This window comes from Runella zeae DSM 19591 (genome assembly GCF_000423565.1).
In the GTDB taxonomy this organism is placed as follows: domain Bacteria; phylum Bacteroidota; class Bacteroidia; order Cytophagales; family Spirosomataceae; genus Runella; species Runella zeae.
Genome location: NZ_AUIF01000003.1, coordinates 229267 through 286937, shown reverse-complemented (window position 1 = coordinate 286937; position 57671 = coordinate 229267). Strand labels below are relative to the sequence as shown.

Annotated in this window: 47 protein-coding genes (2 of these 47 only partly in view); 18 read left to right on the top strand and 29 right to left on the bottom strand. The window is 41.0% G+C overall.

The annotated features are described in order from the left end of the window. Positions 1–564, bottom strand: partial view of a universal stress protein gene (locus G563_RS0101305; protein WP_028663702.1) — the 5' portion only. Its footprint begins 279 nt before the window's first position; 564 of the gene's 843 nt are visible here — the first part of the coding sequence; the start codon lies at positions 562–564; the stop codon falls past the left edge of the window. Positions 565–761: 197 nt separating this feature from the next. Between G563_RS0101305 and G563_RS0101300 the strand changes: the two genes are divergently transcribed. From G563_RS0101300 to argH, 5 genes are all read left to right on the top strand, one after another. After that, positions 762–1988, top strand: a complete 1227-nt coding sequence (locus tag G563_RS0101300) for an ABC transporter permease (protein WP_028663701.1) — start codon at positions 762–764, stop codon at positions 1986–1988. 224 nt (positions 1989–2212) lie between these two features. Beyond that, positions 2213–4600, top strand: a complete 2388-nt coding sequence (locus tag G563_RS0101295) for a M1 family metallopeptidase (RefSeq protein ID WP_028663700.1) — start codon at positions 2213–2215, stop codon at positions 4598–4600. Positions 4601–4646: 46 nt separating this feature from the next. Then, positions 4647–5231 (top strand): PD-(D/E)XK nuclease family protein, encoded by a 585-nt coding sequence (locus G563_RS0101290; protein ID WP_037325750.1) that lies wholly within the window; start codon positions 4647–4649, stop codon positions 5229–5231. Between the two features lie 55 nt (positions 5232–5286). After that, complete coding sequence (locus G563_RS0101285; RefSeq protein WP_028663698.1) at positions 5287–5688, top strand: GxxExxY protein; 402 nt, start codon at positions 5287–5289, stop codon at positions 5686–5688. A gap of 32 nt (positions 5689–5720) precedes the next feature. Continuing rightward, a complete protein-coding gene (argH, locus tag G563_RS0101280) occupies positions 5721–7055 on the top strand; it encodes an argininosuccinate lyase (protein ID WP_028663697.1) in 1335 nt (444 codons plus the stop codon). Positions 7056–7106: 51 nt separating this feature from the next. On the opposite strand, the gene G563_RS0101275 is transcribed toward argH, so the two are convergent. From G563_RS0101275 to G563_RS0101260, 4 genes are all read right to left on the bottom strand, one after another. Continuing rightward, positions 7107–7751: a TVP38/TMEM64 family protein gene (locus G563_RS0101275; protein WP_229598423.1), complete on the bottom strand. Its 645-nt coding sequence runs from the start codon at positions 7749–7751 to the stop codon at positions 7107–7109. 61 nt (positions 7752–7812) lie between these two features. Beyond that, on the bottom strand, positions 7813–8940 hold the full coding sequence (gene dnaN, locus G563_RS0101270) for a DNA polymerase III subunit beta (protein ID WP_028663695.1): 1128 nt from the start codon (positions 8938–8940) through the stop codon (positions 7813–7815). Between the two features lie 58 nt (positions 8941–8998). Next, the gene (gene aroC, locus G563_RS0101265; protein WP_028663694.1) at positions 8999–10081 is read right to left on the bottom strand and encodes a chorismate synthase; all 1083 of its coding nucleotides are present in this window, start codon (positions 10079–10081) and stop codon (positions 8999–9001) included. Continuing rightward, positions 10081–11496, bottom strand: a complete 1416-nt coding sequence (locus tag G563_RS0101260) for a BatD family protein (protein WP_028663693.1) — start codon at positions 11494–11496, stop codon at positions 10081–10083. The genes aroC and G563_RS0101260 overlap by 1 nt, the downstream gene beginning before the upstream one ends. 115 nt (positions 11497–11611) lie before the next feature. Here G563_RS0101260 and G563_RS0101255 point away from each other — a divergent pair, with 115 nt between their 5' ends. Beyond that, positions 11612–11818: a hypothetical protein gene (locus G563_RS0101255; protein WP_028663692.1), complete on the top strand. Its 207-nt coding sequence runs from the start codon at positions 11612–11614 to the stop codon at positions 11816–11818. Positions 11819–11890: 72 nt separating this feature from the next. Here the strand turns inward: G563_RS0101255 and G563_RS0101250 are convergent, their stop codons facing one another. The 7 genes from G563_RS0101250 to G563_RS0101220 all read right to left on the bottom strand — a co-directional run bounded on the left by G563_RS0101250 (position 11891) and on the right by G563_RS0101220 (position 17942). Further along, complete coding sequence (locus tag G563_RS0101250; protein ID WP_028663691.1) at positions 11891–13663, bottom strand: tetratricopeptide repeat protein; 1773 nt, start codon at positions 13661–13663, stop codon at positions 11891–11893. A 96-nt stretch (positions 13664–13759) separates the two neighbouring features. Then, entirely contained in the window at positions 13760–14656 is an 897-nt protein-coding gene (locus tag G563_RS0101245) for a PstS family phosphate ABC transporter substrate-binding protein (RefSeq protein WP_229598422.1), read from the bottom strand. A gap of 34 nt (positions 14657–14690) precedes the next feature. Further along, on the bottom strand, positions 14691–14909 hold the full coding sequence (locus G563_RS0101240; protein WP_028663689.1) for a hypothetical protein: 219 nt from the start codon (positions 14907–14909) through the stop codon (positions 14691–14693). 8 nt (positions 14910–14917) lie between these two features. Beyond that, positions 14918–15745, bottom strand: coding sequence for an energy transducer TonB (locus G563_RS0101235; protein WP_028663688.1), 828 nt, complete (start codon positions 15743–15745; stop codon positions 14918–14920). 28 nt (positions 15746–15773) lie between these two features. Further along, positions 15774–16343, bottom strand: coding sequence for an ExbD/TolR family protein (locus G563_RS0101230; protein WP_028663687.1), 570 nt, complete (start codon positions 16341–16343; stop codon positions 15774–15776). 30 nt (positions 16344–16373) lie between these two features. Next, on the bottom strand, positions 16374–17000 hold the full coding sequence (locus G563_RS0101225; RefSeq protein WP_028663686.1) for an ExbD/TolR family protein: 627 nt from the start codon (positions 16998–17000) through the stop codon (positions 16374–16376). 108 nt (positions 17001–17108) lie between these two features. Continuing rightward, positions 17109–17942, bottom strand: a complete 834-nt coding sequence (locus tag G563_RS0101220) for a MotA/TolQ/ExbB proton channel family protein (protein WP_028663685.1) — start codon at positions 17940–17942, stop codon at positions 17109–17111. 733 nt (positions 17943–18675) lie between these two features. Between G563_RS0101220 and G563_RS0101215 the strand changes: the two genes are divergently transcribed. The 4 genes from G563_RS0101215 to G563_RS36645 all read left to right on the top strand — a co-directional run bounded on the left by G563_RS0101215 (position 18676) and on the right by G563_RS36645 (position 26679). Then, complete coding sequence (locus G563_RS0101215) at positions 18676–21009, top strand: T9SS type B sorting domain-containing protein (protein ID WP_084650721.1); 2334 nt, start codon at positions 18676–18678, stop codon at positions 21007–21009. Positions 21010–21071: 62 nt separating this feature from the next. After that, positions 21072–23534 carry an OmpA family protein gene (locus G563_RS39115; RefSeq protein ID WP_028663683.1) on the top strand — a complete coding sequence of 821 codons (2463 nt, stop codon included), beginning with the start codon at positions 21072–21074 and terminating at the stop codon, positions 23532–23534. A gap of 147 nt (positions 23535–23681) precedes the next feature. Beyond that, entirely contained in the window at positions 23682–25172 is a 1491-nt protein-coding gene (locus G563_RS0101200; RefSeq protein WP_028663682.1) for a GH3 auxin-responsive promoter family protein, read from the top strand. Positions 25173–25650: 478 nt separating this feature from the next. After that, positions 25651–26679 carry a lytic transglycosylase domain-containing protein gene (locus G563_RS36645; protein WP_169579702.1) on the top strand — a complete coding sequence of 343 codons (1029 nt, stop codon included), beginning with the start codon at positions 25651–25653 and terminating at the stop codon, positions 26677–26679. A gap of 62 nt (positions 26680–26741) precedes the next feature. Here G563_RS36645 and G563_RS0101185 read toward each other — a convergent pair whose 3' ends face one another. The 3 genes from G563_RS0101185 to argB all read right to left on the bottom strand — a co-directional run bounded on the left by G563_RS0101185 (position 26742) and on the right by argB (position 28794). Continuing rightward, positions 26742–27287, bottom strand: coding sequence for a YceI family protein (locus G563_RS0101185; protein ID WP_028663681.1), 546 nt, complete (start codon positions 27285–27287; stop codon positions 26742–26744). 220 nt (positions 27288–27507) lie between these two features. Next, entirely contained in the window at positions 27508–27969 is a 462-nt protein-coding gene (locus tag G563_RS0101180) for a RidA family protein (protein WP_028663680.1), read from the bottom strand. 9 nt (positions 27970–27978) lie between these two features. Continuing rightward, a complete protein-coding gene (argB, locus tag G563_RS0101175; protein ID WP_028663679.1) occupies positions 27979–28794 on the bottom strand; it encodes an acetylglutamate kinase in 816 nt (271 codons plus the stop codon). A gap of 46 nt (positions 28795–28840) precedes the next feature. Here argB and recO point away from each other — a divergent pair, with 46 nt between their 5' ends. After that, a complete protein-coding gene (gene recO / locus G563_RS0101170; RefSeq protein WP_028663678.1) occupies positions 28841–29536 on the top strand; it encodes a DNA repair protein RecO in 696 nt (231 codons plus the stop codon). Positions 29537–29546: 10 nt separating this feature from the next. Here recO and G563_RS0101165 read toward each other — a convergent pair whose 3' ends face one another. From G563_RS0101165 to G563_RS0101120, 10 genes are all read right to left on the bottom strand, one after another. Further along, positions 29547–30035 (bottom strand): hypothetical protein, encoded by a 489-nt coding sequence (locus tag G563_RS0101165; RefSeq protein WP_028663677.1) that lies wholly within the window; start codon positions 30033–30035, stop codon positions 29547–29549. Next, a complete protein-coding gene (locus G563_RS0101160) occupies positions 30035–30571 on the bottom strand; it encodes a hypothetical protein (protein ID WP_051210678.1) in 537 nt (178 codons plus the stop codon). Before G563_RS0101160 ends, G563_RS0101165 begins: the two co-directional genes overlap by 1 nt. After that, a complete protein-coding gene (locus G563_RS0101155; RefSeq protein WP_157584995.1) occupies positions 30568–33291 on the bottom strand; it encodes a hypothetical protein in 2724 nt (907 codons plus the stop codon). Before G563_RS0101155 ends, G563_RS0101160 begins: the two co-directional genes overlap by 4 nt. A 22-nt stretch (positions 33292–33313) precedes the next feature. Further along, positions 33314–34099 carry a hypothetical protein gene (locus G563_RS0101150; RefSeq protein ID WP_028663674.1) on the bottom strand — a complete coding sequence of 262 codons (786 nt, stop codon included), beginning with the start codon at positions 34097–34099 and terminating at the stop codon, positions 33314–33316. 59 nt (positions 34100–34158) lie between these two features. Further along, the gene (locus G563_RS0101145) at positions 34159–34734 is read right to left on the bottom strand and encodes a hypothetical protein (protein WP_028663673.1); all 576 of its coding nucleotides are present in this window, start codon (positions 34732–34734) and stop codon (positions 34159–34161) included. 407 nt (positions 34735–35141) lie between these two features. Then, a complete protein-coding gene (locus tag G563_RS33425) occupies positions 35142–35993 on the bottom strand; it encodes a phosphoribosyltransferase family protein (protein ID WP_037325744.1) in 852 nt (283 codons plus the stop codon). A 22-nt stretch (positions 35994–36015) separates the two neighbouring features. Next, entirely contained in the window at positions 36016–36741 is a 726-nt protein-coding gene (locus G563_RS0101135) for a metallophosphoesterase family protein (protein WP_028663672.1), read from the bottom strand. A gap of 12 nt (positions 36742–36753) precedes the next feature. Continuing rightward, positions 36754–38244 (bottom strand): nicotinate phosphoribosyltransferase, encoded by a 1491-nt coding sequence (locus G563_RS0101130; RefSeq protein WP_028663671.1) that lies wholly within the window; start codon positions 38242–38244, stop codon positions 36754–36756. Positions 38245–38253: 9 nt separating this feature from the next. Next, on the bottom strand, positions 38254–38946 hold the full coding sequence (locus G563_RS0101125) for an NUDIX hydrolase (protein WP_028663670.1): 693 nt from the start codon (positions 38944–38946) through the stop codon (positions 38254–38256). A 227-nt stretch (positions 38947–39173) separates the two neighbouring features. Continuing rightward, positions 39174–40019, bottom strand: coding sequence for an alpha/beta hydrolase family protein (locus G563_RS0101120; protein WP_028663669.1), 846 nt, complete (start codon positions 40017–40019; stop codon positions 39174–39176). A 238-nt stretch (positions 40020–40257) separates the two neighbouring features. Between G563_RS0101120 and G563_RS0101115 the strand changes: the two genes are divergently transcribed. Both G563_RS0101115 and purH read left to right on the top strand, forming a co-directional pair. Then, entirely contained in the window at positions 40258–42288 is a 2031-nt protein-coding gene (locus tag G563_RS0101115) for a M13 family metallopeptidase (protein WP_028663668.1), read from the top strand. Between the two features lie 285 nt (positions 42289–42573). Further along, positions 42574–44100, top strand: a complete 1527-nt coding sequence (purH, locus tag G563_RS0101110; RefSeq protein WP_028663667.1) for a bifunctional phosphoribosylaminoimidazolecarboxamide formyltransferase/IMP cyclohydrolase — start codon at positions 42574–42576, stop codon at positions 44098–44100. Positions 44101–44155: 55 nt separating this feature from the next. On the opposite strand, the gene G563_RS0101105 is transcribed toward purH, so the two are convergent. Both G563_RS0101105 and G563_RS33420 read right to left on the bottom strand, forming a co-directional pair. Further along, entirely contained in the window at positions 44156–45307 is a 1152-nt protein-coding gene (locus G563_RS0101105; protein WP_028663666.1) for an AsmA family protein, read from the bottom strand. Positions 45308–45369: 62 nt separating this feature from the next. Beyond that, a complete protein-coding gene (locus G563_RS33420) occupies positions 45370–50313 on the bottom strand; it encodes a hypothetical protein (protein ID WP_037325742.1) in 4944 nt (1647 codons plus the stop codon). Between the two features lie 154 nt (positions 50314–50467). Here G563_RS33420 and G563_RS0101095 point away from each other — a divergent pair, with 154 nt between their 5' ends. After that, a complete protein-coding gene (locus tag G563_RS0101095; protein WP_028663665.1) occupies positions 50468–51748 on the top strand; it encodes a DUF2851 family protein in 1281 nt (426 codons plus the stop codon). Positions 51749–51838: 90 nt separating this feature from the next. Beyond that, positions 51839–53308 carry a M28 family peptidase gene (locus G563_RS0101090; RefSeq protein ID WP_028663664.1) on the top strand — a complete coding sequence of 490 codons (1470 nt, stop codon included), beginning with the start codon at positions 51839–51841 and terminating at the stop codon, positions 53306–53308. Between the two features lie 6 nt (positions 53309–53314). Here the strand turns inward: G563_RS0101090 and G563_RS0101085 are convergent, their stop codons facing one another. Further along, complete coding sequence (locus tag G563_RS0101085) at positions 53315–53734, bottom strand: DUF1801 domain-containing protein (protein ID WP_028663663.1); 420 nt, start codon at positions 53732–53734, stop codon at positions 53315–53317. Between the two features lie 41 nt (positions 53735–53775). Next, entirely contained in the window at positions 53776–54648 is an 873-nt protein-coding gene (locus tag G563_RS0101080; RefSeq protein ID WP_028663662.1) for a glycosyltransferase family protein, read from the bottom strand. Positions 54649–54846: 198 nt separating this feature from the next. Between G563_RS0101080 and G563_RS0101075 the strand changes: the two genes are divergently transcribed. The 3 genes in view from G563_RS0101075 to G563_RS0101065 are tightly spaced (at most 27 nt apart) and all read left to right on the top strand, a layout consistent with a single transcriptional unit that may run on beyond the window. Then, entirely contained in the window at positions 54847–56178 is a 1332-nt protein-coding gene (locus tag G563_RS0101075; RefSeq protein WP_028663661.1) for a TolC family protein, read from the top strand. Between the two features lie 27 nt (positions 56179–56205). Then, a complete protein-coding gene (locus tag G563_RS0101070) occupies positions 56206–57333 on the top strand; it encodes an efflux RND transporter periplasmic adaptor subunit (RefSeq protein ID WP_028663660.1) in 1128 nt (375 codons plus the stop codon). Positions 57334–57347: 14 nt separating this feature from the next. Beyond that, positions 57348–57671, top strand: partial view of a hypothetical protein gene (locus G563_RS0101065; protein WP_028663659.1) — the 5' portion only. The gene runs 27 nt beyond the window's last position; only the first 324 of its 351 coding nucleotides appear in the window; the start codon lies at positions 57348–57350; its stop codon lies beyond the right edge, outside the window.

Here is a 57671-nt window from a genome sequence, read left to right as displayed (position 1 = left end):
GAGATAAAGTAGTGAAATATCTCCATTGAAAATACCTTGCAAACTTGCTAAAGTATGAAATGCCTTCAATTGGTCGTCTTTCAAAGTAGTAGGAAATACTATTTTTGAAAAAGACTTCACCGCAATCGGCACGGCAAGCACAGGACATTGAGCGCGACGAATTATTTTTTCGGTATTAGACCCCACCAAAAACTCTTCAAGCCCCGAAGCCCCTCTCGTCCCCATCACAATCAAATCAATGGCATGGTCTTTCACGACTTCTTCGATTACGCTTGCCATCGGTCCTCCAATCACCGCTGTCTGGATTCTTACCCTTGCAAACTTTCCATTGTCGGCTATCTCAGTCAGTGTTTTTTTTAGGCTTTCTGTCACCATATCCAGGTATTCATCCTCAATCGCCTTGTCGTAAAGATAATATTCGGCCAAAGGAGTCGCGGTTACCATTTTTTCATTGGCATGTAATAGCATTATCTCCGCGTTGGTTTTCAGAGCAATGTCGGCAGCTACTTCCAACGCATATTGTGAATACTTTGAAAAATCGGTTGGGACTAGGATCTTTTTCATTGACGTAATTGGTTAATGTATGTGATGCCTCAATGTACCCCCATGTGTTTTTTTAAATCATGACGAATATCAACACAACTTCCTGATTTACATCACATAAGGCTCATTCTTCAGAAAATATCTTGCTTCACTCATCAGCATACCCACATCTATGCTTAATTTTGATAATAAATACCACGAGCATCCAAACTACGCCGATGAATCTTTTTAAAATAAGTTGGGCTAACCTGAAAGACAAAAAACTAAATAGTTTTCTTAGTGCTCTCCTCATGACACTTGGGATAGGCATCATCTCCATGCTTTTGCTGCTAAACAAACAACTTGATGAACAGTTTAGGCGCAATATCAAAGGCATAGATATGGTAGTAGGTGCCAAAGGAAGCCCCTTACAATTGATTTTGTCAAGTATTTATCAAATCGATTCACCTACTGGCAATGTATCGTTGGACGAAGCCCAGCGTATCATGAAAAACCCACTGGTAAAAACGGCGATTCCGTTGGCCATGGGCGACAACTATATGTCGTTTCGCATCGTAGGTACCAATGCCAAATACCCGAATCACTTCGAAGCCAAAGTCAAAGAAGGGCGGCTCTTCACGACCACGCTAGAAGCTACCCTAGGGGCAAAAGTAGCCCGAGTAACCGGTCTTAAAGTTGGTGATACCTTCGCGGGTGCCCACGGTTTCGACAATATGGACGATGTGCATGGCGATAAGAAATACAAAGTAGTGGGGATTTTCGAAACCAACAATTCGGTAGTTGACCAACTTATCTTGACCGATATATCGAGTGTTTGGTCTATTCATGAGCATGCCCAAGAAGGTCCCAATGTTACTTCTATGCTTACGGGGGGAGATTCGACTCAAACCGATGACCCTAGCAAAGAAATTACTAGTTTGCTTATCAAATTTCGCAACCCTATGGGTATGATAGCTCTTCCGAGATTTATCAATGAAAACACCAAAATGCAGGCTGCCTCAGTAGCTTTTGAAATCAATCGGTTGTTTTCTTTACTTGGAATAGGGATTGATACTTTGCGGGCGATTGCCCTTCTTATCATCTTTATAGCGGGGGTAAGTGTTTTTATTTCTCTCTACAATTCGCTTAAAGAACGAAAATATGAAATGGCACTCATGCTTTCAATGGGAGCTACTCGCACCAAACTTTTTGTAATGCTACTCTTAGAAGGTATCATGCTGGCTTTGGTAGGATATGTAGCAGGTGTGATTTTGAGTCGAGTGGGTTTATGGCTCTTTAGCAATGCTGCCGAATCTGATTATCATTATTCTTTCGCTGACTTTGGCTTATTGTCAGAAGAAGTTTGGTTGTTGGGTGGGGCTATTTTGATTGGTATCTTGGCCGCTGCAATCCCTTCTTTGGGTATCTATCGCATCAACCTTTCTCGCACTTTGGCCGAAGAGTAAGATACTATTAGTATTGTACGTGATATAGTATAGCGCCTCTTTATAGGAGAGACGCTATACTGTATCACTTTTTTTCTTAAAAAAATTCTATTTAGTGCTCACATCTTTTACAACCTTTTGACTCACCAACAGAGGTTTATCTGCACATCTTTATTTTTGGTATCTTTCTTTACCTCAAATAAGCACATTATTGTATCTTTAAGTTTAAAATATTTTTTTAACCCATGAGAAAACTACACTTCATCATTATTCTGGCATTGGTCACGGGTTTTACAAACCTTAGTTTCGCCCAAAGGCCCACCACTACGGACTATCATGCCAACAACCGTTTTGAGCAATTGGGCACGGGGCTTCCAACTCCTAACACCTATCGTACCGCGTCAGGAGCACCGGGGAAAGACTATTGGCAACAACGCGCCGACTATGACATTAAAGTAGAACTTGACGAGCCCAACAACAAAATCATTGGAAGCGAGACAATCACTTATTTCAATCAGTCGCCCGATGCCCTTCCTTATCTTTGGATTCAGTTAGACCAAAATCTTTTTGCAAAAAATTCTCCCGGGCCCATTTCACGTACTGGAGACCTCGGAAATCAGACTTCTATGGCAAGTTTGGCGACTATTTCGGATATGCACTATTCCAATGCAGACTATGGATACAATATCTTGTCGGTAAAAGATGCAAAAACCGGCAAAGCGCTTCCTTATACCATCAATCAGACGATGATGCGGATTGATTTGCCCCAAGCTATTTTGTCAAAACAGAGCTATTCTTTTTCGATTGACTGGAACTATCGCATCGTTGAATTTTCAAAAGGTGGACGCCGTACTGGTTTTGAAGCTTTCAAAGACGGCAACAATGTGTACGAAATCGCCCAGTTTTATCCTCGCTTGTGCGTATATGACGATGTGACGGGATGGCAAAACAAACAATACTACAGCCAAGGAGAATTTGCTCTTACATTTGGTAATTTCAAAATGGCAATCACCGTCCCCAATGACCACGTTTTAGGCGCTACTGGCGAACTTCAAAACCCCGCCCAAGTGTTGACTCCTTCGCAATTGAAAAACTTTGAAAAAGCAAAAACATCTGACAAAGTGGTGGTCATTGAGTCACAACAAGACCGTGAAAAAGCCGAAAAAGGCAAACCTACTGGCAAGAAAACGTGGATTTTCAAAGCCGACAACGTGCGTGATGTCGCTTTTGCCACTTCTCGTAAATACATTTGGGATGGCAAAATGCAAGAAGTAGCGGGTAAAAAAGTACTTTGCATGTCGTTTTATCCCAAAGAAGGGAATCCTCTTTGGGGAAAATATTCGACCGAAGTCGTGGCTCATACTATCAAAACTTATTCTAAGTTTTCGGTAGATTATCCTTATCCAGTCGCTATCTCGTGCCACGGGCCAGTGGGCGGCATGGAATACCCCATGATATGCTTCAACGGTGGTCGTCCTGAAGCTGACGGTACTTATTCGGAAGCCACCAAATATGGGATGATTGGGGTGATTATTCATGAAGTAGGCCATAATTTCTTCCCCATGATTGTCAATAATGACGAACGTCAATGGATGTGGATGGATGAAGGATTAAATACTTTTGTGCAATACCTCACCGAAAAAGAATGGGATAGAGACTATCCGACTCGACGTGGTGAACCTCAGGCTATCGTAGATTATATGAAGCAAGACCCAAAAAATCTGGTGCCTATCATGACCATGTCCGACAATCTCATCAACGCTGGCGCGAGTGCCTACGCAAAGCCAGCAACCGCTTTAAATATCTTGCGCGAGACTGTCATGGGACGTGAACTGTTTGACTATGCCTTCAAAGAATATAGCCGCCGCTGGGCTTTCAAGTCGCCCACTCCCGCCGATTTTTTCCGTACCATGGAAGATGCCTCTGGAGTGGATTTGGATTGGTTTTGGAAAGGTTGGTTTTATACTACCGAACCCGTAGACCAAGACCTAGTAGAAGTAGAATGGTTTGCGGTCGATACCCAAAACCCTGACATCAACAAAGCCGAAGCCAAAAAACAAGCCGACGAAAAACGCAACACTGTGGCTCGTCAGCGCGACAAAGATTACATCAAAGAGTCGGTCGTGGAAAAAAATCCTGACATGAAAGATTTTTATAATACCTACGACCCTTACAAAGTAACCGACGCCGACAAGAAGAAATACGAAGCCTATCTGGCAAGTCTCTCACCCGATGAGCGAAAATTGGTGGAATCAGGTTTGAATTTTTATACGTTGAAAGTGAAAAACAAAGGTGGCTTGCCCATGCCCGTGATCGTGAAGATGCAGTTTGAAGACGGAACGGATTCGGTGGCTCGTTTTCCAGCGGAGATATGGCGTTTGAACGACCAGCAGGTATCGAAGGTAGTGACGACGAAGAAGAAAGTAGTACAATGGACCTTGGACCCTTATCGCGAAATCGCTGATATTGATGAAGAGAGCAATCACTTCCCACGTCAGCCAGCGCAGCCCACGCGTTTTCAGTTGTTTAAAGGAGGCGGTTTTCAGCGAGGTGGTGGCAGCAATCCCATGCGTGAAGCCCAACAAAACCAGCAGCCCAAGCCAGCACAACAAGGTGGAGCTAACAAAAACTAAAAATTTACGGCGGAGTCAATCTCCGCCTTTTTTATAAATTCATTGCATGAAGTTGCCGATTGAATATCGCTTTTACCCATCTTTGCTCAACACTTATTCGCGATTTTTGCAAGGGAAAATAAATAAACAAGAGCTAATTGACCGTATCAATCGCGTACCCATTCCCCAAACCGAGGCTCAGTTGCGTGGAGTGTCGTTTGAGGATGCAGTATTGAAAGGCATTGGCGAAGACCAGTTTGATGCCAATATCTTAGCCGAAGTACGTCAGCGTCTTCCCAAACCCATCGTCCAAACCCAAGTGTATTGTCAATACCAAATCAACGATGTATTGATTTATGGTTTTGTGGATGTACTAGGACGCAAAGAAGCCCTTGATCTCAAAACTACCTCTCATTACGAGGCCAATCGCTTTCAGCAAGACCACCAAAACTTCTACCTTCCTGCACTTTATACGAGAGGTGTTAAGCAAATGAGGTATTTAATCACCGATTTTGCACAAGTATATGAAGAAGTGTACGAAACTAGCCTTGATTTTGAAGGGCAACTGGAAGAAGTATATAGCTTCAAAAGCTTTCTTAGCGAGCATAGAGATTTGATTACTGATGCCAAGGTTTTTAGTAGAAAAAAGTAACTTTGCGACGCCTAATCCTCTTTGTACCACTAAGGACACTAAGATGCACTAAGAAATGACTAAAAAAGAAGTCAATCAAGTAGCCTACGAAATTGTAGGTTGTGCTATAGAAGTTCACAAACAAGTGGGGCCAGGACTATTGGAATCGGTATATGAGATATGCCTTGTGCAAGAGCTCAAAGTAAAAGGTTTCCAAATAGTAAGGCAATTGAGCGTTCCTATCACTTATAAAGGCGTTCGATTAGATGCTGAATTACGATTAGATTTATTAGTAAATGACTGTGTCGTGGTAGAATTAAAGGCTGTAGAAAATCTAATTCCACTTTATGAAGCGCAGTTATTAACTTATATGAAACTGTTACAAAAACCTAAAGGATTGCTCATTAATTTTCATACCGAAAACATCACAAAAAGCATTAAGCCTATGGTAAATGAGTTTTTCTCTATTTTACCTTAGTGATAACTTAGTGCCTTAGTGGTTAAATTAAAATGAAACTCTGGCAAAAAGAAACTACCTCTATCTCTGAGAAAATCGAAAAATTCACCGTCGGACGTGACCGTGAAATGGATTTATATTTGGCTCCCTACGATGTATTGGGCAATATCGCTCATGCCACCATGCTCAAAAGCGTAGGATTATTGGAAAAAGAAGAATTAACTCTTCTAAAAGCAGAGTTAAAAACCATTTATGAAGAAATCCAACAAGGAAAGTTTGAAATAGAAGACGGCGTAGAAGACGTACATTCGCAAGTAGAGCTACTCCTTACCCGCAAACTCGGCGATATAGGAAAAAAAATACATAGCGGACGCTCACGCAACGACCAAGTCTTGGTGGACATGAAGCTTTTTACCCGAAACCGCCTAGAAGAAGTCGCTTTAGCCTCTAAAAAATTATTCGATTTGTTGATTCAACGCTCCAATCAACACAAAAACGACCTCTTACCGGGCTATACGCATTTGCAAATTGCCATGCCTTCTTCTTTTGGGTTGTGGTTTGGGGCGTATGGCGAAGCTTTGGTAGATGACATGAGCGTGATTCAGACCGCTTATAAACTTTCCAACAAAAACCCTTTGGGCTCAGGAGCGGGCTATGGTTCGTCATTCCCGCTTAACCGTACCATGACTACTCAATTGTTGGGCTTCGAAACCCTCCATTACAATGTAGTGTATGCGCAGATGTCGCGCGGGAAAACCGAACAAACGGCTCTTACGGCTATTGCCGCTTTAGCAGCCACCTTGTCTCGATTAGCAATGGATGTATGCTTGTACAATAGCCAAAACTTTGCTTTTGTGACTCTTCCCGACGACCTCACGACGGGAAGCAGCATCATGCCTCACAAAAAAAATCCTGACGTAGCCGAGCTATTACGCGCCAAAACCAATCGACTGAAAGCACTGCCTACCGAAATCACAATGGTAATGAGCAATTTGCCTTCGGGTTATCACCGAGATATGCAGTTGTTGAAAGAATTGCTCATGCCAGCTTTTGACGAAATACTCGACTGCCTCGACATTACTCACTTTATGCTCCAACATCTGCAAGTAAAGCCCAATCTTCTGGCCGATACTAAGTACGATTTATTATTTAGCGTCGAAAGGGTCAATGAGCTAGTAGTACAAGGGGTACCTTTCAGAGATGCTTATCGACAAGTAGGAAAGGAAATCAACGAAGGTACTTACCAAGCCTCCCGCGATTTAAAGCATACGCACGAAGGAAGTATTGGCAACTTATGCAACGACCAAATCACTAATCTTATGGACGCCGAAATGCAGCGTTTCGGTTTTGATAAAGTACATGTAGCTGTTGAAGAACTGTTAAAATAATCTTTTATTTCCACTCTCTATTTTCTAAAATGGAGAGTGGAAACCCCTCCCCTAGTCTTTTGGCTTTACAAATAATCTCAACAACCCCACAACCGACACTACCACCAAAGCTATCACCCACAGTTTATTCGTAGCGTTTTGATTGGGGTTTTCGATGAGTTGTCTTATCTCTTGTGCTTCTAGTCCGACCCATACCGCTAGTACAGTACGAGGTATCATCCCCAAAAAACCACCTAGCATTATATTCTTGAATCTTACTTTCATAAGTGCAAAAACCAAGTTGGTGAGGGCAAAAGGCAAGACTGGGGATAATTTCGTAAAAAACACGAAAGTAAATTCATCCTTGTGTACTCTATTCAGTACCTTCGCTACTTTAGGGTATTTTTTTACTTTTTCTAATAAAACATCGGTATCCAACTGCCTTACAAAAACATAAACTAGCCCAATAGCCATTAGATTAAGCAATACCAGAGGTACAATAGCCTTCCATCCCAAAAAATACCCAAATCCAAAGGCCAACAAAGTGGGAGGAATTAATGCTACAGCACAAGCCAAAGCGCAACCTATACATACCAATACCCATTCATAAGTATGAAAATTAGCAATCAAATTTTCGTTTTGAATAATCCACGCACCTACTAACGAACTTGTTAGGAATGGAAGTATTGTCAAAAAAAATGCCGAGAGACTCGGCATCAGGGAAATATTTTTAAAAGACATAACTCTGGTCAAAAGGCTGCAAATTTACCTAAATCTCTTAAGCATAGGTATTCAACATCACTGGCATCACTAGCATCAATATATCTTCATCATCGTCTTTTTCCATCGGAATCACAATCCCCGCTCTATTGGGAGCCGACAACTCAAAAGACAAGGTAGTAGCATCTAAATTGTTGAGCATTTCAATCAAAAACTTAGCATTGAAACCAATCTCCATTTCATCTCCATTGTACTCGCAAAGCAAACGTTCATTGGCTTCATTGGCATAGTCTAAATCTTCCGCCGAAATCACAAGCTGATTTGGTGGCGTCAGTTTCAGGCGAATTTGATGAGTGGTTCTATTTGAATAAATTGAAATACGCCGCAAAGAATTCAGAATCTCTCCTCTGCTAATGGTCAATACGTTGGGATTATTGGTCGGAATCGCATTTTCATAATCAGGAAAGCGCTCGTCAATCAGACGGCAAATCATCCTAATATTGGCAAAGCTAAAAAAAGCATTGGCTTGACTAAACTCTGCTTTTACCACAACATTTTCGGAGGGCAAAGAAGACTTCAGCAGATTTAGAGCCTTACGTGGAATAATCATCGTAGTATCTACTACCGATTTGACATCATAACGGCGATAACGAATCAAACGGTGCCCATCCGTAGCTACAAAGGTGGCATAATCTGAACCCAATTGTAAAAATACCCCTGTCATAGCTGGCCGAAGCTCATCAGTACTGGTGGCAAATATGGTATTTGCAATAGCATTTTGAAGAGCTACAGACGACAACTCTACCGAAAACGAACGATTGACCGAGGGAATTTTAGGAAAATCAATGGGATTTTCACCCGCAAGTTTATAACGGCCATTGTCCGAAACAATCTCTATTCCAAAAGTATCGTTATCCACATTGACTGCTATCGGCTGCTCTGGTAGGCCACGAAGCGTATCCAATAATAATTTGGCTGGAATAGCTATAGCCCCTTTATCCAACGATTCTACCTGAAATTCCGTAATCATTACGGTTTGCAAGTCAGAAGCCGTAACAGTCAATAGATTAGTATCTAGTTGAAAAAGAAAATTTTCGAGAATAGGAACAATCGGGTTGGTAGAAACGACGCCGTTGATAGTCGCGAGTTGTTTTAACAACACTGACGACGATACAATGAATTTCATAGCTAGATTTAGATATTATTTAATCAACAAAATTAATAAAAATCAAGCTTAAATCAAATTAAGAGTATTGGGCGGCCTTATTTCTAAGATAGAAGTCAACCAACACAAGAGCCGCCATTGCTTCTACGATGGGCACCGCACGGGGCAGCACACAGGGATCATGACGGCCTTTGCCTTGGACTACTATTTTTTCGCCTTCTTGATTTACACTTTCTTGGTCTTGCATGATGGTAGCTACCGGCTTAAAAGCCACTTTAAAGAAAATATCTTCGCCGTTTGAGATGCCTCCTTGTATACCTCCCGAATGATTGGTGCGGGTTCTTACTGTTCCGTTTTCGTCGGTATAAAAGGCATCATTGTGCTGCGAACCTAATAATTCTACCCCTTCAAAGCCGCTACCATATTCAAAACCTTTGACAGCATTGATACTTAGCATAGCTTTTCCCAATTCGGCATGTAGTTTGTCAAATACTGGTTCTCCCCATCCTACTGGTGTACCATTAATGACGCAGTTTATTACTCCTCCGATGGAATCACCTTTTTTTCGAATTTCATCAATATAGTCAAACATAACTTGAGCCATCTCAGGATCAGGACAGCGCACCGCGTTGGTATCTGTCAAACTTAAGTCAAGTTCTTGATAGGGTTTCGATAGTTTGAGTTTTCCTACTTGAGATACATAGGCTTGGACAGTCACTCCCAGCTGGTTTAGTAATATTTTGGCTAATGCTCCTGCCGCTACCCGCGCTGCTGTTTCTCTAGCAGAGCTTCTTCCTCCCCCTCTATAGTCTCTTACCCCATATTTGGCTTGATAGGTATAATCAGCATGTGAAGGTCGGTATTGCTGTGAAATGTGCGAATAGTCTTTGCTCCGCTGATCTTCGTTCCAGATAACCATAGAAATAGGAGTACCAGTGGTCTTTCCTTCAAAAACCCCTGACAAAACCTGCACGGTGTCAGCTTCGCGCCGCTGAGTAGTGATACGTGATTGCCCTGGCTTACGTCGATCTAGCTCTTGCTGGATAAACTCCAAGTCAAAATCTAGCCCAGCCGGACATCCTTCTACTATTACCCCAATAGCCGCCCCATGCGACTCGCCAAAAGTGGCTATTTTGAAAATTTTTCCGTAAGTGCTACTCATTATTTTTTAAAAATATAAATCATTCCAATCAACATCAACACAACTAAAATATTAGCTATGTTTCTGATTATCATTTGATAATTGACAACGGCTATTGCCGAATCCCATTGCTCAATTCCCATATAAATTGACTCGGCTTCTGAGGTAGCTAGCTGAGTTGTCATCATATCTTCACCCGTTATTACTAGTTTTAAGTTAGAGTGAAGCGTATCGTATGATTGTTTTTTAGTGTTAAAATAAACCCAGAAAACTAGGTTATTCAAATCAAACTCTCCGTGTTGTTTAGGAATAATTTGATAACTAAAGATTTTTTCTCCGGCTATCTTACCCTTTTGTCTCAGTACATTGTTGATAATATCAGGAGAATATATATCAAACAAGGAGTTATTTGAAAACGTTGGTTCCCTTATGGCCTGAATATTGCCAGTTCCTTTGATTCGAAAATCATATTGATAACTCTTGCCTGTCTCTAAGGAATAGTTACTAATTTTTTCTTCAAGTCTAAAATCTCCCACGATTACTTGATTGCGCAATGGATGAGGAGGAAGGTTTAGAACATTGATAGACAATGGCTTAGAAGTAAAAGTCTGTAACGCCGCTACTTCTTCCCCTGAGGCATTTTCTTTGACCGTTTTCATCGTCCAACTTACTGTCGGAATCTGAATAGTTTGATTATTGAGCGGAAAAAAAGATGCTTGGTATATTCTGTATTCCATAAAACGCTTGTCTCCAATCTCAACCGGAATGGTCGGTATTTCTTGAATTCCAAAATTTTCTTCCCAACAGCTCGCTGGTTTAAGCGATTTCAAGACTTTTTCAAGTTGTTTTTCGACCTCATAAAACTCCATATCAGTGGCATTGTTTTCGGATACGAGCAGCGAAAGTCGAAGATTAAAGCCTTCCTGTACATATACTCGCCTTTTGTCTACCGCCACCACCAAAAAAGCCCCTTGGGCTGCCTCACTTTGCATTTCGGGCGTAATTTGGGAAGCTACATCCATTTCCTCCTCTTCATTTTCAACTTTACTAGCTTCGACCACCACTTCTGTTCCTTCCGACCTAAGTACCTGCTTGTTTACCAAAATTTCGATAGGGCCAGTATCAAAAGTACCAGCCTTAAGTGGATAGTAGTTTTGAGAAATTGTATAGGTTACAAGCGTATTACCGCCGATTTTATTGGTAAGACTTGAGCGGGAACTTTCTCTTTTTTGAAAGTTTTTTATGTTGTCAGGGAATGTTACCAAAGGTGCTTGATCAAACCCTGTGATTTTGACTGAAATCGTAAATGGCTCTTGAAGATTGATGGTAGTGCCCGTAAATTCAACCAAAAAAGGGTTTTCGGTATTTTGGGCATCTACTGTAAGTATAATGCAAAAAAAAGTAAAAAAAAGTATATATTTGCCGTGTATTTTCATCGCGAAGTATTAATGCAAAATTAATAGACCCTTTTAACATAATTTCTATAATTATGCGTTAATTTTAAAGAGTGCTCCATCCTCACAATTGTTCTTTCTAAATTCTGAACCTGCTATGGCAACTATGTTAGATTTTATCAAGCTTGTACTTGTGAAAGTCAGTTTTGACAAAAAATTATTTGAAAAAGAATTACGTAAAGCACTAAAAGTGTTGTTGCCCGATGACGTTAAGAAGCTTAAAGCTTGGTGTTATGAACATTTTAGTGACAAATACCACGTCATTCTTAATCAGTATTTTAGTAGGCATCAACTCGTGGTTTAATAATCACTTTTATGGTGCAAAAAAAGCCTCTCGTATCAGCTACGAGAGGCTTTTTTTATGACCAAAGCTAGCCTAAGATTTTTTGGCTGGAGCTTTTGAAGGTGTCTTGGCGGCAGGTTGAGCAGGCTCAGGCGCCGGCGGATTCAAAAACTCAGTCGCTGTTTTATTTCCTGGATCTATTTCCAAGAGTTTTGTGAACCATTCTTTTGCTTTAGCTTCATCTTTTTGTGCAGTGAAAGCATAGGCTCCTAAAACTTGGTAGAAAAGCTTCAAGTTACTTTTTTTGGTATCATCCATTGGAGCAGTATCAGCAGCTACTAATTTTATGTAGTTTTCCATCAAAGGAATCGCTTTACCATTTTCCATTACTTCTTCTCTAGTGTATGCAAAGTAGTTGGCTTTGGCACGCTGAGCATAGGGATACAAGAAGTCTGGCTTACGCTCAATCATCTGAATGTAAAGCGAATCTGCTTTTAAGAAATAGTCACGTTTCTTTTCACGCAAAGATGCAGAATCAGCGCCCGTAGGGAAGATACGGTTTGCTACGTTATAAATAGGCAACGAAAGGTTTACAAGGTCTTGCAAAGAAGGGTTCTTTTCCCACTTCAAGGCTTTTTCGTAATAGGTAATCGCCTTTTCATAATCTTTAGCTCCATTGTAGAAAGCCGCAATTTCTTTGTAGCCATTTTCTACAGTATCCATTTCTGCTGCTTTTTCGAGATTAGCAATAGCTGCCGCAGTATCTGCTGGTGTAACTCTCAACATCGAATTTCCGAGATAGCGGTAGTCGTTATCAATAGCTTTTTGAGGAGCTTTTTGTAAAAACTTCTTCAAGTTTTCAATCGCTTTCTCATATTGATTCTCCTTATAAGCAGCCCATCCCAACATACGATACAATACGTCATTGTCACGACCACTTTGCATCACTTTCGTAGTTTTGGGGCCTACTTTTCCAAATTCTTCGGCAACAAAGTTGAATTGGGCACTTCTTAGAATCTCATCATCAGTAGCACATGCACCCAACTTTTCTACATAAGCATCCATAAATTTAGATGCATTTTTATATTGACGCACAAAGAAATAAAGTTCAGCGTATTCTTTATTAGCAGGTGCGTAATCAGGATCTACTTCGATTGCTTTTTTGAAGTTGGTTTGTGCCAGTTCATAGTTGCGACCAGCCCAATAGATTTTTGCTACTTTTGCAAATGCTTCACCTAAGCTAGGGTTTGCATTGATAGCATCTTCGTAGGCAGACACAGCCGGGCCAGCTTCTCCTTTTAAGAAGAAAGCATCACCTTTTGACATATAAACTTCTTGGTTTTTAGAACCATTTTTAAGCATTAATGCAATAGCGATATCGGCAAGTTCAACGGCACGAGCAGGGTCTGTTGTTTTATAGATTGGCTTCATAGAGTCAATCATAACATATCCCGTATAAGCTTCGCTAATACGTTGTAATACTTCGATATTTTTATTTTTGGTTGCTTTTAAAATTTCTGCGAAGGTAGTTTGAGCACTAGTACGATCTCCTTGAGCCAAAGCCACAGCTCCTAGTCCTACTTTGTTGAGGTTATCTTTGCTTTTCGGATCAGCTGCTAAGCCTTTTTCAAAGGCTCCTTTAGCGAGATCCGGCTGCTTGGTGCGTAGATAATAATAACCTAGATAAAATTGATTTTCAGCAGAAGGTGTGGCCGTCGCCAACTTTTCAAATGTTTCTTTAGCCAAACATGACTGATTGCCATCCAATTGTTTTAAACCAGTAGCAACATCTTGGGCAATAGCCTGACTGCAAACGAACGCACTTGCGGAAAACGCTACTAACCACGATTTGAATCTAATGTTCATCTTTCAGTAGGTTGTTGTAAATGTGGGGTGATAAAAAAAATTTGTGATTCAGAAACGGGAAACAAAACTATAAAATTGTGCCTTAATCGAAAAATTTTATATCTCTTTCTTTAAAATTACTTCTCGATTAAATGGTTTTGCGGGCCAAAGGCCACATTTTTCAATAATTAAACTTCCAACATCTCGCATTATATAATTGAGTAGTCCACTTCCTAAGCCAGAGTGCATTTCACGGCTAATCACATATACTTTTCGCGATAAAGGATAACGTTTAAGACCCAAGCCTTCTTGAAAAGGTTGATAATATTCGTCTAAAGTAGCATCTGCTTTGGAAGCAACTCCCATCACTCTCAATCCTTGGGATAGCTCTGCCGTAAGCGGGGCATCACCGTCACTAAGCCAATTTACGCCAATAAAACCAAGCGCTCTAGGATTTTGTCTTACATATTCAATAACAGCCTTATTAGAACCTGCCGAAAAAATATTAATTCCTTGGATGTTGGTCAAACCAAATTTGGTCATCACATAGTTGAGATTGCTAGAATTTGCATTATCAAAAACCAATGTGATATTCCCTTTTTGATTTCCTCCTTTTAGCGCTTCCCACGTTTTTGTTTTACCATTAAATACAGACGACAATTCTTGTATAGTAATGAGGCTATCGGTATTGGTGCGATTGGTGAGAAGAGCAACACCATCGGTAGCGATGTGTTGAGGATTATAGCGAATTCCTTGAGATTTCAAGGTTTTTTGTTCATCACTTGTAAGTTCACGAGTGATAAAAGCCAGTCGAACACTATCCCTCAACACCATAGATATGGCGATTTGCTCAGGTTGGTACAACACATTGAAGTGTGTTTCGGGATAGGTATGTTGATATGCTTGTGTAATCTGCTCCACCATCGGCTGAAGCGATTCGTCAGAGGCAATAGCAATAGTACCGTGAGAAGTCGAATCTTCCGGTTTTTTGCAAGAAGTCAACTCATAGCCCATAAAGGCTATAATTATTAATACATATAAATAAAACCTATGAATCTTCACTTTTTTGCTGATCATATCCACGATAAAACCTATAACCTCCGTACACTATCAACAATGCTCCAAATAAGTATCTTAAAATTCCCGATGGTAACATACCAAAAGTAGCGGAGGAGGCCACCAAAAAGAGGCCTCCTCCAAAATATGCCAGCCCAACGGCTATTGACAATAATGCCATGAGCCGATTATGAAGTGGTTTACGCTTCATATATTATCTTACTCCAATACAAAGCTAATTGGTAAGTTGTACTTCACCCGTACGTTACGACCAGATTGCTTTCCAGGTTTCCATTTAGGCATACCTTTTACTACGCGGATAGCTTCTTCGTCACAACCAAATCCAAGGCCTTTTAGTACCGAAATATCTTGAATACTTCCATCTGTATTTACTACAAATGTCATAAATACTCTACCTGATACGTTGGCACGAGAGGCAGCGGCAGGATACTTAATGTTTTTGCTTAAGTATTGTCCTAAAGCGGCCATCCCACCTGGGAATTCGGGGTTTTGCTCTACCACTTGGAAGATTTGCTCTTCCACTGGAGCAGCTTCTACTACTTTTACCTCCTCTTTTACGGGAGCAGTTTCTTCAGGAGCGATAATAGCTTCTTCAGCATTTTCATCTCCTTCTTGTGTTTTATCAGCTACTGCTGCTTTCTCCAACTCCTCTACTACTGGTGGAGGTGACTCTTCTGGTACTTCCTCATCTTTCTTTACTTCGGGAGGAAGGAACTTGATAGTAGCCACTTTAGGCAACTCCACTGGTGGTGGCGGCGGCGGTGGTGGCTCATTAGGGTCAATTGGTGGTGGTGGTATCTTCATCAAGTCAATTTCCTGCATGAATTGTTCTTCTTCTTGCTTCGGAATCAAGCTGATGAGAGCTGGAGAGAGCATCGCCAATACAAACAAACCGATACCAATAAACATGGATTTGGTCAATGTAGGACGATATGCTTTCCGGAGGTCATACGCACCATACGCTTTATTGCGATTCTCGAATATAATATCATCGAGAGTGACCGCGGATGCTTTAGTTTCAGCCATTGCGTTTGGATAGTTTTTTGATTACAATTTAATCTGCTTTATCTCCTAAAAGTTCTTTTTCGCTAGGAGTAAGTACATCAACAAGGGCGTATCGCTTGCTTTTGGTTACAGCCATTTCATCAAGCGCATCTACCATGTTTTTGTAAGTGCTACTTTTCAAAGGCTTAATAACCACCACAAACTGACTAAGGCCTTTGTCATCTTTTCCAAATTCACGATCTACTTGTGCTTGAGATTGAAAAATCAAAGTACGCAAATCTGGGCCGTAAGAGATTTTTTTCAAATCAGTTTTGGCTTTATCGTCATCAGCAGCAATTCTATCTAGTGCCCATACAGTGTTGTCTTTTCCTAAAAAAAGAGTCAATACTTTAGACGCTTTCAAAGGCTCTGACTGTTGTTCTTTTACATCAGTCTGCTTATCAGGCACCGCCAATGACATTGATGAAGGCTTGCTAAGTGTAGTTGCCAAGATGAAGAACGTAATGAGCAGGAAGCCCAAGTCCACCATCGGAGTCATATCTACGCGAGTCGAGGCTTTTTTACTGCGGACTTTCTTATCACCATGTCCGCCACCACCACCTTGTGCTATTTCTGCCATTTCTTTAAAATTTTAATAGTGGTTTGGTTATTAATCTGCTTTCCAGCCCGCTGGTGGTGCTTCTGTTCCGGTGATAAGGTTAAATTTGTTGATGTTTTGAGCTTGCAATGATGCCATTACATCCTTAAACACTGGAAATTTCGCTACATTATCACCTTTGATTGCAATACGCAAATCTTTGTTGGCACGGCGAGCTTGATAAATCCACTTAGCCAACTCATTTTGGGCGGTTGAGTCTGTAGGGATACCTGGCTGAGGAACTTCCTTCATTTTGTCAGGGTTAGTTACTCCTACATTCAACCATTGAGGTAAAGAACGGATAGGGACACCAAAGTTAGCTTGGAGTGAAAATACTTTCTTTTGTTTGTCAGTAAACTGTATACCTTCAGTTTGAGAAATATTTTCCAACATACCAAGGCGAGTTACCTGATTGTCCACCCCAAAATACACTTTTCCGTCTTTGCCTATGCTAATAATCATAATATCCTTATCGGGAACTTTGATAGCCGAGATAGAAGATGGCGTTTCGATAGTAGCCGCATCTTGTGCTTTAAACTGAGCCGTCAAAATAAAGAAGGTCAGCAACAAGAAAGCTACGTCGCACATTGCCGTCATATCCATCATCGGATAGTTCCGCTTGGGTTTTACAGCAGGCATAATACTTTCGGTTTAAATTGACAATACAAATATAAAACAATAACAAATACTAAGCAAATATTTATATATAATTTTTTTATATATCACATTTGCTTGCAGCTCTCATCATTAGTTGTGAGCTGAGAAGTTTTGTTGAATGCTCAATCCGACTTCGTCAATTTTGTAAGTCAATGTATCAATACGGCTAGTGAAGTAGCTATACATGATAGTTGCAATAGCAGCAGTACCGATACCAAGTGCCGTGTTTACAAGAGCTTCAGAGATACCTGTTGCAAGAGCACCTGTATCAGGAGCACCTGTATTACCCATAGCGGCAAATGCACGAATCATACCCAATACCGTTCCAAGAAGAGCAGTCAAGGTAGATACTGAAGCCAAAGTCGCAATGATAGTCAAGTTTTTCTCAAGCATTGGAAGCTCAAGGGTAGTAGCTTCTTCAACTTCTTTTTGAAGAGCTGCCAATTTTTGATCTTTAGTTAACTCAGTTTCGGTACGAAGCTCAATGAACTTGTGAAGAGCTGTTTTTACTACGTTACCTACTGAGCCTTTTTGTCTGTCGCACTCTTTGATAGCAGCCTCAATCTCATTTTTGTCAAGAAGAGATTTTACTTTGCGAACAAACTCATCAATTGAACCAGACCCATTGGCACGGCCAAGGATAAAGAAACGCTCAATTGAGAATACTAATACCGTTAAGAAACAGGTAAATAACAAAGGTACGATGGGTCCCCCTTCATAAACGATACCGAAATAATCACCTGATTTTGGTCCCTTCTCGTGGTCGCCATCTACGAAGTGACTAGGGTCACCGCAAATGTATTGATAAACCAAGTACGCGATAACCAACAATACAGGAATGACCAGAATGGGGTTGAGACCACCAGCTGATTTTTTAGGAGCGGCCGCCTTGGCCGGTGCGGGAGATGTAGCCTTCTTTTCCATCAGACTTACTTTTAGGGTTTAATTGAAAAAATAGTTTAAGTGTTTGCGCTGTAAAGAAAACGAAAATTTTAGATGGTTAATGATTTCACCAAGAAAATTTTTGTTGGCATTTTTTTAAAATAGTTACAAAAAATGCGGTACAAAGCTATGATTTTTCAGAAAAAAAACTGCTTATCAGTCTATTAGTTTTTTTTAATTTTTTTAAAATCTATCATCACCAATGAGTAATAATAAGATTTTTTTGCCTCTTTTTGTCCTCTTTCTTACTTCTTCCATAGTATCCGTACCATACTTAACTTGCTTTTCTTCTTGTGTCTCTCAGAGACCCGTCTCTACTTTGTATACCTTCTAATGTTACTAAGAATTTAATCCAAAGTACGTTTCGTTTTAGTTTTACTCTACCAAAATTGGTCATATCAAATACTTTCACCAAACTGTTTGGGTGTCTCCCACTTCTCAAGTAACAAGTATACCAATCTCACTTTCAGGTATATTACGAGATGGTATATGGAAGTTTTGAGAGATTAAACTTACACTCTAAAATTTTTATATTTTCTCATTTTTTCACTTCCTAGGCTTCTTATGCATTACTTTTTAATGCATTAAGGGTACTTTTTTACAATAGTCAATATTTTGGGACTCTCGCTCTTTGATGCCAAATAAGTATATTTTTTGTACATAATCAAATTTCAATAAGGCATAGTTGGCACGATTTATGATTTAAGCCCTCATTATGAAATCCTCCTTAAAAAAGACTTTTTTAATCGCCTGTACATTACTAGCCCAAACTTTGTGGGCGAGTCATGCCAGTGACTGTGATGGCATCGTGACGCCTACTATAAGTAGCGAAAAAAGTATCAGTTGCTCAGGGCAAGCTGTCTTGTTAAAGGCTTCAGGCTGTGAAGGTAAAGTAGTATGGTCAAATCAAAAAACAGGCAATTCTGTTTTTGTATACCCCACCCAAACTTCTAGCTATACTGCCTATTGCCAAAAGGACGAATGTAAAAGCGCACTTTCTAATAGTATTACTATTTTAATCAATACCCCTGCTACTCCCACAATCAAAGCATCAAACAATAAAATCTGTTTGGGAGAGTCGGTAACACTCAATGCAACAGGCTGTGCGGGAGAAGTGATTTGGTCTAATGGAAGCACCGGAAACGAAATTACGGTATATCCTACCAATACCACTAAATATACAGCTACTTGCCGCAATGAAGGGTGTATTAGCTGTTTTTCGGATGATATTATCATTACCATAATGGGCGGAGAGCCTTTAAAACTTACGGCCACCAAGTCTACAATATGTGCTGGAGAGACGACTTCTTTGACAGCCCAAGGCAATTGTGCCGGGACAATTCGATGGTCTACTAACCAAACAGGTAGTAGCATTAGTGTTTCGCCCCAAAATACAACGGAGTATTGGGCTTATTGCGAAAGCACCGCCTGTAATATTGTCAAGAGCAGTATGTATGTGTCGGTAGTGCCTCCCCTTCCTCCCACTATTAGTGCCTCAAAAAATACTCTTTGCGCGGGCGAAAATCTTATCTTAACCGCCACGGGTTGCACAGGTATTGTAGAATGGGACAACGGAATGCAAGGGCAGTCTATTACAGTCACTCCTTTAGAAAACGCCCAATACATCGCTTATTGCAAACGTGGCGATTGTAAAAGTAGTCCTTCTCAGGCCTTTAAAGTATATGTAGGCAGCAGTATACCCTCACGCCCAGAAGTCGTCACCGAAATGACAAACCAATGCCCATTTGTTACGGTAGATTTGTCGTCAGCTTTACTCAAAAAAGCACCTGAGGGGATAACCTACGAAGTTCATACTAGTTCTTCTGCTAGCTCTCTCTCTCTTAAAGAAGTGGGAGCTATTAGTGAAAATCGTACTTTTTACTTTTTTGCCCGTCATATGGCTACTGGGTGTCTGAGCGAGCCAGCGGCTGTTAGTGTCAAACTCCAAGCCTGCACCCAATCACTTGCACTTTGTACGACCAATCCCGCTACGGCAAAAATCACCAAAACGGAGCAAACTACCCTTAACAACTACCTATTAGAAGGCTCAATAGGGGGAGTGGCAAGCAGCGCCCAATGGCTTAGTAATGGTACGGGTACTTTTAGTACTACTAATGGTCTCACTACCATTTATACACCTTCTTCTGAAGACCGTCAGGCCGGAAAAGTAACAATCAGTTTTGTCAGTAATGATCCTGACGCTGAAGGGCCTTGCCACGCAGGAAGCGATATCACATACCTCACGCTTCAACCTAACCAAAGTGGAGCAAAAGAAATGGTAGGTATCAATAAAACTTTAAAAGGGTGGACTAGTGTTGGGGCTAATATCTACGAAATCGAATACTTAATTCAGGTTGTGAATATGGGCAGTAATATCCTAAAACAAATACAAGTCATAGACAGCCTAGATAAAACTTTTCGGAGTGGTGCAATTGTTCTCACTCCTACTGTCGTAAAAATTTTCGAGCCGTCAGTAGGAAGTTCGCCACTCGTCGATACATCTTATCAAGGAAGCAACAATCATTATCAGCTTTTGGTACCCGAAACCCTCTCTCTTGCGGCAGGGCAGGCGCTTACGTTATCTGTGATAGCTAAGGTTGACTTTACCAACGCAACAGATAGTATTTTTAATAATACGGCTTTTGTCTCTGCCATTGATATCAATGGTCATACTTTAGTTGACCAATCCACCAACGGCAACTGGCCTGACATCAATCAAAATCAAGATCCAAGTGATGACCTTACTCCCACCCCTCTAGCTCTCAACAGCCTAAATGGAAAAGACAATGATGTTTTTATACCAGAAGGATTTTCTCCAAACTCTGACGGTATCAATGATTTCTTGATTATCAGAAAACCTCAAAACTTACGTGCCTCTCTAGAAATCTATAATCGTTGGGGAGGTCTTATTTATACTGCCGACGACTACAAAAATGACTGGAATGGAGGAATATCTTCCCAAAACGCTCTTCCTGCTGGCACTTATTTTTATAGTGTCAAGCTCAGTGATGGTCGAGAATTATCTAAGTTTTTGACAATAAGTCGCTAATCACAATTCGTTGAAACTAATATTTACAAAAACAGGGACGGGACTTAAAACCATATACCCCCATGAGGAAATTAAAATATCTTTGTTTGGTTACGTTATTTGCAATGACGACAGTAATAGCTCAAAAGCCTTTTCGTGAAACATTGCTACAACAGGCCAATCGCCAATTTGATTTACAAGCTTATGCCAAAGCTGTTGCCCTGTATCAAGAAGCACTAGAAAATGGCTTGGCTCCTCTTGAACAACGTCATCAAGCGGAGTTAAATATGGCTTATGCCTACTTCCGATTAGGAGACAGCCCAAAAGCAGAAGAATTTTATAAAAAAGCCCTAGCTGATAATAGTATTCTTAAAGGGGCTTCTATATACCATTATTTGCATTATGCCAAAGTCTTAGCCAATAATGGTGACATGCAGGCCTCTCAACGCTACTATGAACTTTATGAAACTACAAAAGCGGCTGAAGATAGAAAAAGTCAAGAATCCCTAACCTTGACCAAACGTAAAATCACTTACCGTCTGGATTACTTAGCTATCAACACTCCAAATGCGGAATTTAGTCCCGCTTATTTTAAAGACGGACTTGTTTTTGTATCAGGTAAGGCACCAGCTGCTATCTCATCCGAAGCACCTGAGAAAGGATATTTAGACCTGTTTTATATTGCAAAACCAGATGAGATAAAATCAATCAGCTCATTGAATGCTGAAGGTGAAGAAGAAGAAGCTAAAGACAATACCAAACCTCCTCGCACTCAAGGACGACGACTAGGTTCGGATGCTTACACTCGTGTTACTTCAAATGATTCAAAATCCCTAGGTACTTATAACAGCTACGGACTCGATGACCTACGAGGCAGTAAAGGTGAAGTGGTGCGCCCAGGCAAACCTGTTCCTTTTAGTAAAGCCCTCAATACTCGTTTTCATGAAGGCCCTGCTACTTTTAGCGCTGACGGCTCGCAGATTATTTTTACCCGCAACAACTTCAACGAAGGACATAAAGGCGTAAGTGAAGACAATAATGTCAAACTTAAACTTTATAGCGCACAATGGGGCACTGATGATTGGACCAACATCAAAGAACTTCCTTTCAATAGCGATGACTACTCCACCGCCCATCCTTCCTTAAGCAAAGACGGCAACCTTTTGTATTTTGTATCAGATATGCCCAATGGCGTAGGAGGCAAAGATATTTATGTTTCTCGTCTCGAAAACGGTCAATGGACTTCTCCTGTCAATCTAGGTAAAACATTAAATACCAAGCAAGATGAACTATTCCCTTTTGTAGATGACCGAGGAAATCTTTATTTCTCTACCGCAGGCCGTAAAGGTAGCTTAGGGGGGATGGATTTGTACTATGCCATTTTGAGTAAAGACGGCACAAAAGTTATTGAAGTAATTCACCTAGATGCTCCTATCAATTCCAAAGGAGATGATTTTGGACTAGTAACAGATGGCGCTCGGACAATGGGGTATTTTAGTAGTAACCGTCGAGAGGGCGATGACGATATTTATCGTTTTACGCGCGAGAGTTCTATGTATGAATGCCGAGAACTTCTAATCAAAGTATTTGAAAGCGAATCTATGCAGCCACTAGAAGGAGCAACTATCACAGTACGGTCTAAAATCGGCGGAGAACCTTTAGAAAAAGGGCTAAAAACAAGCTCTAATGGATGGGCACATCTATGCTTAGCTTCCGACAATGATTTTGTCTTTTCGGTGTCTAAAGAAGGATTTATCGATAATACTGTGGGTTTCTCTACCCGTCATCTTACCGATGATAAACCTACAAGGTTGGAAGTAAGTATTAGCCAACCTACAGGAGTAGAACCAATGACAACTTCCAACTTAGAAAAAAAAAAAACTTCCGCGAATGATTCTCTCCAAATTTTAAAACATTCTAAAGTAAAAGGAGTAGTCAGGACAGAAACCAACAGTCAACCTATTGAAGGAGTACTGGTAAAGCTCAGAAATGAGTGTGACAAAAAAATATATGAAGTTATCACCGGCCCAGACGGTAGGTATGAATTTGAAATTTCGGAAGGTTGTGATTATACCCTCATCTATTCAAAAGATACTTATGGAACCAATACCCTGAAAATCAAAAAAGTTTCTAAAAAAACACCCCCAAAAGTATTGTCTAAAGATGTTGGCCTACTTAAAAAAGGAGATATTGTACAACTTGATAATATTTATCATGACCAAGGAAAACAAGGTTTAAGACCCGACGCAGCCCGTGAACTCGACAAAATCGTAGCCACTATGAAGCGATATCCCTCTTTACAAGCCGAAATCTTATCGCATACTGATAGCAGAGGAGATGCAAACTCCAATAAAATACTCTCTCAAAAAAGAGCCCAAGCTGTCGTAGACTATATGGCATCCAAAGGTATAGCTCGCTCTCGTATGAAAGCTACTGGCATGGGTGAAAGCATGCCCGTCAATGGCTGCGTAGATGGCGTAATATGTACAGAAGCGGAATATCAAAGAAATAGAAGAACAGAATTCAAAGTACTAGAAATCAGATAATTAACCAATCATATTCGATACTAAAAGAGAGCAGGGTATATACCTTGCTCTCTTTTTTATTGAGGTTCATTGATAAAAAGTCTATTTTTGACGGTTGCTTTCCTATTTCTATTATAAGTACCATAACAAACACTAAAAGCATACAAAATGGGTCTTCGATCTTCGTTAAGTAAACCACTTGCCAAGTACATTGCCAATCAGCAACAAACTTGGATGTACAATGCTCCCGCTTTTCAAAATATTTGGTACAAAAAACTAGTTAATCAAGCCAAAAACACTGCTTTTGGAAGAGACCACTTCTTCAAAGACATTCATTCTTACGAAGATTTTAAGCAAGCAGTGCCCGTTAGAGATTATGAAGATATTAAAGGCTATGTTCAGCAAATTATTGAAGGCAAGGATGATATTCTGTGGCCTGGCAAACCTCTCTACTTTGCTAAAACCTCGGGTACTACTTCAGGTACCAAATATATACCTATCAGCAAAGATTCTATACCCAACCATATCAATTCGGCACGGGATGCGTTACTCAACTACATCAACGAAACGGGTAAAGCAGACTTCCTAGATAATAAACTCATTTTTCTATCTGGAAGCCCTGTACTAGACACCAAAGGAAGTGTACCGACGGGGCGGCTTTCGGGTATTTCGAACCATCACGTACCCGCCTATCTCCGCACCAATCAGCTGCCGAGCTATGAGACTAATTGTATCGAAGAATGGGAGGAAAAATTGGATCGCATTATCGATGAAACGATTCATCAACCTATGGGATTAATTTCGGGTATTCCTCCTTGGGTACAAATGTATTTCGACCGAATCAATGCCCGTACAGGCAAACCTATCAAAGACGTATTTCCTACTTTTGAGTTATTTGTATATGGTGGGGTTAACTTTGAGCCTTATCGTGCCAAATTGTACGACTCTATAGGTAAAAAAATAGACTCTATCGAAACCTACCCTGCTTCGGAAGGTTTCATTGCCTATCAAGATTCACAACATGCAGAGGGGCTTTTACTACTTGCTAATAGTGGCATCTTCTTTGAGTTTATTCCGACAGATGAGTTTTTCAACGAAAACCCTTCACGCTTGTCTTTAGAAGAAGTAGAAATTGGCAAAAACTATGCTCTTATTATCAACAACAACGCGGGGCTTTGGGGATATTCGATAGGAGACACGGTCAAATTTGTATCAAAAAATCCATATCGCCTTTTAGTCACTGGCCGCATCAAACATTTTATTTCGGCCTTTGGCGAACATGTCATTGGAGAAGAAGTAGAAAAAGCTTTAAAATATGCCATGCAGCGGCATCCCGAAACCGAAGTAGTGGAATTTACAGTGGCACCTATGGTATCTCCTTCTGAAGGGCTTCCATATCATGAATGGCTGATCGAATTTGCTACTCCTCCTAACGACCTTCCGCAATTTTCGCTAGATATTGACAAACGTCTTACCGAACTCAACGTATACTATGACGACTTGATTGCGGGTAGTATTCTGAGACCTTTAAAAATACATTCTTTACCAAAGAATGCATTCATTAATTATATGCGCTCCCAAGGAAAGCTGGGCGGGCAAAACAAAGTCCCTCGATTGGCCAATGACCGAAAAATTGCCGATGTAATCGTAAGGCTCTAAAGCTAGGCAAACTTTTTCATAAAATAGCACTGTAGAATTTCTCCTTTTCGTATCACTCCCTTTTGAGTCATAACAATGACCAAAAGGGAGTTTTTTTACATCCAACTCCTATCATTTTGGTATAATTTTTGCTATATTTTTTATACTTTTATCAAGATTTTTAAAATTCCAACAAAACAGTTTTAAAATAACAACTTGATTAGGGTATAGCCTAAAAATGCACTTAGAAATACCTCTAAAAATACGTCACTTTTAGGACTGTTTGGCATACTATTTTTACCGTTAAATAAGTTTTGTTTTGTAATAAAACTTAGGGTGTTATATTGCAACTAACTGATACTCTTAGTTTAATTTTTTTGGCGGTTGCACAATTTTTAACTAACTTTACGTTAATTATGCTGTTCAGCTATGAAAAAACGATGTAAAAAAGCCTTTTTTTGAGTATTGCATCGTATTGTTTAACTAACCAAAAATCGTTTTGAAAAGAAGACAATGCATCATCTTATCAACGCTTCTATTGTCAAGCGGAGTAGTTAAAGCTGAGGGCTTTAACGAATCTTCATGTATTCGTTTTTGTGACGAGCCTCTGCCCGTTTACGAAAACAAAGTGCTTAATTATTTTCAGTCGGCTTTGCTGCACACGGCTAGCTTACCACTACCCCAAATCAAAGCCAAAGCGGAGAAGTTTTTTAAGGTCATTGACCCGATTTTAGAGCAATATCAAGTACCCAGAGATTTTAAATATTTGTGTGTTGTTGAAAGTGCTCTTAACCCAAAAGCTATTTCTCATAAAGGAGCATATGGGTATTGGCAATTTATGCCGCACACTGCACGCGCAATGGGTCTGGTCATTGACAGCAAAGTAGACGAACGTGAAAACCTCGTCAAATCCACTCACGCAGCTTGTCAATACTTTTTAAGCCTCTACAATGAGCTAGGCTCTTGGTCGTTGGTGGCAGCAGCTTACAATGCAGGCCCCACTAAGGTAAAAAAGTATCTGAGGAATCACGGAAAAACAAGCTACTATCATTTACGGATTAGCAACGAAAACCGTAAGTACCTTTATCGAGTCTTGGCGGCGAAAGAACTCTTCACTCGCCCCATCATGTATAAAGCAGTAGTTGAGGAAGGGCTGAGCCTTCAGAAGTACATCATGCGACATGGCGTAGCTTTAGGACTTATAATGCCTCCTAAAGTAAAACTTAAATCATCTAACAAAGACAAACTAGAAATCGAAGTGCTTTCTTCTACATTTAATGAAGGGATTTTAACTGGCTTCGAAGATTTAGTGCCACTGTCTTTCAAACGCAAAGGTGATTTCAGACGTTTCAATCAAGAATTGTACGAAGATTTGGAATTGGCACAAAATCAAGAAAAAAGAAAACGGCTCATATGGTGGCGCGCCCCTAGGGTGAACACTCGCCGCCGCAACGACTTGCAAACGCTCCTTTCGGAAGCTCGTAGCAAGCTTGGCCGACAGCCACTGTCCAAAACAGGCTTAGCATAATTAAACAAAAAGGCCATCCGTAGGGATGGCCTTTTTGTTTTGAATCATCTATCTACAATAAATTAAGAGGCTTGTTTTACCAATTGTACATTGACGTGTAGTTTTACATCATCACTTACTACTACTCCTCCCGCTTCGGTTACTGCACTCCAGTTAAGATTGAAATCTTTACGATTGACCTTTCCACTAATTTCAAAGCCTACTTTAGAGTTTCCATAAAAGTCTACCATAGACCCTCCGTAAGTGGCTGTGAGTGTTACAGATTTTGTAACTCCTCTCATGGTCAAATCCCCAACAACTTCGTACGTTTCTTCGTCTTTTTGGGTAAAAGAGGTAGAAACAAAAGTAAGTTTAGGGTGGTTTTCGGCATCAAAGAAATCAGCACTTTTTAAGTGAGCATCGCGCTGCTCCATGTTGGTATCAATGCTGTTGACATCAGCGCTGAATTGTACACTTGCGCCGTCAAAGCTATCACCTTCGGTTTCGGCCGAACCTTCAAAACTTTTAAAACTTCCCGTAACCGTCGAAATCACTAAGTGTTTTACTTTAAATTGGATTTCGCTATGAGTAGGGTCAATCACCCAGCTGGTTTTTCCTTGAGTTGCCATTGTTGTATAAAGTTTTTTGTTTAAATCTTGTTTGACGATGCAAATATATATGTATATACATATAATGTCAAAACATTTTATACATTTTTTTTATTTTTTTATTGCTAAGCATTTATGTGTTTTAAAGGACTAGCTCTGAACGTACCTTTTGGTTTGATTTTCTACAAAAAAATTAGGCCAGCCCATGAGCTGACCTAATTTTTATAAAACCTAGTAAGTATTAAGCTAATTCAAAAATCACTTCGATTTCGATAGCTGCCATTCGAGGTAGGGAGCCCATACCTACCGCACTGCGTGCGCCTACCCCTTTTTCATCGCCCCATATTTCGGCAAATAGCTCACTACAACCATTCATGACGTAGGCATGTTGCTCGAATTCGGGGATAGCATTAATCATTCCCAAAATTTTCACTACTTTATTGATACGATCAAGGCTGCCAAATTGTGACCGTAACGTAGAAAGCAGCAAATATCCTGTTTTGCGAGCGGCCTCTTTGGCTTGGTCGGCATCCAAATCTCTTCCTACTTTTCCGGCGATGAGGCTGCCATCCAAGTCAAGAGAAATGTGCCCTGAAATATAAGCTAAATTTCCTGTCACTACTACAGGAGTATACACTCCTCCTTTGGCGGGAGGAGAAGGCAAGGTAATACCAAGATTGGCAAGATTTTGTTCTGGAGTCATAGAAATAGATTAATTCGATTGGATTGTAAGTTTTGTACCTGTTGTATTTTTGGTGAGTGCTTGGCGCAGTTGGTCAGCATGGCAAATCGTAACCTGCCCTACTCCATTTCTTAGGGCATTAAAGGCATTATCAAGCTTTGGAATCATTCCTTTATAAATCACTCCCGCAGCTTTACAAGAAGCGTATAGCTCTGGTGTAAGGACAGGAATGATAGATTCTTCATTTTCTGGATCTAAAAGCACGCCTTTTTTCTCAAAACAATAAACCAGATTCACATCGTACAATTCGGCTAATGCCACTGCTACCGACGACGCCATCGTATCAGCGTTGGTATTGAGCATGACTCCCAAAACAGGGTCGAAAGTCAATGGAGCTACGATAGGGATAAGTTTACTTTTCAGGAATACTTGAATTTGCTTGCTATTTACTTCATCAATATCTCCCACAAAACCATAATTGATGACAGGCTCTACCGTCTCGTTGACGGGGCGCTTGTGAGCGCGTATGATACCCGCATCCGCTCCTGTCACTCCTAGGGCATTGACTCCAAGCGATTGAAGAGTCGCGACTATGTTCTTATTTACCAAACCTCCATATACCATCGTCACGACATCAAGCATGGCGTGGTCGGTAATACGCCTTCCGTCAACCATTTCAGTCGGAATTCCTAACTTTTCAGCCACTTGTGTTGCGATTTTTCCACCGCCATGCAGTAGGATTTTGTGGCCTTTGAGTCCTGCAAAAGACTCCAAAAACGAGCGAAGTGCTTCTGGATTGTCTATTACGTTTCCGCCAATTTTGACGACGAAGAGTTTTGGTTTCATATCAATTATACATTTTGTGTTATTTTCGCTTCAAAGTTACACACTCATGCTTCACAAAACACGCGGTATTGCCCTCAATTATATTCGCTACCGCGAAACTTCAATCATTGTAAAGATATATACGGAAGAATTTGGCATTCAGAGTTATGTAGTGAATGGCGTACGAACCGCTAAATCCAAAACCAACCGAATTGCGTTGTTTCAGCCAATGACTTTATTAGATTTGGTGGTATATCACAAAAGCAAAGAACATACGATTCACCGTTTGGCAGAAGTAAAATGCAGCTTACCTTTTAAAAGCCTGCCTTTTGATTTTATCAAATCTAGCATTTCGCTGTTTATCACGGAGCTATTGGTCAAAACGCTGCGCGAAGAAGAAGCCAACACCCCTCTATTTGAGTTTTTGAATCAAGCCATTATTTATTTAGAAGAAAGTTCCGAAGGATTTGAAAATTTTCACCTGCAATTTTTAGCAAAATACTCCTTTTATTTAGGCTTTGGTATCGATACTGTCCGCGAAATGGAGCAACAACTCGCCGAAAATCATTATCCCTACACCTTAGATCCTCTTATGCAGGAGGCACTTCAAAGATTCATTCTACTTCCCTTTGATTACCCCAATTATTTGGATCGCCAACGTCGTCAGCAGCTTCTCAATACCCTCATTTTTTATTATAAAACCCATCTAGAAGGTTTGGGAGAAATCAAATCATTGGAAGTACTCCGTGAAATCATGAAGTAAAACCACCTTACTAAATATCTATTACCGTAAAAACAACACTCGTAGAATAATTGCTGGCAGGTATTAAAACTGATATTCCACGGATTTCGTACTGAATCGGGACATCAAAGCGATTGGAAAATCCTCTAAATATCTCCTGATTACTTCCCGAAAGCTGTACATAACTTGTGGTGCCATTGGGCGAAATAGTTCCTAATACAGGAGTCAGAATACCCGTGCCATCTCCTGTTTTTCGAATCCAAAGCGATAAATTTGAATTCCAAGACGCATCTTGCTTATAGACAAGCACTTGCCAACTTGTCAGCAGAGCTAAGCCTACCGTTATGGTAATAGTGCTTTGATTAGCAGCACTTGTGGCGGTAGAAGCATAATTACTGCCAGCTTCTGTGATAGTAGTAGCACTAGCATTCCAAGTAGTACCCGTTGCCGAAATGTTTTGCCCTAAAGCATTACTCAGATTTAACCAATACAAAATACAGATACAGCTTATATATTTCATCAATTATCGGTAATAGTGTAAGTTATGGTCACAGTATTGGAGAGATTATGGCGCAGTTGCCCATAATTATCTATTTCTAAGCTATAAGTCAAATTGTAGCCATTAGTGCTTCCTGTTCCGGTATAAGCAGCGCCGATACCTGTCACAATATTTTGAGAAGTAGTACTTAAATAAATATTGGACAGAGGTGTGCCAAGCGTTCCTGCTCCTACTCCTGTGTAGGAGCCTAAATTAAGCTTAAGCCTCACACCAGTAGGCACTGCACCTGCGGTGATTTGGGCCGTAATACGCCGACTTCCACCCGTAGTAATAGCCGAAGTAAAATTTAGCCATTTGGAAGTATTGTTAGAAGGAATAGTAACAGGGCTTCCCGCTTGAACAGGAGCTTGTAAAGCCAATGTAATAGATGCATTGGAAGGCTCTATATCTAAAAGTGCTACTGTTGGCAAATTTAGATTGGTTACCACTGAAACAGTGCTCTGTGCTTGCGTCCCTAAACATGCATATCCTAAAATTAATACGATACACCATTTCATTCTTTATCCCCTAAATAAAAATTATTTTCCGTAAAATGGATTTTACGTTCAATCGGTTTTACTTTAAAAAATAGCTCATGAGAAGCATCCTCACTGACGTTTACATCACTGACAACATTATCTATTTTATATTTTTCACCATTGCCTGGTATCCATATCATCACTTTCCACGGGCCAGGTTTTACTTCTTTAAAGGTAAAAGTATCTTTGTCGCTCACTTTTGTTACATAGCTTTCGGTATCGTTATAAAGCTTTGCGAGGATAGTAGGTTTGTTGGTAAGTGGTTCTTTATTTCCTGACTGAGTACTTTTCTCAAACACTACCTTTCCCATGATTACCCCTGCTTTTGAAAAAGGAATATCGACATAAGAACTGCTATCGGATTTGATTTCTATTTCGAGTGGGGTAGAAATCGCCGGTATATCTCCTATTTGCATCGACGACCTCATCAAGGTAATGTAATATTGATTTGGCAACAGATTGTTGATAGCAAACTGCCCGTTTCGATCACTTACCAGTTTTTGGTCACCTATTTGTAAAATCACTCCATTTTTCCTGACATTCGCTGGGCCTGTTATTTTTCCTTTAAGACTCCCCAATTTTGTGTTTTTGGCAATAGGCGGTCTAAGTTTTAAAGTATACTTTATACCTAAATATAGCGTATTTTGCTCCGTAATATTGGGATAATAGGCCTGACTTCCCACTATACTCAACTGATGATGTGGAAGATTGAGATTGGCTTGTAAATCAAAAAAAGAGCGTTTTTCGGTAAGTTCGTCAATCGTATAATTGTTTCGGTACAAAAGCGACAAATCAAAATATCTCTTAAACTGAAGCCTCAGCGTTCCTCCATAAAACATAAAATCTTGTAGTTCATTTTGCATCGAATACCTATTGGTACGCAAGTATTCCACATTACCTCCCAACGCAAAAACTTTTAATATCACTACCTGAGCTTGTACCATTCCTTTGATAGACACCCGACTTGAATCTCTATCGGGTGATATGAGCAAATTGTGAGTATAGCCATAGTTGCCATCCATCCAAAGATTAAATCGGCGGGTGTTGAGAAAATGAGTATATCTTATAAATTCTTCTTTAAAATTGAATTTTTGAGGCATAACGCGGTCCTCTCGATGAAGCTCGTTATAGCTTAAAACAAAGCGATTACGGGTATTAGGGCGGAGGGTCAGCTCGGCTATATTGCTTTTATAATAAGGAGCTTGACTAAACACAGTTACATCCAAACTTGGATTGATTTGATTATAGTTTCCAATCACTCCCAATGTTAGTTTTTTGGTAATCGCATAATAAAGTGAGGCATTGAGCAAGCGGCTGTCGTTATAAAATCCATAGAATTGTTGCCCTGCATATACTACATTAGAAAAAAAGCGGAGCCTTTTGGTCGAAAAACTTAACCTACCAAAAGCTCCCCAATCAAAGCGGTCGTTGGTTTGGCTACCTGTAGCTTCCGCTTCCAACCATATCCGTTCTTTTTTGATGTAAGTAGATAGCCCTAAAAAATTGGTTGCTAGGCTCTGTCCATTATAAATATGGTGTTTTGATAAAAAATTAATCCCAATGACACTTTTAGAGGTAGGATTGAATGCATAAGCTCCTCCCATTATTTTTTTTGTATCTGGAAAAAATCTAGGTTCTTGATAAAACCCTGATACCGTAGAACGCCCCACCGAATGATCTACTTTAAAACCTCTCCCAAAACGGCTTAACTCTATGAGATTTGTAAACACTAGGCTATAATCCGCCACTGCCAAATCGGTATGCTGACGAGCCGAAGGCTTATAGGAATAATTTAGGGAATATTGTTCATACGACCCAATCGCCGCATAGCCAAATTGATTTTGACTACGTGCTACAAAATCAAGATAGTGCTTCTGCGAAAAATCTAAATGGCCACCTCCTCGGAGGTCATATTGGAAGCCTTCGCGCTGCTGATTTACACTTCTAAAAGTATGATACAATACCCCCAACTCGACCGGAAATCTTAAATAAGGGTCACTTTTTTTGTTTTTTGCGGCATATACAGGAATACTTTTTACCCGATACACAGGCTGGCTTGTATCCCCAAAACTCACTTTTAAATCCGAATTAACAATCCACATATTGCTTTCAGTATAAGGGATGGATTGATTGACCCATATGCGCACTGATTCATTTTTTTCCAACAAAAGCGAGCTTTTATGACCTTGTATTTGTCCTCTGCTACTTTTTATCTCTATTTTTTCTTTTTCATTGCCCAAATTCTGAATCAAGTACTCAATCTTCAGGATTTCACCTTCTTTGAGATATTCAGGATAAACAAGCGGCGTGATTTCTATCTTACGAAGTTTTTCTACCCTTATCTTTATCTCTTTACTTTCTTTTTCAAAACCTTTTTCCCAAGTTCTAAACAAAACAACATACTCTCCTGCGGAAGTAGTACGGGGGGTAGCTACGGTATAAGAATAACTCAAAACCCGAGATTCTCTGGTGATTTGGGGGAGCTTCTTTGCCAATATTTGCCAGTCTTTGGGGAGATTGAAAGTAGCCCCAAAAGTAGGGTCATAGGCTTCGTCACGCCTTATTTCGACAAAGAGTGTAAAATAATCTCCGGGTTTTATTTGTTGGGGTGGATTCAGAATAACAATAGAAAAATGGTCTATGGCAAAGCCAAAGTGATACCACACCAAGAAGGGTATGACGCAAAAGTATTTCTTCACGGTATCTATCTCATGGATATTGTCAGTCTATCTCAATGACCAAATTGGTCCCAAACAGATTTTGTCCATAGTCGGCAATCAAAACAGCCTCATACTTACCAGAAGGAAGGTCTTTGATTTCGATATCAAAATCTTTACAAGTAAAAGGATACACTTTTTGAGAAGGAGCTTCCAACGCCAGAAGTTTTTGGCCGTCTTTGCCATATATCTCCAACATAAGCTTAGGAATTACCATAAATTTCCCAAGATTTTTGATTTTGGCTTGCACGATTTTCTGCTTTGGGTTTGCTTTTTTGAGGGCTACATTCTCAAAATGTAATTGAGGACTTTCGGCAATTCCAATATCTAATACTACCTGAATGGCGTATCTGATTCGAGATTCTATGGCCAAGCTCCCTTCTTTCTCTTTGAAAAGTGGGGGGGCTCCTTCTACCATGAGCACCCCCCAATAAGAACCACCTAAAGTCGAATCCTGTGGAATACGGATAGTATAAAGAATTTCGTAACTTTCGCCTGCTTCCAAAACTTTTTCGTCAACGTTGGTTTCCAACCATTTGCCTAAAGTCCTGGCGTCGGCCCCCACTTCCACAAAATCGACTTTACCATCACAATTCTGAACCAATCCTTTTTTGTATACCAAGACTTTTTCGGGACTTGTACCTACATTTTTGACCTGAATCTTTCCATTCATCGCCTGCCCTTGATTCCCCGAATGTATATGAGTCAGGCCATTCAAAACAATGATTTTGGCCGATACCCATCCACTAACTAACATCAGACTAATAGCCTGAATAAAATACTTAGCCATATGTCGTACAAAAATTAATGAGAACGGTTCGGAATCCTAAACCTTACCCTTTTGGAGAGTTATTGATCTGAAATAGTGTAGGTAACAGTAACAGTGGTGCTAGCATCATACTTCAAATCTGAATAAGCACCTGAAGCAAGCGCCAAATTATAGGTCAGCTGATGCCCATTGTTGGCACCATTGCCTGTGTAGCCGCTTCCGATACCGGTTAGTAAGGTTTGGCTACTACCACTCAAAGTGAGTGTAGAAGAAGCAGAATTAGCAATAGTCCCTCCTCCATTCGACCCTGACGGAGCAGCGGCTTGCAGAGTTAAGTCTGCTCCACTCGGTACCGTGCCACTCGTAATCTGCACGCTTACTGTTCGAGAGGTCTCTCCTGTAGAAGCTACAATAGATGAATAATTGAGCCAAAGAGAATTGTTAGCTGTTGGGGCTGTGATGGGATTTCCGGCCTCCGTAGGCGCTGTAAAAGCCAAAGAGATATTCTTTGACCCGCTAGGTTCGATATCAAGAAGTGCTACTTCAGGAATCGTAATCTGAATGGTGTGGGTATCATCCTTGTCATCTTGCGCAAATGATGAAGTACACACACCTAGCATTGCGAGAAAAACTAGGTTGCAAAAAACATTTTTCATTTGGTTAATCTGGTTACGTTAAAATATATAGTTATGAAAAGGGCAAAGCGTTTAAATCGTTAATTAATAAAGTGCTCGAACCAAATCTCCTCTTCTGAAAAATGAACATATACAACTCTTCCATAAATACGTTTAAGAAGTCTTTACGGAAGCAATCGGCATGTACTTTATGCAACTTATGTTAACCAAATTTAGGACAACTTTAAGGCCATTTTATACACCAAATATTAAATGTAACCGTTAGGAATAGACAAAAAACTCTTATAACAAACACCTTAGCTAGAGAGTGTTTGCTTTGAAGAAGTGTAAGACTAGAAGAAATAAGGAAGGAATTTTAAAAAAACCTATCAAAAACTATGCCATTTAAACTCTTTTTACGAAGAATATTTTTTACTTACTGATGATGACTATAGCCCTAATACTGTGCCAACTTCATAGAACTTAAAATTAGGCAAAACCTCGCCAAAAGATTGATACGAATCAGTGGTATAAATATAGTCTATTCCAGCAATCGTAAGTCCTCGACTAAAAATCCCGTGACTTACTATCAATACTACTTTGCCGGCATTTCGACTCTTAAGCAAAGTGGCAATACCGGCAAACGTGCCCCCTCCGTCGCAAATATCATCGACGATAAAACAAGTCTTTTGCCCAAAATTTTCTTCAAAAGTTTTGAAACCTGAGAGCTGCCCGGTGCTTACATCTCGGTGCTTGATACACTCCGCTACCTCTTGTATCCCAAGTTGCTGAGCTACGTTATAAACCTTCTTTAACGCCCCCGAATCAGGCGAAATCAGACAATAATTATTATTTGAAGAATATTTTTCGGTAAAATCTTCGATAGCCATTCTAACCAAGGCTGCATTATCAATCGCCGCCGAGCGATTGACCAGAGCCGTGGATACATCAGAGTGGGGGTCAAAAATTTTGATTTTTTTGAAATTTCCTAGATTCAAAATATCGGCTATGATTTTTAAAGAAAAAGGTTCTCCATTGGTCATCACCCGATCCATACGGGCAGCCATCAAATACGATACGTATAGCTCCACGTCTTCGACTTCCGCATGGTCTAAAGCGTTTTTGGCCGCCAATACCAAAAACAAGTCATTCATACTCGAAATACGAGCCAATATACGGCAGCTTGTGAATCGTTGTTCTGTTTTTATATCCAGTTTGATATGAGGCTGACCATCTGGAAAAGTAAAAATTTGAAAAGTAATCTCTGAAACAGGAGGAGAAATTAAATTGAGTGTTTTCATAAAAGGCTGTATGTAAGTGTTGTTAGTGGTTGCGTCCTTTTTCGTCAGGGTATAAATTTTGTACTGTATCGCTTTGCCAGTACTGATGCGTATCTACATCTAAAAGAGTAAGTTTACCATAAAATGCCGCTCCAGTATCTATATTCCATACGTTGTATCGATGCATAGGGGTTTCAAACCCGTATCTTATGGTAGGGGTATGACCGATAAATATTTCGTTAAACATCTTCAATCGGCGCGGAAACAAATCAGGATTAAGACCGCTATCTATCACCATCGCCGTTTCCCAGAGGGTTCTATCCCAAGCAAGGTTGTCGGGGTACTGTTCTTCTTCAGGCCCATACACCGATGTATAACCTGCATGTACAAAGAGCCGATTTTGGGCATCGATATGATAAAATTTCATACGGTTAAAAAAATTCAAATGCACCAAGCGCGTATCAATCGGAATATCCTGATAGCTTTTGGCGGTACTGCTCCCGCCATGCATAAGCCAAGTATGGGGGGCAATGCCCGCATCTAGCCATCCCTCGCACCACAAATCATGGTTTCCTTTGATAAATATACAGCGATGGCTTTTTTCTAAATCTATCAAAAATGATATCACTTGCGCCGACTCACTCCAGCCATCTACGTAATCGCCCAAGAAGATAAGCGTATCGTCGGTTGAGACATCAGCTCTTGTGAGTACCTGATGTAGCGCCCGCAAACCTCCATGTATATCACCGATGACTAGCGTTCTTTTCATGCTTTGTTGTGTTTAGGTCAAAAAGGATAAAGTACTTTGCCTTACCCTTTCTCTAATTTCTTCCAACTTCCAATCTACCAACAATTTGCCATCTTTAAAAACTGTTTTCAATTCTCCTTGCGCTTCTTCTTCCCAAGTGCACTGGTCTTTCAAGGTGTATTGCCCCGTAGAAGTATCACGGTGTACAGCCATCAAGCCTTTTGCTGATTTTTTGGTACCGTCGTCGGTTTTAGGGTCTTTAAAAATATCACGCCCTTGGTGATTCACTTCTCCATAGGTAGCTTTCATGGCAAACCCAAAGGTATCACGCGTGACGTATTCGTAAGTATAAGAGCCAATCCCCAGCACCACGTTGTAGCTTGCAAAACCTTTTTGTTTAAGACCTTCCAAAATCGCAAGCTGTCGCGCAGGAGTGATGCTATCCCCATAAATCAGCCCAATATGGCTATCTAGTAGCTTGTATCCTTGGGGAGTAATCGTTCCCCCAAAAGTTTCCCACATACATTCGATAGCTCCTTTGTAAGCAGGGCTTCCTTGGGGAGCGTCAGCATCGCCCACGATGATTTTGACAGGGTCACCACTGTCAGGCCGAATCACCACCTTGCCATCCCTTGCCAAAATTTGCGATTTGAGTTGTGGTAAAAACTCCGTAATGACTTGCCAAAAATCCCATGTATCAGATACAATTGAGACTACACCCGTGGGGTAAACTTCGGCAATAAGACGCTCAAAGGTACTTATCTCTGCATCTTGTGTACCCATACACATTACACTATGCTCTGTAGCGGGTACTGAGCCACCAATCAGCTCTTGGTCGGCATCGGCATTATAATACTGCTCCAAAAAATCAATCGCAGGAATCGTATCAGTACCCGCAAAAGACAACAAGTGCCCTGCCCCACTCATGACGGCATCTTCGATACCCGACATTCCCCGAAACGAAAAGTCGTGTCCTTGCCAAGGCACAAAACTCAAATCTTCTCCTACGGTAGTTTGCGCGTATTTTACAAAGGTTTCCCAATACTCTGCTGCGGTAGTGGCCGAGGTAGAAGGCTTCCACAAAATAGCGCTCATGAGGGTTTCGAGCATATTGGTGACCCAAAAAAACGCTGGATTTGTATTCCAAATCGTAAGTACAGGTACTCGCATAGGTACACGAGTACCTTCGGGCAGGGCTTTGATTTCAAGGGGCAAATACCCCAAATCATGCAGCGCTTCAATGTGGTCGTAAGTGATGCTGTCTTTGCCGAGATAATTATCAATACGACGTTTGTACAAACGCATCACTTCTTCTTTGGGTAATTGGAAAAAGTTTTCGTCAAACTGCCGGATCAAGTATTCTTTGATAAAATACTGTAACCCAAAAAATACAATTTCGTTTACTTCTTCATTGCGTGATTTGCGAGGGGTGAAATTTGAATACACCAAGGTAGTGCCTTCAGGATATTGAAATTTGTGGCCGACTTTGTAGCCATCTTTTAACAGAACGGGGAGTGTTTTCATGACTGTGTTTTAAATTTTAAATTGAAATCCTTCTTCTATAAGTTGTTCATAACGTGTTTTGTCGAAAGCAAACATCTCAGCGGGGCGGCTTTTAAGGCCTTCGCGGCGTTCGCCAGTAGCTTTCAGGATACCAGAAGCCATGATTTTTTTGTAGAAATTGCGGCGGTCGAGCGATTGCCCCAAGATGCGTTCGTATAAGTCTTGCAGCTCCGTAATGGTAAACTTCTCGTTCAATAGCTCAAATCCTACGGGTTGGTAAGTCACTTTAGAGGCCAATCGTCTCCGTGCCAATTCAATGATATGGTGGTGGTCAAACCCCAAAGTGGGCAAATCGCTGAGCGGACACCAACGTAAATCATGGGCCATATTACCCACTACCAAATTATACTGACGTGGATTGACCAAGGCAAAGTAAGAAACCGCAAGAACACGCCCGCGCGGGTCGCGGTCGAGACTGCCAAAAGTGTAGAGTTGCTCTAAATATAAGCCTGCCAATCCTGCCTTGCTCGATAAGATACGTTCTGCGGCTACCTCAAAGGTTTCATCAAGACGTAAAAATCCGCCCAAAAGGGTCCAATGATTGGCAAAAGGCTCCTCTTTACGATGCAAAAGCAATACTGACAGCTGTTGGGTATCATATCCAAACACCACGCAATCTACCGTAACTGACGGGCGGGGATATTGAGAGAGGTCGTTGTTCACTTTTACTTTGTGTTTTGTTGACGCAAAGTAAAATCAAAGCAAATGAATCCGCAAATCATTTTGCGTATTTTTTACACAAAATGATTTAACGGTCGTTTCATCTTAAAATAAAGGGAAGCAGTACTTGCTATGAAGTCAGGGCGAAAGTCCTAGTTTTAGTTTATCAGACTTTCCAAGTTTCTAAAACTTGGAAAGTCTATTCAAAAACTTGAAAAGGCTACTCATTATTATCTTGAATAAGTAGCTCTTAATACAAAAGCCACAATAGGTGAAGGGTCTTTGAGACTATGAGGATGATGCTTAACGCCGGGCTTGTGAATGACAGTGATATTTCCTCCCAAAGCTTTAACTCGCTTTTCAAACAAATCGGTATTTTCATCCGTAGGCACTACTTCATCCGCATCTCCACAAACATGAAGCATAGGAAACCCTGCTTTGACGATTTTATCGACATTGTCAATCGGACTTCCTCTAAACTGAGCTGCCTCCTCTTCCGTTTTTAAATGATAATCTTCTTTGAATATCTCCCAATCGCGCTTACTACCCGGGCCGCGCCCTTTGCCACCGGGCCAACTTTTGAGGTCGAGCACGGGAGCATCGGCATACACACACGAAACTTTTTCGGGATTGACCATACCCCAATTATAAACATACACGCCTCCCCTACTAAAACCTTCAAGTGCTACTCTCGACGACAACCCCGCTTTGGTCATCAAGGCATAATATTGATTCCAAATATCAATCGCTTGACTATTGCCAAACAACTCCGCGACATCACAATATACCACATGAAAGCCCCGTTCCAACAAAGCGCTATCGGCCTGAGGCTCATGTCCCCAAAACCGTGCTCGCCATATCCAAGGCGCCGTTAGTCCTATCTGACGTGGTTTGACAACTTTGGCCTGCCGCCCATTGAAGGTAAAAGTAGCCATTTCAAATCCACAAAATTTACCCAATTGCTTATCGGCAGGTAACGCTTGGAAAATATCAAATTCAGGCGATGATTGGGCTTGTAGGATTGGAGTAGACATCCCAAAAACTAATAACAGGGCGAGGGTTTTCAAATAACTCATGAAAAAAGGTAGTTTTAGATTTACCGACTAAAGTCTTCTTCTTACCAAATCTATTCTCTAGGTCATTCCTAAATTTAAAGATGATTTTAGGCTTTTTTATCCTTCCTTTACTTCTTCAAACTTTTAGATTTCACCGACAAAAAGTGCCGATTAAGATAGATTCTTTAAACCAAAAGCATGAAATATTACTTTTATTAAAGAATTTTGTCGTGCTTTTTTATTCAAAACTAAAACCAATATGAAAAAACTACACCTTGCAGCAGGCTTGTCTATCGTAGGGCTGCTGTCTTTTGTCAAAACCGACGACCCTAAGCCTGTCCGAGGTCTCGACCTTTCGGGGATGGACTTGTCGGTAAGTCCGCGCGAAGATTTTTTTCTTTATGCCAACGGTGGATGGCTCAAAAAAGCCGAAATACCCGCTTCCGAAACAGCTTGGGGTTCTTTCAATATTTTGCGTAACAATAATACCAAAAATCTAAAAGGAATCTTGGAAGAAGCCGCCACTAGCAAGGCCCCCGCAGGTAGTGTAAAGCAGCGTGTAGGAGACCTTTTTGCCTCGGGCATGGATACAGTAGCTATCGAAAAACGTGGCTATGAGCCTATCAAACCTATCTTGGCCGAAATCGATAAAATCAAAGATTACAAAGGATTGCTACGCTACTCAGCTACTCATCCACTCGAAGGGGGAAGCACTTTTATCGGCGCGGGCGTAGGTCAGGATGCCAAAGACCCTGACAAATACATTGTGAGTATGCGTCAGACTGGTACAGGTCTTCCTGAAAAAGATTATTATACCAAAACTGACCCTTCTACGGTAAAAGTAAGAGAGGCATACAAAAACTACATCTCGACGCTATTTACTCTTACGGGTACCGAAGCTACCAAAGCCAAGCAACTAGCGGAAGATATTTTGGCACTAGAGACCCAAATTGCGACTTCGCACATGGGACGCATCGAAATGCGTAATCCTATCGCGCTTTATAATAAGTTTGCTACTAAAGATTTTGCGGCCAAAGTTCCTAATCTGGACTTGGTAAATGTGCTTACCACCCTCCGCATGAAAACCGACACTATCATAGTAGCGCAGCCCAAGTACTATGAAGCCCTCAACGAAATGCTGCCTATGGCCAACATTGAGACTTTGAAGGCTAGGCTAAAATTTTCGGTGATTAGCGGAGCTTCGGGCTATTTGAGTAAGCCTTTTGTAGATGCTAGTTTTGAATATAGTGGCAAAACATTGAACGGCCAAAAAGTACAGCAAGAACGCTGGAAACGTATCTCTAGCCTTACTGACAATCTCGCTGGCGACTTACTAGGACAGCTTTACGTAGAAAAATACTTCAAGCCAGAAGCAAAAAAACGTATGGATGAACTAGTGGCAAATCTCCAAAAGGTGTTTGAAAAACGTATCAACGAACTTGAATGGATGACCGCTGAAACCAAAGTAGAGGCCCTGAAAAAGTTGAAGGCATTTACTCCCAAAATTGGCTATCCTTCCAAATGGAAAAATTATGAGGGAGTAAAAGTCAAAAGAGATGATTTTTATGGCAACGTGCGCGCTTTTGGTAAATGGCGCTACGAAGAAATGCTCGGACGCCTAGGCAAACCTGTAGACAAATCTGAGTGGGGAATGACTCCTCCTACGGTCAATGCTTACTATAGCCCACTTCGCAACGAAATCGCTTTCCCTGCGGGTATTTTACAGTGGCCTTTTTTCGACCCCGAAGCTGATGACGCCTTTAACTACGGTGCTATTGGTGCGGTGATTGGTCATGAAATGACACACGGCTTCGACGACCAAGGGCGTCAATACAACTACATGGGAATGCTCAAAAACTGGTGGAAAAAAGACGACAACGACCAATTTAAACAACGTGCCCAAGTCGTAATCGACCAATACGACGGCTATACCGTACTTGATGGTCTTCACGTAAAAGGTCAACTTACTTTAGGTGAAAATATCGCCGATATTGGCGGTCTTTCAGTAGCTTATGAAGCATTCAAGACTTTTACTAAACAAGGAAAAAGCAACGAAAAAACAGACGGCTTCACGCCCGACCAACGCTTTTTCTTGGCTTTTGGACAAATATGGCGTACCAAAACCCGCGACGAAGCGCTTCGCCTGCGTGTCAATACCGACCCCCACTCTCCGGGCGAATTTAGAGCCAACGGACCTTTGTCAAATTTTGAACCGTTTTACAAAGCTTTTGGTGTACAACCCGGCGATAAGATGTATCGACCCGAAAATATCCGTGTGAAAATCTGGTAAGATTTACTTTAGTTATGAGTTTTCTCAGACACCCCCTTTTTCCGAAAAGAAAAAGGGGGTGTCTGTTTTTCAGCTTTTATAATTACTCATTTTAGCTTTTCTTTTTTCTTTCTTCTCTTTCTAAAATTAAAAACCGTAATTTTGCGGCTTCATTTTTCAGCAGTAAAACTCAGTTGTTATTTAACCGCACTTAATAGTACTAATGATTTGATAATCAAACCAAAACCAACAAAAGTACTCTATGAGTAAAGCGGGAGAATCAATCGTGCAATCGCATCCAATACAATGAAAAAAATCCAATCGGCCTTACTTTCGGTTTATTACAAAGACGGCCTCGAACCTATCGTCAGACTTCTCCACCAAAACGGCGTTAAGCTGTACTCAACCGGCGGAACTCAAACATTTATCGAAAGCCTAGGCGTTCCTGTTACGGCCGTCGAAGACCTTACAGGCTACCCTTCTATATTTGGGGGGCGCGTCAAAACCCTCCACCCTGCGGTATTTGGGGGGATTTTATACCGTCGTGATGATGAAGGTGACTTGGCTCAAGCCTCTCAATTCAACATCCCGGCTATCGACCTCGTGGTGGTGGATTTGTATCCTTTTGAAGAAACGGTAGCTTCAGGAGCAAGCGACGAAGATATCATCGAAAAAATCGACATTGGAGGTATCTCATTGATTAGGGCAGGAGCCAAAAACTTCCAAGATTCGCTTATTGTATCATCGCGTACACAGTATGCCGATGTTTTGGAAATACTAACCCAAAAAGGCTGCGCTACCGAACTAGCTGACCGTCGCCGTTATGCACTAGAGGCATTTGCGACCACGAGCCACTATGATACGGCTATCAATCGGTGGTTTGTACAAAAAGCAGGCGGAGAAGCCAGCATTTATGATTTTACGGCACTTCCCCAAAACTCGCTTCGATACGGAGAAAACCCTCATCAATCGGCTACTTTCTACGGAAATTTGGACGAGATGTTTGACAAACTTCACGGCAAAGAACTCTCTTACAACAACTTAGTAGATGTAGACGCCTGCGTATCTTTGATTGACGAATTTGGAGACGCGCCTACTTTTGCTATCATCAAACATACCAACGCTTGTGGAGTAGCCACTGCCTCTACTGCTCATGCGGCCTACGTCAATGCTCTTGCCTGCGACCCTGTATCGGCTTTTGGAGGGGTGATTATCACCAATGCTACCGTAGATTTGGCTACCGCCGAAGAACTCAATAAGCTATTCATGGAAATCTTGATTGCACCCGCCTACGAAGCCGATGCTTTGGCGGTGCTCCAATCAAAGAAAAACCGTATTTTGCTTCAACGCAAAAATGTACAGCTTCCCAACAAAATGTTTAAGACTATCTTAAATGGTGTCTTAGAACAAGATAAAGACTTAGTAGTGGAAGGAGCGGCTCAATTTAAGACTGTCACTAAAGTAGCACCTACGGAATCGGAAGTAAAAGCGCTCGAATTTGCCTTGAAAGTGTGTAAACATACCAAGTCAAATACCATTGTTTTGGCCAAAGAAAATCAACTTATCGCCAGCGGTACAGGCCAAACCTCACGGGTAGATGCCCTACGTCAGGCTATTGAAAAAGCCCTAGCTTTTGGGTTTGATCTCAAAGGAGCTGTCATGGCTTCTGATGCGTTTTTCCCTTTTGCCGACTGTGTCGAAATCGCCCACCTTGCAGGGATTACGGCGGTAGTTCAGCCGGGCGGCTCTATTCGCGACCAAGAGTCAATCGATTATTGTGATGCCAATGAGTTGGCGATGGTGACTACGGGTGTGCGCCATTTCAAACACTAAGAGAATATTTTCGGTATTTCAACAAAAAAGCCGCATTCAGAGCGGCTTTTTTGTTTCACTTTTTCTTCTTCTCTTTTGGGGGTTTATTCAAAATCCGCTGCAATATCGTTCGGTTATCTTCTTTGGTTACTTCTTGAAGAGATTTTAGCGTAATTTGATGATCTACACTAGGCACCAACGCTCGAATAAACGCATTGCGAAGCAACTCAAAAACTGCATCTAGAGTGCGTATTCGAGGCTTTTCAAAACTCCCTTCCATCGCCAATTTAGTAGCGACTTGCTCTTTCTTTGGATTTTCGAGTACGTCCCCCACTCCATCCGCAATCCCTTCCCACAGTTTTTGAAAAAAAGAATCTTTTTTATCTTCTCGCCCCAAGATTTCCAAATCTTTGATGATAGGCTTTACGTATCCTTTAAACTTCCCTTCATTTGCAGCAAACTCGGTATAAAGTCCTAGGTTTCCTTGGCTTACATCAAAGCGCCCGTATGCCTTAAAGAAGTCATTCAATAATACCAAATTAGAATTCTTAATTTCGGCGTTTAGGTCAAAAGTAGCATCATAGGCCAAAGGATCGAGCTTCATGTTGAGCACCATACTCCCTTCATACGCCTTGGCACGTGCCGAAACTGTCGCTGGTAAATCATTGTCTTTTTCTTCGGCGTTGGTCAAGTTTTGGGCAAGCACATAAGTGTCTTCCAGTGATATATCTACTTTGGGACTCACATATGGGTCTACATAATGAATACTTCCTTGTCTAATCTCAAAAAGATTGACCTGAAGTGGCATGAAATCTTTAAGGATTTTTCTGAAATCGCTAGAGTCTCTTTGGACGTCTTCTAGTTCTATTTTGTTTTTTGTAAAAATCAAGGTAGGTTTTTCAAAAACCAATTGACCCACAATCCGTCTTTTAAAAAGAGGCTTCCATTGAATAGCTAAGTCCACTTTCTGGGCTTTAAAAAATTCGGTCTGCTGTTGGGATTTATCGTCAACTTTATTCAAGAAAATTTCTTTAATCTGATACGCACCTCGATATAATGATAGGTCTATGTCAGATATATGACCATAATACCCCGACATCGCAGCCAGGTTTTTGTTGGCATAGTGAAGCACTATATAAGGAAGCAAAAGCCTGATAATAACCAGTATTTCTATTGTAATCGCAAATACTTTGAATCGCTTAGTGGCATAAAATCGTCTAATCTCCATAGTACGAAATGTTTAGGTGTAGAGCGGCACTGCTTTACACCTAAAAAATCATGCCTAGGCTATTAAAAACCTTCTTTTTCTTCTTCCTTTTCTTTTTTCTTTGCGGGAGCTTTAGGAGGAGTTTGGGCTACCTTGGCACCAGGTTTAGCTTTAGGATCGGTAGATTTGGCCGCTGTCTTAGTATCTTTGGCTTTGGTGGTAGAGGGGGCAGGTGTTTTTTCTACTTCCGCTACTTTTTCTTCTTCTTCTTCTACTTTTTCCACTGATTCTTTTTGTTTTGTGATAGGAGTAGAAGCAGTGGCTGTTTTGGTAGCTGGAGCGGCTTTAGTAGGAGCCGTTTTGGGGGATGTTTTGGTATCTTTGGCTACAACTGGTTTTTTGGGTTTAGGTCTGTACAATGAATTGAATCTATCCACAAACATATCGCGTTCTTCATAGCCAATAGGTATAATGGTAGACTCTTTTTTGTCCTTTGATTTGACCATAATAAAATCATTCAATTCTTGATCTGACGACACCAAAGCTAGCTTCTCTTGCTGCCAATCCCAATAATACCATACATCTTCCGAAGATTCTAAGTAAATACTGACTTCGTCGCCACGCGCATTTTTGCGAATTTCTATCATGCCTTCCATCTCAGCATTGATATCCGCCGTGCCGATATTTGATACCCCGATTTTTCCTACACTATAAAAAGCATTCTGAGCAGGCGACCACCGCAGGTTTACGTTTGATAATACAAGCGTAGCATTGAATTTAGGAGAGGCATCAAATAAGGGCTTGTATGCAGCGGCTGTTCGAGCGATGTAACTGTCGGTGGCTTTACGTCCGATTAGGGCCGAAAGCTTCATTCCTAAGCGCTCAAATTCGGGTTCGGCGGGGTCGCTATTTTGCTCATCTAAGTTGGTTTGGATGATTTTTTCTCCCGCTTTAGCAATGATTTCTTTATTGGCAGGGAAGTTAAAAGACAAAAGCGTATTGAAGCGATAAGCCGTACTGTCGATGTTGGTATTGGCACTTCCTGCTGCCAAAAACAGCTCCTCTCCTTCTTTGGCATTGCCACCGCTTATGAAGTTTAATTTACCTTGATAACTGATCGTTCCTTTGGCGTCATTAAACGTGTAGCCATTTTCTTCATCTACTAGTTCATCGGCGGTCTTAGGTTCTGAAATTACCTTGAAAGATTTTGTTTTTTCATCAAACCTCAACAAACCTTGCGCTTCAAAAATAGTGTAGTCACTACGAGATTCTTTAGGAGATAAAAAAGTATTGTACAACCCATCAGCACCCGTGCGGAAATGTAAACCTACAGATATGGCTAAGTCAGCTTCGTTTTTAAGCGTAGGTGTAACTTTGAGGGCCACGTCTTTGGTAGGAGTTTCTTTGAAAGGAATCCACGATGCTATCAAATCGGCTCGTTTTTTAATAATTGGCTTTATATAGCCATCAAATTGAAGGTTGGGCTCAGGTGCAATCATTGTCATTGCTCCTTTGTATTGTAAACGAGGGCCTATGACAAAATTGTCTACTTCCACGATTTCGGCGCGAGCTACTGTAGAAAACACTTTATTTTTAGCATTTTGTGCTGTTCTACTACTCGACGACACAGTGGGGGAAGGAAGTGCTTTCAAGTCAAAATTCCCCATTTTTACCGGAATCGTATCGTTGGTCACTGTGGCATACAGATAAGTAGCATCTCCTGTAAATTTAGTACGCGATACTATCTGAATATTTCCGTTTTTGAGACGGTGATATTCATTGAGCGTATCCAATACCAAACGGGCATTTTTAAAAGCTGACATTTCTCCGTTACGCCGTACTACCACCATTCCTTTATCAGGCAAGACTTTGGCATCGGCAGACTTAATGAAAGGAACACCACCGATATTGAGGGTCATTTTTTCGATTTCATACAAAGCCGACGAACCATTAAAGGTAAGACCTTCTTGCTCTGGTGCAGTAGCCGTAAAAGTAGAAGTAGCTACATCGCCTTTCATGGCGATGGTCTTGGCATTGATATTCCACTGGGCGCGATTAATAGACGTTCGATAGGACGCAAATGGAAAATCCATTGATGTATTTTCGAGCGAATTTTGATTGGTAGAAATTCCTACTATTCCTTTCACAATATTGAAATCAACATCTACATTTTGTCCTAAAAGCACTGGACGAGTGGTATTGGTAGCCGATATAATCTTGTATTGTGATTCGCCCGCTAAGAACCCTTCTTTGTTGAACTTGATGTCTTGGGAAGTAAGCTCAGAGTCTTCACGGCGCAAAAACCCTTTGCCGTACACCCCCGTAGAGCGCAACACTATCCGCCCGTCAAGCTTGGTCGTTCCGTTATAAAAATTAAAGGTATTTCCCTTGGTCGTCAACGACATACTATCTGCTTTGGGCATCCAACGGAGGCTATAGTTGCGCAAATCTACTTTTGGAAAATACGCCTTACCAATAGTAGCTTCTTTGATTTCGGCTTCGGCACCGCTGGCAATCAACGAATCCGTCATAAACAATATCGCCTGCGTAGGAATCCGAGCACTCAAGTGAGCGATTTCGCCTTGTGAGCGTAACCCTTGCTTGTCCATGACGATCTCCTTTGTAAACTTTACAGTTGTATTGCTTCCATATACTTTGTATCCATTGGCAGGAGGCGTATAGGTAAAACCAAGGGAATTGTCGGGCATCGAACGCAGCTGTGCCTGAAAAGCAGGAAAAATCCCGTCAGAATTGAACATCCCGATAAACACAATATCTTGGGTACCCAAACTATCATAATCTAACGAAGGAATTTTGAAAAAGACTTTTCGGTTATAGGCTAAGTTTCCTCGGTCGGGCTGGTCAAAATATACCGTCATTCCTTCTGGTACATTTAGGCGAGGAAATACCGAATTTTTCTTTTTCCCAGATTTATTGCCCGGATCGTTGAGGTAAATTCGTCCGGATTTTTCGTATACCATTTCTCCTCCTACTTCGGTAGTACTTCCTTTTTCATAAGCTTCTTTAGGGATATAAGTGATGTTGTCGATTTTGTTTAAGTCCACAAAAAACTTATCGTAATTAAAGGCCAAATCACGGCCATTGAATCGGAAATTGGCCGAAACCAAGCGACCATTCATCATAAAATCCCGATTTTTAAATATTTTCACTTCCTTGTCAGAAGGAATCGCCACAATTTTGAGGGAATCACTCACCGTAAATCTTTCTACTCCTCTAATGGTGAGTACATAATCTTTCAAATCTATGGAAGCATTGGCAGTGGTGGTATTGGCCGGATACAAAGATGTAATGGCAAAGTTGTCAAAGTCAGTTTGCTTATTGTTTGCCAAAATATTTAGAATACCTTTATCGGTAAGTCTTAATAAACCATTTTTAGCATCAACAGTGATGTATCCTTCATATATCATCTGCGCATAGGCCGCCCTGACGGCATTCGCATCTTTTTTATAAAATTCGGCTATTTCTTCTGGTGAAAATGTAGGAGTTTTTTGCTTGGCAATATAATTGGACGCCATCAGAAGAGGGTGAAAACTATACTGATCACTCAAAGACCTGAAACGTTCGGGCTTGAAAAAACTGTAAGACTCAAATCGGATAGGCACAACCGTTTTTCCGGCGATAACCGAAAACTCTATTTGATTTTTGACAAAACTCCAACGTAGCATCTCGGCTTCGATAAACATCTTATGATACGAATCTGCATAAGGGGTGTATTTGTAGCCTGTTCGGTCGGCACGCTGACTTTTCACTAATCCTTCTGAGTCATTGTAAGTAAGCCGAATACCCGGATGATAAAGAGAGTCAGATTGGCTCAAAGGTGCCGAAAATGTAGCCAATGGAGCTACGATTATGGAATCAGCAAATTCGAATCTACGGCTTGTGGCTTTAAAAGCTGTTTTACCATTAGCACTCACAATAATCGTGGCTGGTTCCTGACTCAGCGAAGTTCCTATTAGTTTTAATCCTATCAATGAAAGACCTCCTTTGTATTGAATGTTTTTGCTCATCCCTTTCAAATTTGCATCGTTTCGGTAAGAAATAAACCTCGGATAAGGTGAAAGCTGCCCTTTTGCTCGGCGTTTGCTTTCATATTCAAAAGTCCCTTCTAACGGTTGTGATAATTTAGCAGGATAGTTAAGCTTTACATCATCGGCGCTTATTTTTGGTAAAGAAGTATTAAAACTATATTTGGCGAAAGTCGCAAAAATATCGGGGGTACCCGCTACTTCCCAGGTCATTTTTCCTTGTTCTCCCACCCAAATTCCTTCTTTAACTCCCAAATTACCATTGGTTTGACTCAACACTACCGAATCATTGGCAGTGACCATCACAAGGTTTACGTTCTTAAATTCAATCACAGCCCCCGTCACGGTAGGAAGAGGCTTTTTTTCATAAGCTGTTGCACTAAGCAAGCCTGTCGAATCGGCTACTACATCTCCCCAACCATCATTATTAGCAGTTGGTTTGGCATTGGGAGTAGTGGTAGAAGTAGGAGCTTGGTTATTGACAAACTTAAAACTAAAAGTCCCTTCTAAAGCAAATAGCTTGTTGAAATTAGAACTATAGAGCATTCTATTTTCAAATACTCCTCTCGCTGTTTCAAAAAACCTCTGCGAGCTTTTGGGATCATAGGTCTCGACCACCTGCGATGCCACCGCCAAATATCCCTCTACTTCGTTAGGACTAGCCAAGGGGCCGTTAAACGCAGAATAAAGCCCGCTGAATAGCTGCTCAAAATGCGGTGTGGTAGGTTTGTATCCTTTGGCTACCATACGCCTTGTAAGGGCAACGATACTTTTTTGGTGATTTTGAGTCAAACGAGTATCAAGCCACAAAGTCTCTAAGTTTTTGGCGGATTTGAGATAGACCGGATTTCCGCTCATAGCCATCATTTTTTGGACATCTGCTATAAACTGCGCGGGCTCTTCAGATAGCTTGATTACTTGGGAATGGCTTTGGAGTCCTATCAGGCACAAAAACAATATCAAAAAATGGAACCTTTTCATACACAACCTTTTATAAATCCACATGAAGGGTAAAATTCTATCAGTTTTTTCAACGAAGATATGCTTACATCTAAGCTTACATAGTGACATTATATAACGCTCAAAGTACTTATTTTAACTCAATTTAACCCATTTTTATTTTGAACCCAAACCTATGTCCGAAGATTTCCTGTACTTCTTATGGCAGTTTCAGTATTTTGACAAAACCAACCTTGCCACTGCCGCCAACGAATCGCTCCAAGTACTTGCTACCGGAATGCGTAACACCAATGCTGGCCCCGATTTTTTGAATGGGCGTGTCGTCATTGCGGGTATCGAATGGGCCGGCAATATCGAAATGCACCTACGTAGTTCGGATTGGCTTCGACATAGCCACCATCAAGACCCTTTCTACGACAGCGTCATTTTGCATATAGTATGGGAAAACGACTCCCCCATCCTTCGCGCCGATGGTACTCCTATTGCTACTTTGGCCCTTAAACCTCTCACCTCTATATTGCTTTTACAAAACTATCACACACTGCTCGAAAGTCAAGAAAGTATCCCCTGTGCAGGGCAGTTTGAGAATGTGTCAGACCTTCAGAAACGCTCTATGCTCGACCGCGTCATGATGCAGCGTCTTCAAAGAAAAGCTTCTGTAGTACATGAAATGTTGGAGAGAAACAAACAAGATTGGGAAGAAACGGCGTATCAGCTCCTTGCCCAAAATTTTGGTTTTAAAATCAATGCAGAGCCAATGCTACGTTTGGCACAAGGACTTCCGTTGAAAATATTACAGAAACATCGTGATAATCTATTGCAAATCGAAGCATTGGTGTTTGGGCAAGCAGGTTTAATACCTGCCGAAAGTGACGACAACTATATTCTTTTAATGCAAAAAGAACACTTGTTTTTGACTAAAAAATATACCCTTTCCTCCACTCGCCTATTGCCTCATGAGTGGAAGTTTTTGCGCCTACGCCCTACCAATTTCCCTACGATTCGCTTGGCACAATTGAGTGCGCTTATTCAACAACATACGAGTTTTTTTTCTATGTTTATCCACATCGATAGCCTAGAATTGTTAATAAAATCCCTCCAAGTTACCCAATCTGAATATTGGCACACCCACTATCAGTTTCACAAAAAATCCGCTCAGCCTATTCCACCTTTGGGCAAAACTTCCATCCAAAATATCGTCATCAATACAGCGATTCCGCTTTTGGTGGCTTATTCGGAAGCCAAAAACAATCGAAATTTTTTGGATAAAGCTTTGGAATGGCTAGAAAAACTTCCGGGCGAACAAAATCACATCACTCAGCTCTGGAAAACACTACAATTAAGACAAGAAAACGCTTTTGACTCCCAAGCAACTATTGAACTTTACAATAATTTTTGCCAACAAAAAAAATGTCTGCAATGTAGTATTGGTACTTCGCTTTTGAGAGGTCGTTGACCTTTTGATAAATACTTTAATCTACGGGGAAACAAACCAATCAGTTTTTTTGTACTTTTATAAGCTGATTTACCTCCTCCAACACCTTGTATGAAGCGTCAATTTTTACTTACTAGTTTTGTCAGTCTCAGTTTTGTTTCTTTTCTCAGTTTTCGGAGCGACAATGAGTTTGTAGGTGTTTTTCAAAAACTTAATGAAGAAGTCTTGAAAAATAGTCGTGCCTATGAAACCCTTCAAGAGGCAACTTCAACGATTGGGCATCGGCTTACGGGCAGTACCAATGGCGCGAAGGCGGAGCAATATGTCTTCAATCTCCTCAAAAAATACGGTTATTTGGATGTAAAATACCAGCCTTTTGAGGTAGAATCTTGGATGCGGGATACCGTAACGCTCGAAATCGTCCCTAACAAAAGTGATAACTTTCGGACTGTATCGGTGGTGGCGTTGGCACACTCACCCGTAGAAGCCCGAGTCAATGGCCCGATCGTAGATGTAGGCAATGGCCTAGAAGAAGATTTTGAGGCGCTAAAAGATGCAATCAGAGGTAAAATTGTATTGGCCAACATTGGATTAGTAAACGGGAAAACAGGGCAAAAAAACCTTCACCGTTCCGAAAAAACAGCCTTGGCTATCAAATATGGTGCTACGGCGATTATCACCGTCAATCAAGTTCCGGGCAATATCCTTCTTACAGGTACCGCTTCCGTGACAGGCTCGTTGATTTCGATTCCAGCCGTCAATATTTCTAAAGAAAGTGGTGAAGAAATCAGAAGTTGGATTAAGGTAGATACCGATTTGCACGCTATCGTAGATATGCGAAATGTCAGTCGCAAAATCAAAGCGCGAAATGTAGTGGCCACTATCCCCGGAAAATCGCCCGAAAAAATCATTATCGGAGGTCATCTTGATTCGTGGGATTTGGCTACGGGTGCCACCGACAACGGTCTCGGTTCTTTTACTATCTTAGATATTGCGAGGGCTTTTAAAGCACTCAAAATAAAACCAAAACGCACCATAGATTTTGTACTTTTTATGGGTGAAGAGCAAGGACTGTTGGGTTCAAAACAAAATGTAAAAGAACTCGTAAAATCCAAACAGCTCGACAATGTCAAGTTTATGATGAATCTCGACATGACCAATAGTGTACACGGAATGAGCGTAGGTGGTCGCGACGAATTGATACCTTTTTTTGAAGTAGTAGGTCAACAAATCAAGAAAGTAGATGACACTTTTGCCAATACGGTAGTAAGCAGGGCGGGCCTCCACTCAGACCACCAGCCTTTTATGCTTGAAGGTATTCCGACGGGCGCGCCAGCAAGTCGTTTAGGGACGGAAGTTTTTGGGTGCTATCATGCCAACTGTGACAACTTCAATCTAATAAAACGCAACGAAATGCTCGATGGCGTTCGATTTACAGCCATGTACTTATATGCATTGGCCAATGCCAATGACCTACCCGCCAAAAAACTCGATAGCAACAAAACCCGCGATTTGTTGATTGCGCAAGGATTGAAAAAAGAATTAGTATTGGGGAGAGATTGGAAATGGGAGGAGTTTTAAGGGCTCTTATTTTTTCTGTCTTTTTTCAAAAATAATTTTGGCAAAAGTCTTATCGGGGCGTGTTTCGTTGATTAAAATCGCCTCTTGCACTATTTCCAGAAAAGATTCCTCTATCTCTTTGAACTCCTGAAGATTACGCACCGTAATCCCTCTAATCAGCTTACGTCCTTTGGCTTCCAAAAGCCCTTGCTCATTAGAAAGTAAAAATCCTTTCACAAACCCAATCTCGACGCCTTTGGTTTTGTGGATTTTCCCAAAATAGCATACATAATCTAAGCACATGAAGAAAAGGGTATTGCTGTACATAAACTTTTCGTGCATTTTGGGATGCGCGACCAACATCAATTGACGAATATATTGAAGCACTTGACGGATTTCGGGAGTTTGATGTGCCAAAAAATCGTCCGCATCTTCATACTGTGTCATAAATCGCGGCAGTTAGTGAGTTGAGGTAAGCCGAATGACTTTTATATAATTTTATAATTGCGGTATTCTCCTACATACCATCCTGTGTATTTTTCCATCCAAAGCTTAAATCGATATTTGAGGCTTAGATTTTTATGACTAATGTCATGAGTAAACGCCCAATTTTGACGGCGAATGCGCGCTTGCATCACCTGTGGATGTGTGCCGGTAAATTTATCCAAAGAGTCAATTTGGGAATAATCAAAACCTTGGGCTGAGACTTTTATGTGTTTTTCGGCCTCATCTTCGTGCCAAAACTGATGCACATGAAGATGCTTTTGCTGCATTACGCGGGGGTCTTTTACCCACCCATAATGATAAATACTGGCATCAATAGGCTTCACTCGTAATTTTTGATTTGCATCTTTTCGAAACCCCTGTGCATCCCGATAAGAGTATATATTCTTATTGTTTTTGATGACTCTAATCTCTTTTCGATACCACTTTGGCGAATCTCCGATGTAGTCATAAGAGCCATAAAAGTGAATATAATTAAACAACAACCCATCTACCGAAGCATCGTCTTTCCACTTTTGCATGGCTTCTTTGATGATTGGCAAATCTTTTTCGTGTACTACTTCATCGCCTTGGATATAAAACCCCCAATCGCTGTGTGCTGCAATTGCCTGAAAAGCCTTGTCGGTTTCTTTGGCATATACTACTCCTCCTTTTCGGAGACTTTCGTCCCATATGGTTTCGATGATACGGATTTTTTGGGGATCTATTTCCTGAATCAAACGCAGTGTTTCATCTTCGCCTTTGCCCACTGCCACCACAAATTCATCACAAATCGGCAAAATAGAGGTAATAGCCTCCACAATCGGATAATCAAACTTGACGGCGTTGCGAATAAACGTAAATCCTGTAACGTGCATAATTTCTGGACAATGTTGAGAATAGCTACAAGTAAGGAAATATATGATTTCTCTCACACAGCCAACAAAGGTAACGCCTTTCTTCCGCTTTATGGCTTTTTTTGTCCGTTTCAAAAACCTTCACTTTGACATTCGTCATTGGTAGAGTTGTTTTGGACTATCATCTTAACGCTACCAAAACATAGCACTCACTTATTGATGAAAAAGATAGCTCTTCTTTTCTTAATTGTGCTCTTAGGAAGCCGTGCCGTTTTAAGCCAATCCATGATTCTTAAAGACGTCAATGAGGCTATTCTGTTGGCACAAAAAAACAATAAAGATATTCTGATTTCACGCCAGAATACCCAAGTGCAGAAATGGAATGTTGCCTTAGCCAAAGGCTCTCGCTTACCCCAAGTAAAATTTACGACGGCCTTTGATTACAACTTTGTGTTACCAACACAACTGATTCCTGCCCAGTTTTTTGGCGGGAAAGAAGGCGAATTTCGCAGTATTCAGTTCGGGGTTCCTTATAATCTCACAGCGGGCATAGAAAGTTCTTTACCTATTTGGAATGCCCCCCTCCGACAAGACATAGAAATCGCTAAAGTGAATCAAAAAATCGGAACCCTCCAGACCCTTGTTTTGCAAGACGACATCAGTACCCAAACCGCAAGGGTGTATTTTGCAACGGTGTTTACCAAAATATATATTGAAATATCGCGCCAAAACCTCGCCAACAACGATAGCATCACGCGCATTGCCGCCGAACGTAAACAAAAAGGGCTTATAGACCAACTCGAATACAATCGCGTACGGGCTACACAATTGGCCATTGAGGATGCGCTCCACCAAAACGAAATGGCGTATCAGAAGAATCTAAACCAATTGCGGCTCCTCGTATGCGATACTACTGCCCTCGTTGAAGGGATTCCTCTTAATCCCTCTTTGGTCAAACAAATGCTGCCCTCACTATCTTTTAAAGCTGACGAGCCAAGTACCGCCGCGCCGCGCCTTCAGCTACGAGCCGAGCAGTTTTTGTTGGCCAAAGAAACCCTCAAAAAAGAGCAGAAACAGAAGTTACCCTTACTTTCAGGCTACGCTCGGTACTCTGAGCAGGCTCAACGCAATCAGCTTAACTTCCTAAATTTCAACGAAAAATGGTTTGGAATTGGCGTGGCAGGTTTGCGTTTTGAAGTTCCAATTTATAGTGGGCGTGTTCGTCAAAATAGTATCCAACGCGCCAAAGTCAATGTCGAAATCGCCCAAATGCAACTTGACAACGAAAGCCTCAAATACCAAACTGAAACTCGCGATTTGAGAATCACTTATGGACAATTGCGGCGCTCGCTTCAGGCCAATGAAGAAAACTATCAATTGAATGAAGAAAACATGAGACTCGTACTTATCAAATACAAAAGCGGAGTGCTTAGCTACGACCAATATCTTAATGTTTTTAATGAAGTACTCAATGCCCAAAACAAATACCTACGCACTTTAGCCGACTTGATGATTAATGGTAAGTTATTAGAAATCCGAAATGCATATTAACATTTGACCTCTGACTTAGATATACAAATGAAAAAAATAGCCTTTTATTATTTCCATAAAGTTTATGTAACTACGGCGATTGGAGGATTGTTGATTTATTTAGGGAGTAGTTGTAAGTCTAAAGACGAAACGACCTCACCCGTTTACAAAAATCTTACCGAAGCCGTATATGCCTCTGGTAATGTTTTTCCAAAAAACGAATACAAAGTAGTAGCCAATGCCGACGGCTATCTCCAACAACAGTTGGTCAATGAAGGCGATGTAGTGAATCGCAATCAACTTATGTTTGGTTTAGAGAGCCTCTCACAAGATGCTCGTTCGGAGGCAGCCGCCAATATTTATCGCCAAGCTGAGGCCAACTATGCCGACAATTCGCCGATTTTAGCTGAATTAGAAGTGGCCCTGCGCAACGCCCGCACCAAACTCCAAAACGACTCTGTTAACTACGTTCGCTTCAAAGATTTGTTTGCCCAAAATGCAACTTCTAAGGCTGAATTTGAAAAAGCTGAGTTGACCTACACTACTTCCAAAAACGACGTAGCGGCCCGGCAAAAAGCCCTCGCCCGTACCAAAAACCAATTGTATGTAGATTTACAAAACTCCCGTTCCAATTTTCGAGTCAATACACGCGAAGGCGACAATTATCGCATCAAAAGCATTGAAGCAGCACGAGTTTATGAAGTTTACAAAAAAGTAGGTGAGCTAGTACGCCGTGGCGAAGCGGTGGCCTTGTTGGGCAATCCTAATGAGGTGTATTTGCAATTGGCCGTTGACGAAACCGATTTTTCTAAACTCAAAGTAGACCAAGAAGTATTGATTAAAATGGATGCTTATGGCGACAAAGTCTTTAAAGCCAAAGTGACTAAGGTTTATCCCAAACTCAACAAAATAGACCAATCTTTCCGCGTAGATGCTGAGTTTGTAGGAGAAAGCCCTGCGGCTTATTATGGTCTAACGGTCGAAGCCAACATCATTATTTCTCAAAACCCCAAAGCCCTCACCATTCCAAAAGAATATCTGATAGGCATGGATAGCGTATGGGTAGTGGAAGCGAAAGAAAAAAAGAAAATCAAAATTGTGAAAGGTGCCGAAAACTTTGACTTGATAGAAGTCAAAGCTGGTCTCAGCGAAAAAAGTGTTTTGGTCAAAGAATAACCCTCCTTACAAACATGCCCAACTACGACCAGATTTTTGAAGGCGATCGACCTATCACCCAGCAAGAGTTTGAAAATTGGCACAAGAAAGCCGTTCTGGAAATCATCTTCAAGCAGCCTCATTTGTCGGTAGGCTGGGCGTCGCATATCCTGAACCACTTTTTACATACCGCCGTCGTCAAAGCAGGTTTAGGACGTCCCGATTTACCCAAGCGCATTCATCCTCTTTTAGAGAATATGTCGTTGAAAAATTTAAAAGAAATCATTTCTTATCACGAATACCAAGGCTTGATTGAACGCACCAAAAATCAACCCTATACACCTCTACGAAAAGAGGGT

Coding starts and splice junctions, on each gene's coding strand:
- G563_RS0101300 (WP_028663701.1), top strand. CDS start 762: ATGAATCTTTTTAAAATAAGTTGGGCTAACCTGAAAGACAAAAAACTA.
- G563_RS0101295 (WP_028663700.1), top strand. CDS start 2,213: ATGAGAAAACTACACTTCATCATTATTCTGGCATTGGTCACGGGTTTT.
- G563_RS0101290 (WP_037325750.1), top strand. CDS start 4,647: ATGAAGTTGCCGATTGAATATCGCTTTTACCCATCTTTGCTCAACACT.
- G563_RS0101285 (WP_028663698.1), top strand. CDS start 5,287: ATGACTAAAAAAGAAGTCAATCAAGTAGCCTACGAAATTGTAGGTTGT.
- argH (WP_028663697.1), top strand. CDS start 5,721: ATGAAACTCTGGCAAAAAGAAACTACCTCTATCTCTGAGAAAATCGAA.
- G563_RS0101275 (WP_229598423.1), bottom strand. CDS start 7,751: ATGCCGAGTCTCTCGGCATTTTTTTTGACAATACTTCCATTCCTAACA.
- dnaN (WP_028663695.1), bottom strand. CDS start 8,940: ATGAAATTCATTGTATCGTCGTCAGTGTTGTTAAAACAACTCGCGACT.
- aroC (WP_028663694.1), bottom strand. CDS start 10,081: ATGAGTAGCACTTACGGAAAAATTTTCAAAATAGCCACTTTTGGCGAG.
- G563_RS0101260 (WP_028663693.1), bottom strand. CDS start 11,496: ATGAAAATACACGGCAAATATATACTTTTTTTTACTTTTTTTTGCATT.
- G563_RS0101255 (WP_028663692.1), top strand. CDS start 11,612: ATGGCAACTATGTTAGATTTTATCAAGCTTGTACTTGTGAAAGTCAGT.
- G563_RS0101250 (WP_028663691.1), bottom strand. CDS start 13,663: ATGAACATTAGATTCAAATCGTGGTTAGTAGCGTTTTCCGCAAGTGCG.
- G563_RS0101245 (WP_229598422.1), bottom strand. CDS start 14,656: ATGGGCTATGAGTTGACTTCTTGCAAAAAACCGGAAGATTCGACTTCT.
- G563_RS0101240 (WP_028663689.1), bottom strand. CDS start 14,909: ATGAAGCGTAAACCACTTCATAATCGGCTCATGGCATTATTGTCAATA.
- G563_RS0101235 (WP_028663688.1), bottom strand. CDS start 15,745: ATGGCTGAAACTAAAGCATCCGCGGTCACTCTCGATGATATTATATTC.
- G563_RS0101230 (WP_028663687.1), bottom strand. CDS start 16,343: ATGGCAGAAATAGCACAAGGTGGTGGTGGCGGACATGGTGATAAGAAA.
- G563_RS0101225 (WP_028663686.1), bottom strand. CDS start 17,000: ATGCCTGCTGTAAAACCCAAGCGGAACTATCCGATGATGGATATGACG.
- G563_RS0101220 (WP_028663685.1), bottom strand. CDS start 17,942: ATGGAAAAGAAGGCTACATCTCCCGCACCGGCCAAGGCGGCCGCTCCT.
- G563_RS0101215 (WP_084650721.1), top strand. CDS start 18,676: ATGAAATCCTCCTTAAAAAAGACTTTTTTAATCGCCTGTACATTACTA.
- G563_RS39115 (WP_028663683.1), top strand. CDS start 21,072: ATGAGGAAATTAAAATATCTTTGTTTGGTTACGTTATTTGCAATGACG.
- G563_RS0101200 (WP_028663682.1), top strand. CDS start 23,682: ATGGGTCTTCGATCTTCGTTAAGTAAACCACTTGCCAAGTACATTGCC.
- G563_RS0101185 (WP_028663681.1), bottom strand. CDS start 27,287: ATGGCAACTCAAGGAAAAACCAGCTGGGTGATTGACCCTACTCATAGC.
- G563_RS0101180 (WP_028663680.1), bottom strand. CDS start 27,969: ATGACTCCAGAACAAAATCTTGCCAATCTTGGTATTACCTTGCCTTCT.
- argB (WP_028663679.1), bottom strand. CDS start 28,794: ATGAAACCAAAACTCTTCGTCGTCAAAATTGGCGGAAACGTAATAGAC.
- recO (WP_028663678.1), top strand. CDS start 28,841: ATGCTTCACAAAACACGCGGTATTGCCCTCAATTATATTCGCTACCGC.
- G563_RS0101165 (WP_028663677.1), bottom strand. CDS start 30,035: ATGAAATATATAAGCTGTATCTGTATTTTGTATTGGTTAAATCTGAGT.
- G563_RS0101160 (WP_051210678.1), bottom strand. CDS start 30,571: ATGAAATGGTGTATCGTATTAATTTTAGGATATGCATGTTTAGGGACG.
- G563_RS0101150 (WP_028663674.1), bottom strand. CDS start 34,099: ATGGCTAAGTATTTTATTCAGGCTATTAGTCTGATGTTAGTTAGTGGA.
- G563_RS0101145 (WP_028663673.1), bottom strand. CDS start 34,734: ATGAAAAATGTTTTTTGCAACCTAGTTTTTCTCGCAATGCTAGGTGTG.
- G563_RS33425 (WP_037325744.1), bottom strand. CDS start 35,993: ATGAAAACACTCAATTTAATTTCTCCTCCTGTTTCAGAGATTACTTTT.
- G563_RS0101135 (WP_028663672.1), bottom strand. CDS start 36,741: ATGAAAAGAACGCTAGTCATCGGTGATATACATGGAGGTTTGCGGGCG.
- G563_RS0101130 (WP_028663671.1), bottom strand. CDS start 38,244: ATGAAAACACTCCCCGTTCTGTTAAAAGATGGCTACAAAGTCGGCCAC.
- G563_RS0101120 (WP_028663669.1), bottom strand. CDS start 40,019: ATGAGTTATTTGAAAACCCTCGCCCTGTTATTAGTTTTTGGGATGTCT.
- G563_RS0101115 (WP_028663668.1), top strand. CDS start 40,258: ATGAAAAAACTACACCTTGCAGCAGGCTTGTCTATCGTAGGGCTGCTG.
- purH (WP_028663667.1), top strand. CDS start 42,574: ATGAAAAAAATCCAATCGGCCTTACTTTCGGTTTATTACAAAGACGGC.
- G563_RS0101105 (WP_028663666.1), bottom strand. CDS start 45,307: ATGGAGATTAGACGATTTTATGCCACTAAGCGATTCAAAGTATTTGCG.
- G563_RS33420 (WP_037325742.1), bottom strand. CDS start 50,313: ATGAAAAGGTTCCATTTTTTGATATTGTTTTTGTGCCTGATAGGACTC.
- G563_RS0101095 (WP_028663665.1), top strand. CDS start 50,468: ATGTCCGAAGATTTCCTGTACTTCTTATGGCAGTTTCAGTATTTTGAC.
- G563_RS0101090 (WP_028663664.1), top strand. CDS start 51,839: ATGAAGCGTCAATTTTTACTTACTAGTTTTGTCAGTCTCAGTTTTGTT.
- G563_RS0101085 (WP_028663663.1), bottom strand. CDS start 53,734: ATGACACAGTATGAAGATGCGGACGATTTTTTGGCACATCAAACTCCC.
- G563_RS0101080 (WP_028663662.1), bottom strand. CDS start 54,648: ATGCACGTTACAGGATTTACGTTTATTCGCAACGCCGTCAAGTTTGAT.
- G563_RS0101075 (WP_028663661.1), top strand. CDS start 54,847: ATGAAAAAGATAGCTCTTCTTTTCTTAATTGTGCTCTTAGGAAGCCGT.
- G563_RS0101070 (WP_028663660.1), top strand. CDS start 56,206: ATGAAAAAAATAGCCTTTTATTATTTCCATAAAGTTTATGTAACTACG.